This is a genomic window from Streptomyces argenteolus (genome assembly GCF_042902585.1).
Taxonomy (GTDB): domain Bacteria; phylum Actinomycetota; class Actinomycetes; order Streptomycetales; family Streptomycetaceae; genus Streptomyces; species Streptomyces argenteolus.
Window position 1 is genome coordinate 794,399 of the sequence record NZ_JBIBEG010000002.1, and the last position, 57,131, is coordinate 851,529.

49 protein-coding genes are annotated in these 57,131 nt (G+C 71.8%); 26 read left to right on the forward strand and 23 right to left on the reverse strand.

What is annotated here, in order from left to right; all coding sequences use genetic code 11:
• The 6 genes from ACFY8O_RS10170 to ACFY8O_RS10195 form a co-directional block, all read right to left on the reverse strand.
• Window positions 1-1,284 (reverse strand): MFS transporter (locus ACFY8O_RS10170; RefSeq protein WP_387900479.1); only part of this gene is annotated, 1,284 nt, incomplete at its 3' end.
• A 170-nt stretch (window positions 1,285-1,454) separates the two neighbouring features.
• On the reverse strand, window positions 1,455-3,209 hold the full coding sequence (locus ACFY8O_RS10175; RefSeq protein WP_387900481.1) for an NAD+ synthase: 1,755 nt from the start codon (window positions 3,207-3,209) through the stop codon (window positions 1,455-1,457).
• A gap of 79 nt (window positions 3,210-3,288) precedes the next feature.
• Entirely contained in the window at window positions 3,289-4,848 is a 1,560-nt protein-coding gene (locus ACFY8O_RS10180) for a multicopper oxidase family protein (protein WP_387900483.1), read from the reverse strand.
• Between the two features lie 419 nt (window positions 4,849-5,267).
• Window positions 5,268-5,693, reverse strand: coding sequence for a CBS domain-containing protein (locus tag ACFY8O_RS10185; RefSeq protein WP_145801885.1), 426 nt, complete (start codon window positions 5,691-5,693; stop codon window positions 5,268-5,270).
• A 122-nt stretch (window positions 5,694-5,815) separates the two neighbouring features.
• Window positions 5,816-6,505 carry a DUF305 domain-containing protein gene (locus ACFY8O_RS10190; protein WP_387900485.1) on the reverse strand — a complete coding sequence of 230 codons (690 nt, stop codon included), beginning with the start codon at window positions 6,503-6,505 and terminating at the stop codon, window positions 5,816-5,818.
• Window positions 6,502-7,176, reverse strand: coding sequence for a DUF3105 domain-containing protein (locus tag ACFY8O_RS10195; protein ID WP_387900487.1), 675 nt, complete (start codon window positions 7,174-7,176; stop codon window positions 6,502-6,504). Before ACFY8O_RS10195 ends, ACFY8O_RS10190 begins: the two co-directional genes overlap by 4 nt.
• Before the next feature lie 246 nt (window positions 7,177-7,422).
• On the opposite strand from ACFY8O_RS10195, the gene glnA reads away from it, so the two are divergent.
• Entirely contained in the window at window positions 7,423-8,784 is a 1,362-nt protein-coding gene (gene glnA / locus ACFY8O_RS10200; RefSeq protein WP_014156604.1) for a type I glutamate--ammonia ligase, read from the forward strand.
• Between the two features lie 189 nt (window positions 8,785-8,973).
• Here the strand turns inward: glnA and ACFY8O_RS10205 are convergent, their stop codons facing one another.
• A complete protein-coding gene (locus ACFY8O_RS10205) occupies window positions 8,974-9,438 on the reverse strand; it encodes a hypothetical protein (protein ID WP_387900489.1) in 465 nt (154 codons plus the stop codon).
• Between the two features lie 82 nt (window positions 9,439-9,520).
• Window positions 9,521-10,762 carry an MFS transporter gene (locus ACFY8O_RS10210; RefSeq protein ID WP_387900490.1) on the reverse strand — a complete coding sequence of 414 codons (1,242 nt, stop codon included), beginning with the start codon at window positions 10,760-10,762 and terminating at the stop codon, window positions 9,521-9,523.
• A 227-nt stretch (window positions 10,763-10,989) separates the two neighbouring features.
• On the opposite strand from ACFY8O_RS10210, the gene ACFY8O_RS10215 reads away from it, so the two are divergent.
• Entirely contained in the window at window positions 10,990-11,475 is a 486-nt protein-coding gene (locus tag ACFY8O_RS10215) for a hypothetical protein (RefSeq protein ID WP_145801901.1), read from the forward strand.
• A 225-nt stretch (window positions 11,476-11,700) separates the two neighbouring features.
• Here ACFY8O_RS10215 and ACFY8O_RS10220 read toward each other — a convergent pair whose 3' ends face one another.
• On the reverse strand, window positions 11,701-12,291 hold the full coding sequence (locus ACFY8O_RS10220; protein WP_387900491.1) for an acyl-CoA-like ligand-binding transcription factor: 591 nt from the start codon (window positions 12,289-12,291) through the stop codon (window positions 11,701-11,703).
• A 164-nt stretch (window positions 12,292-12,455) separates the two neighbouring features.
• Between ACFY8O_RS10220 and ACFY8O_RS10225 the strand changes: the two genes are divergently transcribed.
• Window positions 12,456-13,955: an MDR family MFS transporter gene (locus ACFY8O_RS10225; RefSeq protein ID WP_387901086.1), complete on the forward strand. Its 1,500-nt coding sequence runs from the start codon at window positions 12,456-12,458 to the stop codon at window positions 13,953-13,955.
• Window positions 13,956-14,184: 229 nt separating this feature from the next.
• Complete coding sequence (locus tag ACFY8O_RS10230) at window positions 14,185-14,973, forward strand: putative protein N(5)-glutamine methyltransferase (RefSeq protein ID WP_387900492.1); 789 nt, start codon at window positions 14,185-14,187, stop codon at window positions 14,971-14,973.
• A 191-nt stretch (window positions 14,974-15,164) separates the two neighbouring features.
• On the opposite strand, the gene ACFY8O_RS10235 is transcribed toward ACFY8O_RS10230, so the two are convergent.
• The gene (locus ACFY8O_RS10235) at window positions 15,165-15,689 is read right to left on the reverse strand and encodes a pyridoxamine 5'-phosphate oxidase family protein (protein WP_387900493.1); all 525 of its coding nucleotides are present in this window, start codon (window positions 15,687-15,689) and stop codon (window positions 15,165-15,167) included.
• Between the two features lie 148 nt (window positions 15,690-15,837).
• Here ACFY8O_RS10235 and ACFY8O_RS10240 point away from each other — a divergent pair, with 148 nt between their 5' ends.
• On the forward strand, window positions 15,838-18,834 hold the full coding sequence (locus ACFY8O_RS10240) for a bifunctional [glutamine synthetase] adenylyltransferase/[glutamine synthetase]-adenylyl-L-tyrosine phosphorylase (protein ID WP_387900495.1): 2,997 nt from the start codon (window positions 15,838-15,840) through the stop codon (window positions 18,832-18,834).
• Between the two features lie 149 nt (window positions 18,835-18,983).
• Here the strand turns inward: ACFY8O_RS10240 and ACFY8O_RS10245 are convergent, their stop codons facing one another.
• Together ACFY8O_RS10245 and ACFY8O_RS10250 are read right to left on the reverse strand one after the other, a co-directional pair.
• Window positions 18,984-19,967, reverse strand: coding sequence for a phosphatase PAP2 family protein (locus tag ACFY8O_RS10245; RefSeq protein ID WP_387900497.1), 984 nt, complete (start codon window positions 19,965-19,967; stop codon window positions 18,984-18,986).
• Window positions 19,968-20,043: 76 nt separating this feature from the next.
• Window positions 20,044-21,087 carry a LacI family DNA-binding transcriptional regulator gene (locus ACFY8O_RS10250; protein ID WP_145801913.1) on the reverse strand — a complete coding sequence of 348 codons (1,044 nt, stop codon included), beginning with the start codon at window positions 21,085-21,087 and terminating at the stop codon, window positions 20,044-20,046.
• Window positions 21,088-21,447: 360 nt separating this feature from the next.
• On the opposite strand from ACFY8O_RS10250, the gene ACFY8O_RS10255 reads away from it, so the two are divergent.
• The 8 genes from ACFY8O_RS10255 to ACFY8O_RS10290 all read left to right on the forward strand — a co-directional run bounded on the left by ACFY8O_RS10255 (window position 21,448) and on the right by ACFY8O_RS10290 (window position 30,238).
• Window positions 21,448-22,719: an extracellular solute-binding protein gene (locus ACFY8O_RS10255; protein WP_145801915.1), complete on the forward strand. Its 1,272-nt coding sequence runs from the start codon at window positions 21,448-21,450 to the stop codon at window positions 22,717-22,719.
• Window positions 22,720-22,740: 21 nt separating this feature from the next.
• Window positions 22,741-23,757 carry a carbohydrate ABC transporter permease gene (locus tag ACFY8O_RS10260; protein ID WP_387900499.1) on the forward strand — a complete coding sequence of 339 codons (1,017 nt, stop codon included), beginning with the start codon at window positions 22,741-22,743 and terminating at the stop codon, window positions 23,755-23,757.
• Complete coding sequence (locus ACFY8O_RS10265) at window positions 23,754-24,632, forward strand: sugar ABC transporter permease (protein ID WP_145801919.1); 879 nt, start codon at window positions 23,754-23,756, stop codon at window positions 24,630-24,632. The genes ACFY8O_RS10260 and ACFY8O_RS10265 overlap by 4 nt, the downstream gene beginning before the upstream one ends.
• A 98-nt stretch (window positions 24,633-24,730) precedes the next feature.
• On the forward strand, window positions 24,731-26,407 hold the full coding sequence (locus tag ACFY8O_RS10270; protein ID WP_387900501.1) for a glycoside hydrolase family 13 protein: 1,677 nt from the start codon (window positions 24,731-24,733) through the stop codon (window positions 26,405-26,407).
• On the forward strand, window positions 26,392-27,450 hold the full coding sequence (locus tag ACFY8O_RS10275) for a LacI family DNA-binding transcriptional regulator (RefSeq protein WP_145801923.1): 1,059 nt from the start codon (window positions 26,392-26,394) through the stop codon (window positions 27,448-27,450). Before ACFY8O_RS10270 ends, ACFY8O_RS10275 begins: the two co-directional genes overlap by 16 nt.
• Before the next feature lie 208 nt (window positions 27,451-27,658).
• Window positions 27,659-28,861, forward strand: coding sequence for an NAD(P)/FAD-dependent oxidoreductase (locus ACFY8O_RS10280; protein WP_387900503.1), 1,203 nt, complete (start codon window positions 27,659-27,661; stop codon window positions 28,859-28,861).
• A 33-nt stretch (window positions 28,862-28,894) separates the two neighbouring features.
• A complete protein-coding gene (locus ACFY8O_RS10285; RefSeq protein WP_387900504.1) occupies window positions 28,895-29,794 on the forward strand; it encodes an RNA polymerase sigma-70 factor in 900 nt (299 codons plus the stop codon).
• Between the two features lie 105 nt (window positions 29,795-29,899).
• Window positions 29,900-30,238 carry a hypothetical protein gene (locus tag ACFY8O_RS10290; RefSeq protein ID WP_387900506.1) on the forward strand — a complete coding sequence of 113 codons (339 nt, stop codon included), beginning with the start codon at window positions 29,900-29,902 and terminating at the stop codon, window positions 30,236-30,238.
• Between the two features lie 24 nt (window positions 30,239-30,262).
• Here the strand turns inward: ACFY8O_RS10290 and ACFY8O_RS10295 are convergent, their stop codons facing one another.
• Window positions 30,263-30,472 (reverse strand): DUF397 domain-containing protein, encoded by a 210-nt coding sequence (locus tag ACFY8O_RS10295; protein WP_387900507.1) that lies wholly within the window; start codon window positions 30,470-30,472, stop codon window positions 30,263-30,265.
• Window positions 30,469-31,347, reverse strand: a complete 879-nt coding sequence (locus ACFY8O_RS10300; RefSeq protein ID WP_387900508.1) for a helix-turn-helix domain-containing protein — start codon at window positions 31,345-31,347, stop codon at window positions 30,469-30,471. Before ACFY8O_RS10300 ends, ACFY8O_RS10295 begins: the two co-directional genes overlap by 4 nt.
• A 164-nt stretch (window positions 31,348-31,511) precedes the next feature.
• On the opposite strand from ACFY8O_RS10300, the gene ACFY8O_RS10305 reads away from it, so the two are divergent.
• The 6 genes from ACFY8O_RS10305 (at window position 31,512) to ACFY8O_RS10330 (ending at window position 42,436) form a co-directional block, all read left to right on the forward strand.
• A complete protein-coding gene (locus tag ACFY8O_RS10305) occupies window positions 31,512-31,949 on the forward strand; it encodes an ATP-binding protein (RefSeq protein WP_387900509.1) in 438 nt (145 codons plus the stop codon).
• 281 nt (window positions 31,950-32,230) lie between these two features.
• Window positions 32,231-33,175 (forward strand): helix-turn-helix domain-containing protein, encoded by a 945-nt coding sequence (locus ACFY8O_RS10310; protein WP_387900511.1) that lies wholly within the window; start codon window positions 32,231-32,233, stop codon window positions 33,173-33,175.
• Window positions 33,176-33,584: 409 nt separating this feature from the next.
• Complete coding sequence (locus tag ACFY8O_RS10315) at window positions 33,585-34,346, forward strand: hypothetical protein (RefSeq protein WP_387900512.1); 762 nt, start codon at window positions 33,585-33,587, stop codon at window positions 34,344-34,346.
• A 409-nt stretch (window positions 34,347-34,755) separates the two neighbouring features.
• Window positions 34,756-36,486, forward strand: coding sequence for a carbohydrate-binding module family 20 domain-containing protein (locus ACFY8O_RS10320; protein ID WP_387900513.1), 1,731 nt, complete (start codon window positions 34,756-34,758; stop codon window positions 36,484-36,486).
• A gap of 98 nt (window positions 36,487-36,584) precedes the next feature.
• Window positions 36,585-41,891, forward strand: coding sequence for a pullulanase-type alpha-1,6-glucosidase (gene pulA / locus ACFY8O_RS10325; RefSeq protein ID WP_387900514.1), 5,307 nt, complete (start codon window positions 36,585-36,587; stop codon window positions 41,889-41,891).
• 194 nt (window positions 41,892-42,085) lie between these two features.
• Window positions 42,086-42,436, forward strand: coding sequence for a 5-carboxymethyl-2-hydroxymuconate Delta-isomerase (locus ACFY8O_RS10330; protein WP_145801945.1), 351 nt, complete (start codon window positions 42,086-42,088; stop codon window positions 42,434-42,436).
• Here the strand turns inward: ACFY8O_RS10330 and ACFY8O_RS10335 are convergent.
• Together ACFY8O_RS10335 and ACFY8O_RS10340 are read right to left on the reverse strand one after the other, a co-directional pair.
• Window positions 42,421-43,155 carry a TetR/AcrR family transcriptional regulator gene (locus tag ACFY8O_RS10335; protein WP_387900516.1) on the reverse strand — a complete coding sequence of 245 codons (735 nt, stop codon included), beginning with the start codon at window positions 43,153-43,155 and terminating at the stop codon, window positions 42,421-42,423. The two genes, ACFY8O_RS10330 and ACFY8O_RS10335, sit on opposite strands and share 16 nt — an antisense overlap.
• Before the next feature lie 79 nt (window positions 43,156-43,234).
• The gene (locus ACFY8O_RS10340) at window positions 43,235-45,160 is read right to left on the reverse strand and encodes a hypothetical protein (RefSeq protein ID WP_387900518.1); all 1,926 of its coding nucleotides are present in this window, start codon (window positions 45,158-45,160) and stop codon (window positions 43,235-43,237) included.
• A gap of 116 nt (window positions 45,161-45,276) precedes the next feature.
• On the opposite strand from ACFY8O_RS10340, the gene ACFY8O_RS10345 reads away from it, so the two are divergent.
• Window positions 45,277-45,753 carry a hypothetical protein gene (locus ACFY8O_RS10345; RefSeq protein ID WP_387900520.1) on the forward strand — a complete coding sequence of 159 codons (477 nt, stop codon included), beginning with the start codon at window positions 45,277-45,279 and terminating at the stop codon, window positions 45,751-45,753.
• A 45-nt stretch (window positions 45,754-45,798) separates the two neighbouring features.
• Here the strand turns inward: ACFY8O_RS10345 and ACFY8O_RS10350 are convergent, their stop codons facing one another.
• The 6 genes from ACFY8O_RS10350 to glnII form a co-directional block, all read right to left on the reverse strand.
• Window positions 45,799-47,301 carry a DUF1996 domain-containing protein gene (locus ACFY8O_RS10350; RefSeq protein WP_387900522.1) on the reverse strand — a complete coding sequence of 501 codons (1,503 nt, stop codon included), beginning with the start codon at window positions 47,299-47,301 and terminating at the stop codon, window positions 45,799-45,801.
• A 234-nt stretch (window positions 47,302-47,535) separates the two neighbouring features.
• Window positions 47,536-48,183 carry a LuxR C-terminal-related transcriptional regulator gene (locus ACFY8O_RS10355; protein WP_145801953.1) on the reverse strand — a complete coding sequence of 216 codons (648 nt, stop codon included), beginning with the start codon at window positions 48,181-48,183 and terminating at the stop codon, window positions 47,536-47,538.
• Entirely contained in the window at window positions 48,168-49,433 is a 1,266-nt protein-coding gene (locus ACFY8O_RS10360) for a sensor histidine kinase (protein WP_387900524.1), read from the reverse strand. The genes ACFY8O_RS10355 and ACFY8O_RS10360 overlap by 16 nt, the downstream gene beginning before the upstream one ends.
• Before the next feature lie 187 nt (window positions 49,434-49,620).
• Window positions 49,621-50,250: a winged helix-turn-helix domain-containing protein gene (locus ACFY8O_RS10365; RefSeq protein ID WP_145801955.1), complete on the reverse strand. Its 630-nt coding sequence runs from the start codon at window positions 50,248-50,250 to the stop codon at window positions 49,621-49,623.
• Between the two features lie 78 nt (window positions 50,251-50,328).
• Window positions 50,329-50,520, reverse strand: a complete 192-nt coding sequence (locus ACFY8O_RS10370) for a hypothetical protein (protein ID WP_387901089.1) — start codon at window positions 50,518-50,520, stop codon at window positions 50,329-50,331.
• Window positions 50,521-50,629: 109 nt separating this feature from the next.
• Window positions 50,630-51,664 carry a glutamine synthetase gene (gene glnII, locus ACFY8O_RS10375; protein WP_145801957.1) on the reverse strand — a complete coding sequence of 345 codons (1,035 nt, stop codon included), beginning with the start codon at window positions 51,662-51,664 and terminating at the stop codon, window positions 50,630-50,632.
• Between the two features lie 197 nt (window positions 51,665-51,861).
• Here glnII and ACFY8O_RS10380 point away from each other — a divergent pair, with 197 nt between their 5' ends.
• Window positions 51,862-52,794 (forward strand): Gfo/Idh/MocA family protein, encoded by a 933-nt coding sequence (locus tag ACFY8O_RS10380; RefSeq protein ID WP_387900526.1) that lies wholly within the window; start codon window positions 51,862-51,864, stop codon window positions 52,792-52,794.
• 96 nt (window positions 52,795-52,890) lie between these two features.
• Window positions 52,891-53,136, forward strand: coding sequence for a hypothetical protein (locus ACFY8O_RS10385; RefSeq protein ID WP_387900528.1), 246 nt, complete (start codon window positions 52,891-52,893; stop codon window positions 53,134-53,136).
• A 375-nt stretch (window positions 53,137-53,511) separates the two neighbouring features.
• On the opposite strand, the gene ACFY8O_RS10390 is transcribed toward ACFY8O_RS10385, so the two are convergent.
• Window positions 53,512-53,871, reverse strand: a complete 360-nt coding sequence (locus tag ACFY8O_RS10390) for an arsenate reductase family protein (protein WP_387900529.1) — start codon at window positions 53,869-53,871, stop codon at window positions 53,512-53,514.
• Window positions 53,872-53,990: 119 nt separating this feature from the next.
• On the opposite strand from ACFY8O_RS10390, the gene ACFY8O_RS10395 reads away from it, so the two are divergent.
• From ACFY8O_RS10395 to ACFY8O_RS10410, 4 genes are all read left to right on the forward strand, one after another.
• Complete coding sequence (locus ACFY8O_RS10395; protein WP_145801965.1) at window positions 53,991-54,260, forward strand: hypothetical protein; 270 nt, start codon at window positions 53,991-53,993, stop codon at window positions 54,258-54,260.
• Between the two features lie 144 nt (window positions 54,261-54,404).
• A complete protein-coding gene (locus ACFY8O_RS10400) occupies window positions 54,405-55,211 on the forward strand; it encodes a hypothetical protein (protein WP_387900531.1) in 807 nt (268 codons plus the stop codon).
• A gap of 151 nt (window positions 55,212-55,362) precedes the next feature.
• Window positions 55,363-56,232, forward strand: coding sequence for a HalD/BesD family halogenase (locus ACFY8O_RS10405; RefSeq protein WP_387900532.1), 870 nt, complete (start codon window positions 55,363-55,365; stop codon window positions 56,230-56,232).
• Between the two features lie 58 nt (window positions 56,233-56,290).
• Window positions 56,291-57,097: a class I SAM-dependent methyltransferase gene (locus ACFY8O_RS10410; RefSeq protein WP_387900534.1), complete on the forward strand. Its 807-nt coding sequence runs from the start codon at window positions 56,291-56,293 to the stop codon at window positions 57,095-57,097.
• The last annotated feature ends 34 nt before the right edge of the window (window positions 57,098-57,131 follow it).

The window sequence follows — 57,131 nt, forward strand, 5'->3', positions numbered from 1 at the left end:
CTCCGCGATACTCCCCCCCGCCACCACACCCCCCCCCCCTCCGGGGGCCGCGCGCGGGCCCCCCGGCCCCGGGGGGGGGGGGGGGGGGGCCCGCCCGCCCCCCCCCCCCCCGCCCGGCCACAGCCGGGCCGCCGTGAGCAGCCCCGCCACGGCCACCGCCGTCACCAGCAGGCGTACGTCGGCCACCGCGACGAGTCCCGCCCCACCCGCCAGGGCCACCGCGTTCGGCACCGTCATCAGTGAGTTCGCCGCCGCGGCGGTCCGGCCCAGGACGGCGTCCGGCGCCTCCCTCTGCACCGCCGTCATCGCCGCGATCAGCACACAGGGGAGTCCCGCGCCGATCGCCACGCTCGCCGCCAGGGCCACCGCGTCCCCTCCCAGCGCCCGGGCTCCCACGGCCGCCGCGAACACCGCGATGCCCCCCGCCGCGAAGGACCGCTCGGGCAACCGCCGCAGCAGAGGCCCGGCCAGCAGCCCGACGGCCACGGAACCCGCACCCTGGCAGGCGTACAGCACTCCGGCGTACGCCGGGGGACGGCCCAGCGCGTCGTCCACGACGGCGTACACCGAGGCACCGTTGAGCCCGGCGAGCAGCATCGTCAGCGCCCCCGCGTACACCAGCGGGCGCAGCACCGCCGACGCGCGCAGCAGCCGCAGGCCCGCCGCCGTGCCGCCCCACCCGGCCTTCCGGGCCGCCCGGCGCGCTCCGGCGGGCTCCTCGACCCGCAGCCGCGCGAAGACCAGGGCGGCCAGGGCGAAGGTCACCGCGTCCAGCACGACCACCGGGACCGCCCCGTAGCGGGCGAACAGTCCCGCGCCCACGAGCGGCGCGAGCAGTTTCATGCCCTCGTTCGCGGTCGTGCGCAGCCCGTTGAAGTCGCCCAGCAGCCGTGCGTCGACGGCCCGCGCCACCAGGGCGGCCTCCGCCGCGTCCAGGAGAACGCCACTCGTGCCGTACACGCACAGGACGGCGAAGAGCGCACCGATCCGGTGCTCCGGGCCGACGAGGAGCAGCGAGGTCATCAGGCCCGCCATGACCAGGTTCACCGTGATCAGCAGGCGCCTGCGGGGGACGAGATCGGCCACCGCGCCGAGTGCCGGGCCCGCGAGCGCCGGCGCCCACATCGCGCACACCGTCAGGGCGGCCAGGCTGTCCGAACCGGTCGCCGACTTGACCCAGATGCCGGCGGTCAGCCACATCGCGGACGTACCGAAGCCGGACACGAGCAACCCCGTGAGGCACAGCCGGGCCGTGCGGTCCCGTACCACCGTGCCTGCCGCCATCCCGCGCCCCCCGCACCCGCCGTGACCGCGTCCCCCGGTCGGGGGCGCCCGTCAGGCCATGCTGCTGACTGAGGCGGGACGTCGGCATCGGGCGGATGCCCTAGGACCGGCGTCACGGGCGCCCGGGGAGGGCTGCCGGTCCGCGCCGCGGACCGGCAGCCGGCGAGGCGTCAGCTCGACTCGCGCCACCGGTTCGTGATCGGCAGCCGGCGGTCCTTGCCGAAGCCCTTCGGCGAGATCTTGGTGCCCGGCGGGTACTGCCGCCGCTTGTACTCCGCCGTGTCGACCATCCGCAGCGTCTTCGTCACCAGCGCGTCGTCGAAGCCCGCCGCCACGATGGCGTCCCGTCCCTGGTCCCGGTCGACGTACATCTCCAGGATGCGGTCCAGCACGTCGTAGTCCGGCAGCGAGTCCGTGTCCACCTGGCCGGGGCGCAGTTCCGCGCTCGGCGGCTTGCTGATGGACGCCTCCGGGATCGGCGGGGTCTGCCCGCGCTCCTCGGCGGCACGGTTGCGCCACTTCGCGAGGCGGAAGACCGACGTCTTGTACACGTCCTTGATCGGCCCGTACGCGCCGACGGAGTCCCCGTAGAGCGTCGAATAGCCCACCGCCAGCTCGGACTTGTTGCCCGGTGCGAGCACGATCTGGCCCTCCTGGTTGGAGAGCGCCATCAGCATCGTGCCGCGCAGCCGCGACTGGAGGTTCTCCTCGGCCAGTCCGGAGAGCCCCAGCGACCCCATGTACGCGTCGAACATCGGCTCGATGGGTACGGTGCGGAAGTTCAGGCCCGTGCGCCGGGCCAGCTCGGCCGCGTCACCCTTGGAGTGGTCCGAGGAGTACTTCGACGGCATCGAGACGCCGTACACGTGCCGGGCCCCCAGCGCGTCGCAGGCGATCGCCGCTACGAGCGCCGAGTCGATGCCGCCGGAGAGCCCGATCAGGACACTGCTGAAACCGTTCTTCGCGGCGTACGCGCGCAGGCCCACGACCAGCGCCGAATACAGCTCCTCGTCGTCGTCGAGCCGCTCGGCGTAGCCACCGGTCAGCTCCGGTTCGTAGGCGGGGAGCGGGTCCTCGCTCAGGACCACGTGGTCGATCCGCAGCCCGTCGTTGACGACCCCCGACGGGGCCTCGGCCGCGGCGGCCGGGAGATCCAGGTCGAGGATCACGCTGCCCTCGGAGAACTGCGGGGCACGGGCGACGACTTCACCGTCCTTGTCGACGACGATCGAGTCGCCGTCGAAGACCAGTTCGTCCTGGCCGCCGATCATCGCGAGGTAGGCGGTGGTGCAGCCGGCCTCCTGGGCGCGCTTGCGGACCAGCTCCAGCCGGGTGTCGTCCTTGTCCCGCTCGTACGGGGAGGCGTTGATCGACAGCAGCAGTCCGGCGCCCGCGGCGCGCGCGGCCGGGACACGGCCGCCGTCCTGCCAGAGGTCCTCGCAGATCGCGAGTGCCACGTCGATGCCGTGCACCCGCACGACGGGCATCGAGTCGCCGGGCACGAAGTACCGGAACTCGTCGAACACGCCGTAGTTGGGGAGGTGGTGCTTGGCGAAGTTCAGCGCCACCTCCCCGCGGTGGAGCACCGCGGCGGCGTTGCGCGGGGACCCGGCGGGCTGTCCGTAGCGCGCCGCCGGGTGCTCGGAGCGGTCGAGATAGCCGACGACGACGGGCAGTTCCCCGAACCCCTCGTCGGCCAGGCGGCGGGCGAGCGCGCGCAGCGCCTGCCGCGAGGCCTCGACGAACGAGGAGCGCAGGGCCAGGTCCTCGACGGGATAGCCGGTCAGCACCATCTCGGGGAACGCCACCAGGTGGGCGCCCTGCTCGGCGGCGTGCCGGGTCCAGTGGACGATCGACTCGGAGTTTCCGGCCAGGTCGCCGACGGTCGCGTCGATCTGATTCAGTGCGAGACGTAGTTGAGGCACGCGCCCAGTGTAATCGTCTGACTGACGCGATGTCCGGCCGTGCGGCTCACCCGCCCGGCCGGAACTGCGCACGGGGGTCTCAGCGCAGGTAGCCGAGGACCGTCATCATGCCCGACTCCGAGTGGTAGACGTTGTGGCAGTGCAGCATCCACAGACCGGGATTGTCCGCGTCCAGGTCCACCGTCAGTGACCGTCCGGGAAGGACCGGGGCGGTGTCCTTCCGGGCGCCCGCCCCCGCACCCGCCCCCGTGCCGCCCAGGGCGAACGTGTGGCCGTGCAGATGGATCGGATGCCACATCGGGGTGCGGTTGGTGAAGACCAGCCGCACCCGCTCCCCGGCCCTGACGGGCTGTCGCACCGCCGGGTCGTACCGCTTGCCGTCGAAGCCCCAGTCGTAAGCCTCCATGGAGCCCGTGAGCGTGAGCCGCACGGTCCGGTCGGGCTCGCGGTCCGCGAGGGCCACCGACTCGTCCGGGACGAGACGGGCGGCGTCGAGCACCTCGCCGTCCAGCTCCCCGGGCCGTACCCCGGCCGGAGGCAGGTCGCCCGAAGCCGTCCGCAGCACGGCCAGCGCCGACGCCCCCTTGCCCTCGGCGAGCGCGGTCAGCGGGAACACCCCGTCCCCCGCCGTCACCAGCACGTCGTAGCGCTCGCCCATGCCCAGCAGCAGCGCGTCGGTCTCGGTGTGCCGCACCGGGAAGCCGTCCGTGTGCGTCACGGTCATCCGGTGGCCCCCGAGCGCCAGCCGGAACGCGGTGTCCCCTCCGGCGTTGACGACGCGCAGCCGGATGCGGTCGCCGGGGCGGGCCTCGAAGACCGAAGGGGACTGCGCCCTGCGCCCGTTGACCAGGTAGTGCGGATAGGCGACGTCGCCGGCGTGGCCGCCGAGCAGGTCGCTGCGCGCGTCCTTCAGCAGCCGGGAGGGCCCGTCCGCCTTCGTGGCCGCCGTACCGTGCCCGCCCCCGTCGTGGCCGGTGGCCCGGCCCCCGGTGAGTTCGGCGAGCACCGCGTCGGGGGTGGAGCCGTCCACCCCGTCGAGCCAGTCGTCGAGGACGACCACCCACTCCTTGTCGTACGCGAGCGGTTCCTTCGGGTCGTCGACGATCAGCGGCGCGTAGAGCCCCCGGTCGAGCTGGACCCCCGAGTGCGGGTGGATCCAGTAGGTCCCCGGGCGGGTCACCGCGAAGCGGTAGGTGAACGCCGCGCCCGGCTCGATCGCCCGCTGGGTCAGGCCCGGCACGCCGTCCATGTCGTTGCGCAGGGAGAGGCCGTGCCAGTGCACCGAGGTGGTCTGCGGCAGGTGGTTGGCGAGGGCGAGTTCCAGGGTGTCACCCGCGGTGACCCGGATCGCCTCACCGGGCAGGCGGTCGCCGTAGGTCCAGGTGGGGACGGTGAGGCCGTCGCCCAGGTCCATGCGGGACGGGGTGGCGGTGAGCGCGACCTTCCGCAGCGGACCGGCGCCCCGCCGGGTCTCCGCGTCCACCACCTCCGGGCCGTCGGGCGTGACGTACGGGTCGGCGGCTCGCGGGGCGGAGAGGGCGGGGCGGGGCGCTGCGAGCGCCGGTGAGGCGACGGCCGCTGTTCCCGCCAGGGCGATACCGGCGCCGAGCACGGTGCGACGAGAGGGCATTTCAGACATATGGCGCACCGTACCCCGGTCGGGTATAAGGGGCGGCCGTGACACCCGGGCGAGCGATGGACGCGGCGGGCGGCCGAGACGCCGGGCGTCGGGGGAAGCCGCGACGTGTTGGGTGCGAGGTGCGAGGTGCGAGGTGCGAGGTGCGAGGTGCGCGGTGCGAGGCGAGGCCGGGGCGCGAGCGGTTCGTGGTGCGGGGCGGGGCTCGGGGCGCACGACGGCCCGGCGGCCTCGTGGGTGCGAGAACGCCGGGCCGGGGAGGCCGCACGGGCCGGTGTGGTGCGGACCGGGGATCCCGGACGCGGGCCGGGAGCCGCATCGACGCTGACCAGGGCGCCAGGGAACCCGGACGTACCGGGCCCACGCCGGGCGCACCGGGGTGCGGTGCCTGCCCGTTCCGGGGGAGGAGGGGCGCGGGAAGGTCAGGTGCGCGAGTAGACCCGCTCCGCCCAGCCGGCGACCTGCTCGTCCGACAGGTGCAGTGCGAGGTCGGCCTCGCTGATCATGCCGATCAGCTTCTTGTTCTCGATGACAGGGAGGCGGCGGATGCGATGGCTCTGCATCTCGTCCAGCACCGCGTTCACGTCGGCCGTCGACTCGATCCAGCGCGGCGTGCCGTCACAGAGCTCGCCCGCCGTCACGGCCGACGGATCGTGCCCCGCCGCCACGCACTTGATCACGATGTCGCGGTCGGTGATGATCCCGACCATCCGGTCCTGCTCGCCCTCGGCGGAGACGGGCAGCGCCCCCACCTTGTGGTCCCGCATCATCTGGGCGGCGCGGTCGAGCGTCTCGTGGGCGGGGATCCAGTGGGCCCCGCTGTGCATGATGTCCTTGGCCGTGGTCATGAGGTTGCCTCCTGCGTGCCTGTGGGCACTGGTGTACGACCCCGAGCACCTCCATCGTCCCGCTCCTGCCCGGCGCACGCGAATGCTGTCACCCGTACGGGCGTACGCCGGGCTCCCGGTCCTCAGGGGCGCGGAGCGGCACCACGGGCGGCGAGCATGTCGGCCATCAGGTCCAGCTCGGACTGCTGCGCCTCGACCATGCCCGTCGCGAGCCGCTTCTCGGCGGGCACGGTGCAGCGCGTGGCGCAGCCCCGGGCCATCGCGACCCCGCCCTCGTGGTGGTCCGTCATCAGCTGGAGGAAGAGGATCTCGGCCTGCTTCCCCCGCGCATCACGCAGTCGGTCGAGCTCGGCCCTGGTCGCCATGCCGGGCATGAGCGCCCCGCCGTGGTCCATGCCCGCCATGCCCTTCGTCCCGTGCATGTCGTGCCCGCTGTGCCCGTCCGCCGGCATCCACGCCATCGGGCCCTGCCCGTCGGGCGCCGTCTTCGGCAGCTCCCACAGGTCCAGCCAGCCGAGCAGCATGCCACGCTGGTTGGCCTGGGTGTTGGCGATGTCGTACGCGAGCCTCCGTACGTCCTCGTCCTTCGTCACGTCCCGCACGACGAAGGACATCTCCACCGCCTGCTGGTGGTGGACGGCCATGTCCCGGGCGAATCCCGCGTCCGCCGATTCGGCGGAGGGCGTACGGGGACCCGGTGCGGCCCCGTCGCCCCGCGCGGAGGCGACGGTGGCCGCACCCGCGAACAGCAGGGCGAGCGCCACGGCGGAGCCCGCCACCCACCGCGTGCGCCGGCTGAGCGCCGCGCTCACCCGTCGACCCCGCCGGTGCAGGGCGCGCCGGGCTCGGGCGTCTGCGCGCCCTGGACGTACTTGGCGAAGAACCTGGCCACCCGGGGGTCGTCCGCGCTGTCGACCGTGACCTGCTTGCCCCAGGCGCTGAGCATGATGGCCCCTTCCTGCCCCTCGTACAGGGACATCAGCGAGTACGGGGTGCTCTTCACGCGTTCGACCAGCGCGGCGACGTCCGTGGGGGAGGCCTTCGCGTTGTGGGTCACCCAGACCGCGCCGTGCTCCAGGGCGTGCACGGCATTGACGTTCGGGACGGCCTTTTCGTATACGACGCCGTCGCAGTTCAGCCACGCCGGATTGTGGTCGCCGCCGACGGGCGGCTCCATGGGGTACGTCACCTCGGTCGTGACGTGGTTGCGGGCCAGCTTCTTCGGGTCCCAGGACTTCTCGCCCTCGATGGGCTCGGCCGCGAGCTTCTTCTTCTCCTGCTCGGTCTGCTTGGAGTCCTGGGCCTGGCTCGCCTCCTCCTTCTCCTTCGCCTCGGACTTCTCCAGGAGCACGTACGAGCCGAAGCCCAGCAGCCCGGCCACCACGGCGGCGCTCACGCCTATGGCGACGACCTTGTTGCGGCGGTCGCGTGCGCGGTCGGCGTTGCGCATCTGCTCTATGCGGGTCCTGCGGTCGAAGCTCATGAGGTCGGGTCCTTCTGCCAAGGGGTCGGGAGGGACGGGAGCGGGACGCGGAAAACCTGGGTGCGCGGGGCCGCGGGGGAGCCACTGCGGCCCTTGCGCACCATGGGCGCCGATCGTAGTGGGTGGCCGCGTGCTCTCTCTCACACCGTGTGCGTAATCTGGGTGAAATCCCGGGTCGTGATACTGAGGTGTCCCCCCTACCCCGGGCGGTGGTGCACGGACCGTCTGAACTGCAAGGATGTGGCTATGGACAAGCAGCAGGAATTCGTCCTCAGGACGCTTGAGGAGCGCGACATCCGCTTCGTACGGCTGTGGTTCACCGATGTTCTCGGTTACCTCAAGTCCGTCGCCGTGGCCCCGGCCGAGCTCGAACAGGCCTTTGACGAGGGCATCGGCTTCGACGGGTCCGCGATCGAGGGCTTCGCTCGTGTATACGAATCGGACATGATCGCCAAGCCGGACCCCGGCACCTTCCAGATCCTCCCCTGGCGTGCGGAGGCACCGGGCACGGCCCGGATGTTCTGCGACATCCTGATGCCGGACGGTTCCCCCTCCTTCGCGGACCCGCGCTTCGTGCTCAAGCGCATCCTCGCCAAGACCTCCGACCTGGGCTTCACCTTCTACACCCACCCGGAGATCGAGTTCTTCCTGCTGAAGAACAAGCCGGTCGACGGCAGCCGCCCGACCCCGGCCGACAGCTCCGGCTACTTCGACCACACCCCGCAGAACGTCGGCATGGACTTCCGCCGCCAGGCGATCACCATGCTCGAATCGATGGGCATCTCGGTCGAGTTCAGCCACCACGAGGGCGCCCCCGGCCAGCAGGAGATCGACCTCCGCTACGCGGACGCGCTCTCCACCGCCGACAACATCATGACGTTCCGCCTGGTCATGAAGCAGGTCGCGCTGGAGCAGGGCGTGCAGGCCACCTTCATGCCGAAGCCGTTCTCGGAGTACCCGGGCTCGGGCATGCACACCCACCTCTCCCTCTTCGAGGGCGACCGCAACGCCTTCTACGAGTCGGGCGCCGAGTACCAGCTGTCGAAGGTGGGCCGGTCCTTCATCGCGGGCCTGCTCAAGCACGCCGCGGAGATCTCCGCCGTGACGAACCAGTGGGTCAACTCCTACAAGCGCATCTGGGGCGGCTCCAGCCGCTCCGCCGGCGCCGGCGGCGAGGCCCCCTCGTACATCTGCTGGGGCCACAACAACCGCTCCGCGCTGATCCGGGTCCCGATGTACAAGCCCGGCAAGACGGGCTCGGCGCGCGTCGAGGTCCGCTCCATCGACTCCGGAGCCAACCCCTACCTCACGTACGCGGTCCTGCTCGCCGCGGGCCTCAAGGGCATCGAGGAGGGCTACGAGCTCCCGGCCGGCGCCGACGACGACGTCTGGGCCCTCTCCGACTCGGAGCGCCGCGCCATGGGCATCGAGCCGCTCCCGCAGAACCTGGGCGAGGCGATCTCGCTGATGGAGAAGAGCGAGCTGGTCGCCGAGACGCTGGGCGAGCACGTCTTCGACTTCTTCCTGCGCAACAAGAAGCAGGAGTGGGAGGAGTACCGCTCCGAGGTCACGGCCTTCGAGCTGAAGAACCTGCTGCCGGTGCTGTAACGGCACCCGCTGTACGCGAGCGGCTTCGGCCCGGTGGTGATCACGCCGCCGGGCCGAGCCGTGTCATCCCGGTGGTGATCACACCGCCGGGCCGAAGCCGTGTCAGCCGTCCGCTGCCGCGGGCGGCGATCCGGCGCCTGATGTCCCCCGCGCGTCCGGTGCCCCGGGGTCGTGCGGCCCGGGGGCCGCTCAGGGGCGGACCAGCGAGGCACGCAGGGTGCCCATGAGCTTCTGGCGGGCCTCCCGGAACGCGCGCCGGGCCTGGGTGCACGCGGCGTCGTCACGCAGGTGCCCGGCAGCCACCGCGTCCCGGTAGAGCACCAGTTGGTGGGCGGCGTCCCTGGCGCATTCGGCTACCTCCGGTGGGGCGAGCAGCTCCAGTTGGTACTGCTTCGCATGCACCCCGTGGGTCAGGAAGGCGGCACGAGCGTGCTGGGCTCGCTCGTCGACGGGCAGGTGCTCCGACCGGCTGGCGTCGCTTATGGTGTCGCGCGCCTCGGTCAGAGCCTCCAGGAACTGGGCGGCCGTCGTGCGCAGGGTCTCCCTGTCCTGCTCATCGGCGTTCCGCCGCCAGTTCACCCGCTCCGTGACGAGGGTGGTGCCCACCCCGATGACCGCTCCCACCACTGTGGCGACCAACGCTGTCCACTCCATGGCTGGGAGCCTACGAGTCGGCCGCACCGGGTCGCCAGGGTTCCACGTCGGTCATCCGGCGGCGTCTGCCCGGCCTCCCGCGTCACTCGCCCCGGGCCGGCTGCTGGGCGTCCGGGGCGGGCAACTTCGCGGTGTGCACGTCCGGTTCGGCGGGACGCCGGGCGCCGATGGCCGGAGCGAGGAAGATCGCCACGACGACGATGGCCAGGACGACGATCATGGCGGAGCGCAGGCCGTAGTGGTCGCCCAGGAAGCCCAGGCCGGGGGGACCGACGAGGAAGGCGATGTAGCCGATCATCGCCACGAGGCTGACGCGGGCCGCGGAGTCGGGGCCGGAGTCGCCGGCCGCCGAGAGTGCCACGGGGAAGCCGAGCGAGGCCCCCAGGCCCCAGAAGAGCACCGCCGCTCCGGCGAGCACGGGGGAGTCGGCGAAGATGACGAGCGTGAGGCCGATGGCCGCCGACACGGCGCTGGCCCGTACGACCGGCGCGCGGCCGAAGCGGTCGATGAAGAAGCCGCCGCAGAAGCGGCCGATCGACATCGCGGCGGCGAAGCCCGCGTAGACGGCCGAGCCCAGGGCGGGGTCCACGCCGTGGCCGTCGACCATGAGCAGCGGCAGCCAGTCGTTGGCGGCGCCCTCGGCCAGCGCCATGGCGAGGATGATGCCGCCGATCAGCAGCAGGCGCCTGTCCTTCCAGACGGCCGGGCGGGCCTGTGCCGTACCGCTCCCGGCCGCGCCGGCGCCCTTCGTCATGCCGACCGCGGAGGGGATGGAGCGGAAGGCGTACACGAACATTCCGGCGGCGACGACGGCCACGGCGGTCAGTTGCCACATCACCGGGAACTCGACGGCGGTGCACAGGATGCCGACGAGGGCTCCCACGACGGTGCCGAGGCTGAAGAAGCCGTGCAGGGTGGGCAGGACCGCCCGTCCGGTGAGCTGCTCGACCTCGGCGCCGTCGATGTTCACGGCCACCTCGCTGCCCCCCATCCCGGCGCCGGACAGGAGCAGCCCGGCGGCGACCGTGGGGGCGGAGGAGAGCAGGGAGCCGCAGCCGATGACGGCCAGTCCGAGGATGACCAGCACCGTGCCCACGCCCATGACCGGCCTCGTGCCGAACCGGGCCACCAGTGCCCCGGAGCTCAGGATGCCGAGCATCGAGCCGACGGAGAGACCGAAGAGGACCAACCCCATCTGCGCGGTGGAGGCGCCCAGTTGATCCCTGATGTCGGGCGTCCGTGTCACCCACGAGGAGATCGACAAGCCGGGTACGAGGAAGAAGAGGAACAGCGCCGTGCGGCGGCGACGGGTGGCCAGGTCCATCAGGTACGTGTCTTTCACGAGAACGCGGAGGGGTGTTCGTCACCCGGATCGTGCATGTACGAACGTACACTCCATGCTCGAACAGAGGAAGCGTGCACGGGTAGTCCCCGTTCCGCCGTCCGGCCCCGGGGAGGCGCGCTCCGGGCGTGCGGGGGTGGGAACGGGGGCAGCCGTATCAGTGGACCGGGGGCGCCACGCCCCGCTGCCGAGCTGAGGAGGGACGGCGCATGACGACGCTGGCCGTGACCGGGCACATCGACCTGACCGAGGAGACCGTGCCGCTCGTGCGGGCCGCGCTGCGCGAGGTGCTGGCGCCGTACAGCGAGGACCTCACGGGGGTCTCGTGCATCGCCGCCGGGGCCGATTCGCTCTTCGCCGAGGAGGTCTCCGCCATCGGCGGCCGGCTCGTCGTGGTCGTCCCGTCCCTCGACTACCGCACCGCGGTGGTGAAGCCCGAGGACGCAGCGGTCTACGACCACCTCAACGAGACCGCCATGGAGGTGGTGACCCTGCCGTTCGAGATCGCCGACCGCACCGCGTACGAGGCCGCCAACGCCGAGCTGCTGAAGCGGGCCGACCGGCTCGTCGCCGTATGGGACGGAACGCCGCCGTCCGGGAACGGCGGCGGGACGGCGGACCTGGTCGAGGAGGCCGGGCGGGCCGGTGTGCCGGTGGACGTCGTCTGGCCGGACGGCGCCGCGCGCCGGGGCTGAGGCCGCACGGCGAGCGCTACGGGCCCGGGACGTACGGCGCCGCGCGGCAGCGCCGGGTGTACGTGCCGGGCCCTTCGGCTGCGGGCCGTTCAGTCGAAGGGTGTGCGTGCCGGGCCCTTCCGCTGCGGGGCTGCTCAGGCGAAAAGTGTGCGCGCCGGGCCCCTCGACCGCGGGGGCCGTTCAGTCGATGGGGGTGCGTGCCGGGCCTTTCGGCTGCGGGGCCGTTCAGTCGAAGCTCCGGCCCATCTCGTCCAGGATCTCGTCGATCACCTCGCCCGGCCCCCGCGCCAGGTCCTCCTCGATCCAGATGCGCATCGCCACCCGCAGTGCCGAGAGGAACGCGGCTGCCAGGACCACGGGCCGCACCGGGCCGTTCCCGGGGCCCTGGCGTACGGCTATGGCCTCCGCCAGGTCCCGTTCCAGCGCGGCGTGGTTGGCCAGTTGGCGGGCCAGGAGCGACGGGTGGCGCAGGGCCAGTCGCGTACGGACGGCCCACTCCCGCTCCGGAGGCGCGGCGAGCTCCGAGAACTCCGCCACCGCCGTCCTGAGCGCGGTCCAGGCCGGCTCGTCCGCAGGGCGGTCCCGGACGCTGCGGACCAGGGAGCCGATCTGCTGCTCCTCGCCGTAGAGGAGGGCGTCCTCCTTGTTGGTGAAGTAGTTGGAGAACGTCCTGCGCGAGATGCCGGCCGCGTCCGCGACGGCCTCGACCGTCACATGGTCGAAGCCGTGCTCCACCGTCAGCCGCAGCGTCGCTTCGTGCACCGCCTGGCGGGTGGCGGCCTTCTTGCGTTCCCGCAGTCCCACAGGGCTCTCCATGGGGCCATTATCTACGCCCTCGGAAACTTGCACACTGAGCAAAATTGCCCAATGTGCATGTATGATGAAGGTTCCCCCGGCTCTCTGCCCGGGCCCTCTTCTTTCGCATCTCCCGGAGGTTGCGCGTGAGCGCAGATACGGCAGCGCCGGTCGGCGTCGAGCCGATGGATCACCGCCATGTGCTGCGGGCGCTGAGCGGGCTGCTCATCGTCCTGTTCGTCGCGATGATCAGCAGCACGGTCGTCTCGGTGGCCCTCCCGCAGATCATCGGCTCGCTCAACGGCACGCAGTCGCAGTACACCTGGGTCGTCACCGCCACGCTGCTGGCCTCCACGGCCTCCACGCCCATCTGGGGCAAGCTCGCCGACCTGTTCAGCAAGAAGCTGCTCCTGCAGATAGCCATCGGCCTCTTCGTCATCTCGTCGATCGCCTGCGGATTCGCCCGGTCCACCGAGCAGTTGATCGCCTTCCGCGTCATCCAGGGCCTCGGCATGGGCGCGCTCCAGGTGCTCGTCCAGGTGATCATCGCCGCGATGATCAGCCCCAAGCAGCGGGGCCGCTACAACGGTTACCTCGGCGGGGTCATGGCGGTCGCCACCGTCGGCGGACCGCTGCTCGGCGGCTTCATCACCGACACCTCGTGGCTCGGCTGGCGCTGGTGCTTCTTCATCGCCGTACCGATCACCCTCATCGCCTTCGTGCTCCTCACCCGCACCCTGCACCTCCCCGAGGTCCGGCGTGAGGGCGTGAAGGTGGACTACCTGGGAGCCACCCTCATCGCGGCCGGCGTCAGTCTCCTGCTGCTCTGGGTCACCTTCGTCGACAACGACTTCGCCTGGCTGTCCTGGCAGACGCTCGCCATGGTCGGCGGCAGCGTCGTGATCCTCGGCGCGGCCGTCGTGGTCGAGGCGCGCGTCAAGGAGCCCGTCGTCCCCCTCCACGTCGTACGCCGCAGGGACCCCGCCCTCGCCATCGTCGCGAGCCTCGCGGTGGGCATGGCGATGTTCGGCGGCGCCGTGTTCCTCGGGCAGTACTTCCAGATCGGCCGGGGCAACTCGCCCACCGAGGCCGGGCTGCTCACCATCCCCCTGATGCTGGGCGTGCTCGTCTCGTCCACCGTCGCGGGGCGGCTCGTCTCCAGGACGGGCAAGGTCAAGCCCTACATCATCACGGGCGTCGTCGTGCTGACCCTCGGCTTCCTCGGCCTCTCCACGATCGACCACGAGACCTCGCTGGTCATCGTGTCGGCCGGGATGCTCGCGGTCGGCGTCGGCGTCGGCATGTCGATGCAGAACCTGGTCCTGGTCCTGCAGAACACCGTGCCGCTCAGCGAACTCGGCGCGGCCAGCGGGGCGATCACCTTCTTCCGGTCCCTCGGCGGCACGATCGGTGTCTCCGTGCTGGGCGCGGTACTCGCCAACCAGGTCGGCGTGAAGATCGCCGAGGGCCTGGCGGAACTGGGCATCGACCCCGCGGCCTCCGCGTCGGGCGGCTCCACGCTCAACGTGGCCGCCATGCCGCCGCAGATCCAGGAGGTCGTACGGGCCGCCTACGGTGACGCGACCGGCCACATCTTCCTGATCTCGGCGGGCATCGCGCTCGTCGGCGTGGTCGCGTCCCTCTTCCTGACCCCGACGAAGCTGCGCGACAGCGTGGACCTGTAGACGCACCGCCCGCGTGCCCCGCACCGGCTGCCGAGAGCAACTGGTGCGGGGCACCGCCGTGTCCGGCACCGGTCGGGTAAGGTGACCTCTCCCGAGACCGGGACCGACACCAGGAGGTGAGACCCATTACCGCTTCAGCAGGCTGGGCGCTCACCCCTCGCCGTCGCGTGGCCGACCCGGCCTGAGCGATTCGCGGAGCGCCCTCGGTTCACCCGAAAGGCTCCGCACCATGCAGGAATTCGCCCCACCGCTCACCTTCGCCTCTCTCGTCGCCGTGCTCCGCGCCGCCGGCTGCGTCTTCGCGGAGGACGAGGCGGAACTCCTCCTCTCCACGGCGGACGATCCCGCCGAACTCGCCGCCATGGCCGAGCGCCGCGCCGCCGGCCATCCCCTGGAACACGTCCTCGGCTGGGCCGAGTTCTGCGGTCTGCGGATCGCCGTGGACCCCGGGGTCTTCGTGCCCCGCCGGCGCACCGAGTTCCTCGTCCGGCAGGCCGCGGAGCTCGCCCCCGACGCGGCGGTCGTGGTCGACCTCTGCTGCGGCTCCGGGGCGCTGGGTACGGCGCTGGCGTCCTCGCTGCGGGACGTCGAACTGCACGCCACCGACGTGGAACCCGCCGCGGTCCGCTGCGCCCGGCGCAACGTGGGCGGACGCGGAACGGTCTACGAGGGCGACCTCTTCGCGCCGCTGCCCGCCTCCCTGCGCGGACGCGTGGACGTCCTGCTCGCCAACGTGCCGTACGTACCGACCGAGGACGTCGGGCTGCTGCCCGCCGAGGCCCGGGTGCACGAGCCGCGCGTCGCGCTCGACGGAGGGGGCGACGGTCTCGACGTCATGCGGCGCGTGGTCGCCGAGGCCACCGCCTGGCTGGCCCCGGGCGGCAGCCTGCTGGTCGAGACGAGCGAACGGCAGGCGGCGCGCGCCGAGGAGACGGTGGGCGGCAGCGGGCTGATCCCGCGGGTGGTCGTCTCCGACGAGCTGTACGCCACCGTCGTGATCGGGACCCGGGTGCGGTAGCGGGGCAGGCCCCCGTCGTGATCGGGGACCCGGGGGGCGGTAGCGGGGTAGGCCCTCGTCGTGATCGGGGACCCGGGGGCAGTAGCGGGGTAGGCCACCGTCGGGACCCGGGCGCGGAAGCCGGACACGCCACCCCGGGCCGGGCGCGGGGGCCGGGCGGACGTGCGCGCACGCAGGGCGGGACCTCCCGCTCAGGCGAAGCTCCAGCGCGTCTGGCCGTACGGATCGCCCTTGGCGAAGCCGAAGGCCGTGCGGGGGGTCACCGCGAAGACCAGCGCACGGCCGCCCGCCCCGTTGGAGAACATGCCGTCCGTGACGCCGAAATGCCACTCGGCGCCGTACTTCTCCTCCCACGCCTCCGCGAGCGCGATCAGCCGCCCCTCGTCCGTCACCCGGGCGGCACGGCCCTCGACCACCACGTCGAAGCCCTCCTCCAGCGTGTTGGTGCCGGTGGTCAGCACGACCTCCGGATTCGTGGCCAGGTTGCGCGCCTTGCGTTCCGAGGGGCCCGTGCAGAAGTGCAGCGCGCCGTTCGACCAGAGGCCGATCAGCGGGGTCACGTGCGGGCGGCCGTCCGGGCGGACCGTGGACACCCAGTACAGCTCGGCGCCCTCCAGCAGGGCCACCGCCTCCGCCCACGGGCGTGCGGCGGCGTCCTCACCGCTGTAGCGGGAGTCCAGGGCGGTCTCGGGGGCGGGGGTGTCCTTCTCCGGCATGGCGGGCCTCCTGCGGGCGATCGGGCGGTGTCGCGTGCTCCTCCGCCGATCGTGCCCGGGAAGCGCGGCGCCCGCTCCCTCTACGGATTCACCTGGGCAGGGCTAGGCTCGAAGGGCGGATACGTGATCGGCGGGCAGGAGACACGGGATGACAACGGTGCCGGGACGCAGGAGCAGTACGTTCACCCGACTGCTGCGGCACGGTTTCACCGATCCGTCGGCCGCCGAACGGCTGCTGGATCTGCCGGAGCTCTCCTCCGTACGTGCCGATCCCGTCCTGTTCGACGCCCTCGGAGCCACCGCCGACCCGGATCTGGCCCTGCACAGCCTCGTTCGGCTCGTGGAGGCCGAGGAGCCGGGGGAACGGCAGGTCCTGCTGGACACCCTCGTCACCGCCAAACCGCTGCGGGACCGGCTGCTGGGGGCCCTCGGGGCCTCCGAGGCGCTCGGGGACCACCTGGCGCGGCACCCCCGTGACTGGCAGGTGCTGGTCACCTACGAGGCCACCGATCTGCACCCCGGGGTTCCCGAGTTCGAGACCATGCTCGGCGACGCCGTCGACCCCGACGCGCTGCGGGTCGCCTACCGCAGGTCCCTGCTCTCCATAGCGGCCCGCGACGTGTGCGGGACGACCGACGTCGCGCAGGTCGCCGCCGAGCTCGCCGACCTCGCCACGGCCACCCTGCGGGCCGCGCTCGCCATCGCGCGCGCCGCCGCGCCCGCCGACGCCGCGCAGTGCCGTCTCGCCGTCATCGCGATGGGCAAGTGCGGCGGACACGAGCTGAACTACGTGTCCGACGTCGACGTCATCTTCGTGGGCGAACCCGTCCCGGGGGCGGAGGAGAGCGGCGCCGTGCAGGCCGCCACCCGCCTCGCCGCCCACATGATGCGGATCTGCTCCGACACCACCGTCGAGGGCACGATCTGGCCCGTCGACGCCAACCTCCGCCCCGAGGGCCGCAACGGGCCGCTGGTGCGCACCCTCTCCTCCCACCTCGCCTACTACCAGCGCTGGGCCAAGACCTGGGAGTTCCAGGCGCTGCTCAAGGCCCGGCCCGTCGCCGGGGACCCCGAGCTGGGCGCGGAGTACGTCGCGGCCGTGTCCCCCCTGGTCTGGCAGGCCGCCGAACGGGAGAACTTCGTCGGCGACGTGCAGAAGATGCGCCGCCGCGTCGTCGACAACATCCCGGTCGACCGCGTGGACCGTGAGCTCAAGCTCGGCCCCGGCGGGCTCCGGGACGTCGAATTCGCCGTACAGCTCCTCCAGCTCGTCCACGGCCGCAGCGACAGCACCCTGCACTCCGGCTCCACCCTGGAGGCCCTGCGGGCGCTCGCCGACGGCGGCTACGTCGGCCGGGCCGACGCCGCCCAGCTGGACGAGGCCTACCGCTTCCTGCGGGCCATGGAACACCGCATCCAGCTCTACCGCCTGCGCCGCACGCATCTCGTCCCCGAGGACGAGGCCGACCTGCGGCGGCTCGGACGGTCCCTCGGGCTGCGTACGGACCCCGTCGCCGAGCTGAACCGCGCCTGGCGCAGGCACGCGTCCGTGGTGCGGCGGCTGCACGAGAAGCTCTTCTACCGGCCGCTCCTGGACGCCGTCGCCCAGCTCGCCCCGGGCGAGAGCAGGCTCAGCCCCAAGGCCGCCGTGGTCCGCCTCGAAGCCCTCGGATACGCCGACCCCGCCGCCGCGCTCCGTCACCTGGAGGCCCTGTCGTCCGGGGTCTCCCGCAAGGCAGCGATCCAGCGCACGCTGCTGCCGGTGCTGCTCGGCTGGTTCGCGGACTCCGCCGACCCGGACGCGGGACTGCTGGGCTTCCGGCAGGTCTCCGACGCCCTCGGCAAGACCCCGTGGTATCTGCGGCTCCTGCGCGACGAGGGGGCCGCTGCGGAGAACCTCGCCCGGGTCCTGTCCGCCGGCCGGCTCGCCCCCGACCTGCTGATGCGGGCCCCCGAGGCCGTCGCCATCCTCGGCGACCCCGAAGGGCTGACGCCGCGCGGCCGGGACCACCTGGAACAGGAGGTGCTCGCCGCCGTCGGCCGGGCCCCGGGCGCCGAGGCGGCGGTCGCGGTGGCACGCGGGGTGCGGCGGCGCGAGCTGTTCCGCACGACCGCGGCCGACATCATCGGCTCGTACGGCACCGAGGACAGCCCCGCCGAGACGGACCCGGGCGCGCTCGTCGACCGGGTCGGGTCCGCCGTCAGCGACCTGAACGCCGCCGCGCTCTCCGGCGCCCTGCGCGCCGCCGTGCGCGACCGGTGGGGCGACACCCTGCCCACCCGCTTCGCCGTCATCGGTATGGGCCGCTTCGGCGGGCACGAGCTGGGCTACGGCTCGGACGCCGACGTCCTGTTCGTGCACGAGCCCCGGGAAGGCGTCGGCGACGAGGAGGCCGCCCGGGCCGCGAACACGGTCATCACCGAGATGCGCAGGCTCCTGGAGCTGCCGACGGCGGACCCGCCGCTGCTCATCGACGCCGACCTGCGGCCCGAGGGCAAGACCGGCCCCCTGGTGCGCACCCTGAAGTCGTACGAGGCCTACTACCGGCGCTGGTCACTGGTCTGGGAGAGCCAGGCCCTGCTGCGGGCCATGCCGGTGGCCGGCGATCCGGAGCTGGGGCGCTCCTTCATCGAGCTCATCGACCCGCTGCGCTACCCGATGGAAGGGCTCGGCGACGACGCGGTCAGGGAGATCAGGCGGCTCAAGGCGCGCATGGAGTCCGAACGCATGCCGCGCGGGGCCGACCCGACGCTCCACACCAAGCTGGGGCGCGGCGGGCTGAGCGACGTCGAGTGGACCGTGCAGCTGATGCAGATGCAGCACGGCTGGGTCGAACCCGGGCTGCGGACCACGCGTACGAGAGAGGCCCTGGCCGCGGCGTGCGCGGCGGGGCTGATCCCGGCCGAGGAGGCACAGACCCTCGACGACGCGTGGGTGCTGGCCTCACGGGTGCGGAACGCCGTGATGCTGGTGCGGGGCCGGCCGGGCGACACCTTCCCCTCCAACCCGCGCGAGCTGACGGCCGTGGGGCGGTACCTCGGCTACGAGCCGGGGCACGTGGGGGACATGCTGGACGACTACCGCCGGATCACGCGGCGAGCCCGGGCGGTGGTGGAGGAGCGCTTCTACGGGGCTGCCGGCTGAGCGGTCGGCAGCCGCGGGGCAGTCGGCACGTGCCGGACCCTTTCCGCTACACGTGCCTGACCCTTCCGCTCGGAAGCCGCGGCACATCCCGCCCTGGTTCCCCGGAGCCCGTAGCCCGCGCCGCACCCCCTGCCGCGCGCTCGCCCTTCTCAGTTCTCCTCGGCCACCGGACGGGCCTGTGAAGCCTGCGGGGCCTGGGCCCCCGGTGCGGGCCGGGGCGCGGGCGCCCGGCGCAGGCGCAGGCGCAGGCGCAGCCGTGTCCGCCCGGGTGACGGCACACGTCTCGCCAGGCGGTGCGGCAGCGTCCCGTACCAGGCGTACGAGAGCGCGATGCCGAAGGACAGGCAGACCATCCCGCCCACCGCGTCCAGCCAGAAGTGGTTGGCCGTGGCCACGATCACCACCAGCGTGGCGACGGGGTACAGCAGGCCCAGGATTCTGGCCCAGGGCGCGGTGGCCAGAGCGCATATGGTCAGACCGCACCACAGGGACCAGCCGATGTGCATGGACGGCATCGCCGCGTACTGGTTCGACATGTGCTTGAAGTTGCCCGAGGCCATCGAACCCCAGGTCTGGTGCAGCATCACCGTGTCGATGAAGCCGCCGCCGTTCATCAGCCGGGGCGGGGCCAGCGGGAAGAGGTAGTAGCCGAGCAGTGCCACCGCCGTGGTGGCGAAGAGGACCAGACGGGTGGCCGCGTATCTGCCGGGATGACGGCGGAACAGCCAGACGAGCACACCGATGGTGACGACGAAGTGCAGCGTCGCGTAGTAGTAGTTCATCGACACGATCAGCCATGTCACCGAATTGACGGCCTGGTTGACCGTCTCCTCGAAGGCGAGGCCCACCGTGTGTTCGAGGGACCAGATCCAGTCGGCGTTGCGCAGCGCCGCCGCCTTCTGCTCGGGAACGGCGTTCCGCACCAGCGAGTAGAGCCAGTAACTCACCGCGATGAGCAGGATCTCGAACCAGAGGCGAGGGTGGCGGGGGGAGCGCAGGGAACGCAGTCCCGGCAGGAGACCCCCGCGCGGGGAGGTCACTCTCGTCGAACCGGACACCGTCGCCCGATCCGCGACGAGTGACGGGGTGGCCGCCGTGCGGTCTTCCTGTGTGGTCACGTGCGATTCACCCATAGGCGCAGAGTCTGCCAGATACGTCCCTCTCTGCCCGATGATCCTCCGGTCGGGTTCCGGTCGCACATCGGGTACTTTACCGACGCGCTCGGGGGCCGGAGGAGGGGCCCGGACCCGATGCGGTTGAACCACGGACGACCAGTTCGGGCATGAAGACGAACTCGCTGTGCGGAGCGGGCGTGCCGCCGATCTCCTCCAGCAGCGTGCGCACCGCGGCCTGGCCCATCGCCGTCACCGGCTGGCGGATCGTGGTCAGCGGCGGATCGGTGAACGCTATGAGGGGCGAGTCGTCGTAGCCGACCACCGAGAGGTCGCGCGGGACCTCCATCGACAGCCGCCGCGCCGCCCTGATCGCGCCGAGCGCCATCATGTCGCTCGCGCACACCACCGCCGTGCAGCCGCGCTCCATCAGCGCGGAGGCAGCCGCCTGGCCCCCCTCCAGCGTGTACAGGGAGTGCTGGATCAGTTCCTCGACCGCGTCCGGCGCCAGGTCCAGCTGCTCCCGCATCGTGGCGTGGAAGCCCTCGATCTTGCGGAGCACCGGGACGAAGCGCTTGGGCCCGACCGCCAGACCGATGCGCTGGTGCCCCAGTGCCACCAGGTGCGTCACCGCCAGCCGCATCGCCGCACGGTCGTCGGGGGAGATGAAGGGTGCCTGCACCTTGGGGGAGAAGCCGTTGACCAGGACGAAGGGTACGCCCTGGGCCCTGAGTTGTTCGTAGCGCTGCATGTCGGCCGAGGTGTCCGCGTGCAGCCCGGAGACGAAGATGATCCCCGAGACCCCGCGGTCGACGAGCATCTCGGTGAGCTCGTCCTCGGTGGAGCCGCCGGGTGTCTGGGTCGCCAGCACGGGCGTGTAGCCCTGCCTGGTGAGCGCCTGGCCGATGACCTGGGCCAGCGCGGGGAAGATCGGGTTCTCCAGCTCGGGCGTGATCAGGCCGACGAGGCCGGCGCTGCGCCGGCGCAACCGCACGGGGCGTTCGTAGCCGAGGACGTCGAGCGCCGCGAGGACGGATTCACGGGTGGCCGCTGCAACACCGGGCTTGCCGTTCAGTACACGGCTGACCGTCGCTTCGCTGACCCCCGCCTGAGTTGCGATATCGGCAAGCCGTGCGGTCATGGCAATGGACTGTACCGGGCGCGTGTCGGATTGCCCACCATGCGCGGTATCCGGGCACTCCGTACCAGCCGTCACCGCCGCTCGCACCGCTGACGGCAACATCTTGCAAGTCCTTGCGGGGCCTCTCCGGACACCCCTTCCAGGGCGGTGGACGGGCCCTGCGGCCGTCCTGGCCAGGCATGTGCAGGGTGAAGAGCGTTTGGTCAAGAGTCTTGACGGCAACCTTGCGGACACGCCAATGTAACGATCAGCGGTGCTTGCAGAAATCTTCCGCAAAGTCTTTCGGTCGTCTTTCATCCTTGTTACGTTCACGTCGACCCGGCGCCGCGACGGAGCGGTACGGCAGTTGAAGGAGTTCAGATGCGACGTGGCATAACGGCCACCGCCCTGGTCGCGGCCCTGGCGCTCGCGGCTACCGCTTGCGGCAGCGATGACGAGACCGGCGGCAGCAAGAGCTCGGGCGAGCTCTCCGGCACGGTTACGTGGTGGGACACCTCGACCGTCGGCAGTGAGGACAAGGTCTTCAAGAAGATCGCCGAGGGTTTCGAGAAGAAGCACCCGAAGGTCGACGTCAAGTACGTCAACGTTCCCTTCGGTGAGGCGCAGAACAAGTTCAAGAACGCCGCTCAGGCCGGCGCCGGCGCCCCGGACGTCATCCGTTCCGAGGTCGCCTGGACCCCTGAGTTCGCGGACCTCGGCTACCTCGCCCCGCTGGACGGCACCGCCGCGCTGAAGGACCAGGACGACTTCCTGGAGCAGGCCGCCGCGTCGACGAAGTACAAGGACAAGACGTACGCCGTCCCGCAGGTCATCGACTCGATGGGCATCTTCTACAACAAGAAGATCTTCGCCGAGGCCGGCGTCGAGGTCCCCAAGACGATCGCCGACCTGAAGACCGTCTCGAAGAAGATCAAGGACAAGACCGGCAAGACCGGTCTCTACCTGCGCGGCGACGACGCGTACTGGTTCCTCTCCTTCCTCTACGGCGAGGGTGGCGACCTGGTCGACGCCGACTCGAAGAGCATCACGGTCGACAAGCCCGAGGGCGTCAAGGCCTTCGAGACCGTCAAGGACCTGGTCGACTCCGGTGCCGCGAAGACCGACGCGACCGACGGCTGGGAGAACATGCAGTCGTCGTTCAAGGACGGCAAGGTCGCGATGATGATCAACGGCCCGTGGGCCGTCGCCGACACGCTGACCGGCAAGGAGTTCACCGACAAGGCCAACCTGGGCATCTCCCCGGTGCCGGCCGGCTCGGCCGCGCAGGGCGCCCCGCAGGGTGGCCACAACCTCGCCGTCTACGCGGGCTCCAAGAACCTCGACGCCTCGTACGCCTTCGTCGAGTACATGACCTCCGTCGAGTCGCAGGCGCAGACCGCCGGTGAGCTGAACCTCCTCCCGACCCGCACCTCGGCCTACTCCAAGCAGGAGGCCGTGGACAGCGAGATCGTCCAGTTCTTCAAGCCGGTCGTCGAGACCGCCGTCGAGCGCCCCTGGATCCCGGAGACCGGCAGCCTCTTCGCGCCGCTCGTCACCGAGTACACCAAGGTCCTCACCGGCCAGACCACGCCGGAGAAGGCCGCCTCGGCGACCGGCGACTCCTACCGCAAGCTCCTCAAGGGCTGGAAGTAACTCAGGAAGGCAGGCCGGCTGATGGCTGTCCACACCAGCCAGTCGGTGGCGAAGGCCGCGGGCGACGACGTCGCCCGCGGCCGGAGCCGCGGTACTGGTAACCCCGCTCCACCGAGCAAGTTCCGGCGGGCCATGTCGGCCCACTGGTACGCCTGGACCATGGTCGCCCCGGTCGTGGTCGTGATCGGCGTGATCATCGGTTATCCGCTGGTCCGCGGCATCTGGCTGTCGTTGACCGACGCCAACGAGCGCAACGTCGCACGGTCGATCGGCGTCAACGAACTGCCCGCCACCTACGAGTTCGTGGGTGTGGACAACTACGTCGACGCGCTGACGGGTACCCAGTTCCTCGGCACACTCGGCTGGACGCTGGTGTGGACGGTCTCCTGCGTGGGCATCACCTTCTGCCTGGGCATGGCGCTCGCCAACATCCTCAACCGCCGTATCGCGGGACGTTCCGCCTACCGCATGGCCCTGATCCTGCCCTGGGCCATCCCCGGCTTCGTCTCGGTCTTCGCCTGGCGCTTCCTCTACAACGAGGACCGCGGGCTGCTCAACAAGATCCTGGCCGGCGGCGGCTTCGACGGCATACCGTGGCTGAACGACCCCACCTGGGCCAAGTTCTCCGTGATCGCCGTCAACGTCTGGCTCGGCGTGCCGTTCATGATGGTCGCCTTGCTCGGCGGACTGCAGTCGATCCCCTCGGAGCAGTACGAGGCCGCGGAGATGGACGGCGCCACCGCATGGCAGCGCTTCCGTCACATCACGCTCCCCGGACTGCGCCCGGTGTCCACCACGGTGATCCTGCTCTCCACCATCTGGACCTTCAACATGTTCCCGGTGATCTTCCTGCTGACCCGCGGCGGACCCGGCGAGGCCACCCAGATCCTGGTCACCCAGGCGTACAAATTCTCCTTCGAGATCAGCCCGCGCGACTTCGCGCAGTCCTCCACGTGGGGCGTGCTGATCCTCGTACTCCTGATGCTCTTCGCCGTGGTCTACCGGCGAGTGCTCCGCACGCAGGGAGACAACTGGTGACCACCGTTACGGCATCCACCGCCCGGCACTCCGCCCGCAAGCCCAAGCTGCGCGGCGACCGTTCGCCGGTCGCGTCCGTGGCCCTGCACCTCACCCTGATCATCGCCTCGGTGATCGCGGTCTTCCCGGTGCTGTGGGTCCTGCTGACTTCGCTGAAGCCCGCCAAGTTCGCCACGACGACGGACTTCTTCAAAGAGACGACGTTCGAGAACTACACGAACCTGATCAAGGACACCGAGTTCCTGACCTGGTTCGGCAACTCCGTGGTCATCGCGGGGCTCTCCACCGTCATCGGCGTCTTCGTCTCCGCCACCACCGGCTACGCCGTCAGCCGCTTCCGGTTCCCCGGCAAGCGCGGGCTGATGTGGACGCTGCTGATCACCCAGATGTTCCCGGTCGCCGTCCTCATCGTGCCGATCTACAACATCATGTCGAGCATCGGCCTGCTCAACCAGCCGGCCGGCCTCGTCATCACCTACCTCACCATCTCGGTGCCGTTCTGCGCCTGGATGATGAAGGGCTTCTTCGACACGATCCCGCACGAGATCGACGAGTCGGGACAGGTCGACGGACTCACTCCGTTCGGGACCTTCTGGCGGCTCATCCTGCCGCTCGCCAAGCCCGGTCTCGCCGTCACCGCCTTCTACTCCTTCATCACCGCCTGGGGCGAGGTGGCGTACGCCTCCGCCTTCATGGTCGGCGACGAGAACCTCACGCTCGCCGGCGGACTGCAGAAGTTCGTCAACCAGTACGGAGCCCAGTGGGGCCCGATGACCGCGGCGTCCGTGCTCATCGCCATCCCGGCCGCACTGGTCTTCCTCTTCGCGCAGAAGCACCTGGTCACCGGCATGTCCGCCGGAGCCGTCAAGGGCTGACGCACCCAGTCCCGTACGACCGCACGCCACGTCACGGCGGCGCCGGATCCCCGACCCGGTCCCGGCGCCGCTCCCCACCCAGACACCCCAGGGACGACATGACCCAGCACCTCGCTGCCCCCTCCACCGGCACGTCCGACGACGCCCCGGGCCACCGCACCGGCTGGTGGCAGGACGCGGTGATCTACCAGGTCTATCCACGGAGCTTCGCCGACGGCAACGGCGACGGCATGGGCGACCTCCCGGGCGTCACCGCGCGGCTGCCCTACCTCAGGGACCTCGGTGTCGACGCCGTCTGGCTCAGCCCCTTCTACGCGTCGCCGCAGGCCGACGCCGGGTACGACGTCGCCGACTACCGGGCCATCGACCCGATGTTCGGCACGCTCCTGGACGCCGACGCGCTGATCCGCGAGGCCCACGGGCTGGGCCTGCGGATCATCGTCGACCTGGTGCCGAACCACTCCTCCGACCAGCACGAGTGGTTCAAGCGCGCCCTCGCCGAGGGCCCCGGCTCCGCGCTGCGCGAGCGCTACCACTTCCGCCCCGGCAAGGGCACCGACGGCGAACTCCCGCCCAACGACTGGGAGTCCATCTTCGGCGGCCCGGCGTGGACCCGGACCACCGACCCGGACGGCACCCCCGGCGAGTGGTACCTGCACCTCTTCGCGCCCGAGCAGCCCGACTTCAACTGGGAACACCCGGCCGTCGCCGACGAGTTCCGCTCCATCCTGCGCTTCTGGCTCGACGTGGGCGTCGACGGCTTCCGCGTGGACGTCGCCCACGGCCTGGTCAAGGCCGAGGGCCTGCCGGACCTCGGTTCCCACGACCAGCTCAAGCTGCTGGGCAACGATGTCATGCCGTTCTTCGACCAGGACGGCGTGCACGAGATCTACCGCAGCTGGCGCACCATCCTCGACGAGTACCCGGGTGACCGCATCCTCGTCGCCGAGGCGTGGACCCCCACCGTCGAGCGCACCGCCAACTACGTGCGTCCCGACGAGATGCACCAGGCCTTCAACTTCCAGTACCTGTCGACCGCCTGGGACGCCGCCGAGCTGCGCGCCGTCATCGACTCCTCGCTCGACGCGATGCGTCCGGTGGGCGCCCCCACCACCTGGGTGCTCTCCAACCACGACGTCACCCGCCACACCACCCGCTTCGCCAACCCGCCGGGCCTGGGCACCCAGATCCGTACCCCCGGCGACCGCGAGCTGGGGCTGCGCCGGGCACGCGCGGCGACCCTGCTGATGCTGGCGCTGCCCGGCTCCGCCTACGTCTACCAGGGCGAGGAGCTCGGCCTCCCGGACGTCACCGACCTGCCCGACGAGGCCCGCCAGGACCCGTCGTTCTTCCGCGCCGAGGGCCAGGACGGCTTCCGCGACGGCTGCCGGGTGCCGATCCCGTGGACCCGCGAGGGCAGCTCGTACGGCTTCGGCGGCGGCAGCAGCTGGCTGCCGCAGCCCGACAGCTGGGGCGCGCTCTCCGTCGAGGCCCAGACCGGCGTCGAGGGCTCCACGCTGGAGCTGTACCGCGCCGCGATCGCCGCCCGGCGCGAGCACCCGGGCCTCGGCGCCGGCACGGACCTGCGGTGGCTGGACGCCCCCGAGGGCGTGCTCGCCCACGGCCGCCCCGGCTTCGTCTGCACCGTCAACACGACGGGCGCACCGGTACGCCTCGCGGTCCCCGGCACCCTGCTGCTCGCCAGCGCCCCGGTGACCGTCGACGCCGACACCTTCGAGCTGCCCGCCGACACCACGGTGTGGTGGACGGTGTGACCGTCCCGGCACCCAGGACCGGACCGGCGCTGCGGCTCTCCGACATCGCCGGTCAGGCCGCGGTCAGCGAGGCCACCGTCAGCCGGGTGCTCAACGGCAAGCCGGGCGTCGCGGACACCACGCGTCAGCGGGTGCTCGCGGCGCTCGACATCCTCGGTTACGAACGTCCCGTGCGGCTGCGGCAGCGCAGCGCCGGGCTGATCGGCCTGGTGACACCCGAACTCACCAATCCGATCTTCCCGGCGTTCGCGCAGTCCGTGGAGCAGGTGCTCGCCGGGCACGGCTACACGCCCGTGCTCTGCACCCAGCTGCCCGGGGGCGCGACCGAGGACGAACTGGTCGAACAGCTCGTCGAGCGTGGCGTCGGCGGCATCGTCTTCCTGTCCGGGCTGCACGCCGACACCTCGGCGGACCCGGCACGCTACGCCGCGCTCACCGACCGGGGTGTGCCGTTCGTCCTGATCAACGGCTACAACGAACGCATCAGCGCCCCGTTCGTCTCGCCCGACGACCAGGCGGCCGTCCGGATGGCCGTCACCCACCTCGCGGAGCTGGGGCACCGGCGGATCGGCCTGGCCATCGGACCGCAGCGCTACGTGCCCTCCCGGCGCAAGCGCGACGGCTTCGTCGACGCGGCCGTGGCCGTGCTGGGCATGGACCGGAGCGAGGCCGAACTCCTGGTGTGCTCCACGCTGTTCGGTGTCGAGGGCGGCCAGGTCGCGGCCGGGGCGCTGCTGGACCGCGGGTGCACCGGCATCGTCTGCGGCAGCGACCTGATGGCGCTCGGCGTCGTCCGGGCGGCCCGGGGCAGGGGCCTCGACGTCCCGCGCGACGTCTCCGTCGTCGGCTTCGACGACTCGCAGCTCATCGCCTTCACCGACCCGCCGCTGACCACCGTGCGCCAGCCGGTGCAGGCGATGGCGGCTGCGGCGGTGGGCGCCCTGCTGGAGGAGATCGGCGGCAGTCCCGTGCAGCGCACGGAGTACGTGTTCCAGCCGGAACTGGTGGTGCGCGGTTCCACCGCGGCGGTGCGCGGCGCCTGAACGGGCGCGACGACAGGGGGATGTGCGGGGCCGGGTCCGGAGGGGGGACCCGGCCCCGTTCCGTGTGCCGTGGCACGCCCGCCGCCCGCCGGGACGTCGTCCTCCCGCGCGTGCACGGTGATCTGGATCACACGCTGTCACAGGGGCGTGGCCGGTGGTGTCTTGAGCTCGAACCGCTCGAACCGCTCGCAACGAGGGAGACATCATCATGAGGGAGAACACCGAGGTGGTCGTGGTGGGCGGCGGGTACGCCGGCGTCATGGCGGCCGATCGCCTGACGCAGCGCGACGACGTCACCGTGACGCTGATCAACCCCCGCCCCGCCTTCGTCCACCGTGTCCGCCTGCACCAGATGGTGGCCGGGACCCACACCGCTGTCGTCGGCTACCAGGAGGTCCTGGCGGAGGGGGTGCGGCTGGTGACCGACACCGTGACGCGGATCGACGCCGGGGGGCGTGCTGTGGAGCTGGCGAGCGGTGGCGCGGTCCGCTACGACTACCTGGTCTACGCGGTGGGCAGCGGCAGCGCCGACCCGCAGGTGCCCGGGGCGGCCGAGTTCGCCTACCCGATCGCCGGCCTGGAGGAGGCGCAGCGGCTGCTGCCGGTCCTCGCCGCCGCGTCCGCGTCGGCGCCGGTGACGGTCGTCGGAGCAGGTCCGACCGGCATCGAGACCGCGGCCGAACTGGCGGAGCAGGGACGCCGCGTGACCCTGGTCTGCGGGGGTGTGCTCGGCCCGTACCTGCACCGGCGGGGCCGCCGGTCGGTGGCCGGGCGGCTGGCGGCGCTCAGGGTGACGGTCCTGGAAGGCGCCGAGGCGAAGGTGACGGCGGTGACGCGGGACGCGGTCCGGCTCGCCGACGGCCGGGAGCTGCCCAGCGCGGTGACCATCTGGACCGCGGGCTTCGGTGTGCCGGACCTGGCCCGCCGCAGCGGGCTGAGCACCGATGCCCTGGGCCGCCTGCTCACGGACGAGACGCTGACGAGCGTGGACGACGACCGCGTCGTCGCGGCCGGGGACTCGGCGGCGCCGTCGGGCCTGCCGCTGCGGATGAGCTGCCAGATGGCGATGCCGCTGGGCGCGCGCGCCGCCGACACCGTGCTCAGCCGGCTGGCGGGGGAACGGCCCGAGCCCCTCAACCAGTCGTTCGGAGCGCAGTGCCTCAGCCTGGGCCGGGGGAGCGGCGTCTTCCAGTTCGGCAACAGGTCCGACGTCGCTGTGTGGTTCCACGTCGCCGGTCGCCTCGGCGCGAAGATGAAGGAGACCGTGTGCAAGGGCATCGTGAAGCACCTGGCCGATGAGGCGCAGAAGCCCGGCGGGTACAGCCTGCACCGCATGAAGGGGGGCGCCGGTCGCCGCGAGGCGCTGGAGGCCGTACGCGCCGAGGCACCGGCCATCGAACGGATTTCCTAGGTCCGGGCCGGCCGAAGGGGAGATGATCCACACATGAGTGCTGATCCCGTCGTTGACCGGGCCACCGAGACCTTCGTCGCCCAGCGCAATCTGCTCTTCACCGTCGCGTACGAGATGCTCGGCTCGGCGGTCGACGCCGAGGACGTCCTCCAGGAGACCTGGCTGCGGTGGGTCGAGGTCGACCTCGACCAGGTGCGCGACCAGCGCGCGTACCTGGTCCGGATCACGACCCGGCAGGCGCTCAACCGGCTGCGCACGATGTCCCGGCGCAAGGAGTCGTACGTGGGCCCGTGGCTGCCGGAGCCGCTGCTGACCACACCGGACGTGGCCCAGGACGTCGAACTCGCCGAGAGCGTGTCGATGGCGGTGATGCTGGTCCTGGAGACGCTGTCACCGACCGAGCGGGCCGTCTTCGTGCTGCGCGAGGTCTTCGACGTCGGCTACGACGAGATCGCGGCGGCGGTCGACAAGACCCCGGCAGCGGTCCGCCAGATCGCGCACCGTGCCCGCCGGCACGTGGACGCCCGTCGCCCACGCACAGTGGTGACTCAGCGTCAGACGCAGGCGGCCGTGCAGTCGTTCGTACGGGCACTTGAGGGCGGGGGCCTTCAGGAACTGCTCGACGTCCTCGCGCCTGATGTCGTCTACATGGGCGACGGCGGCGGCGTGAAGCACGCCGCGCTACGGCCGATCGTCGGCGCCGACAAGGTGGCCCGCCTCCTGGCCGGCGGCCTCAACAAGAACACGATCCCGATCACCTTCCGCCCCACCGTGGTCAACGGCAGTCCGGCGCTCGCGCTCCACCTGGACGGTGAGCTGGACAGCATCGTCGCGGTCCACGTGGAAGACGGCCGCATCACCGGTCTCTACGTCGTCCGCAACCCGGAGAAGCTGTCCCGCATCGCGTCCGAGACACCGCTCACCCTGCGGTGAATCACCCGTAGTCGATCTGCGGCGTGGGAAGTCGGGCGCGGCAGTGGACCTCGTGCCGGCCCGGACCGTCATCAGCTCGTCCGACTCCAGAGAGAGATTCTTGGCATGGAGATCCTTCGCTATGTGTTTCTCGTCTTCCACCTCTTCGGGTTCGCCGCGCTCCTGGGCGGCGTCTTCTACCAGCTGAGAGGGAAGGACCCGGTGACCGGCAGCTACATGGTGAGCAGCGCGGTCGTCCAGCTGGTCACCGGTGCGGGGCTCATCTGGACCCGGATATCCCAGGACCTGCCGGTGGACGACGCGAAGATGGGGGTGAAACTGGCCCTGGACGTCCTGGTGGCGGTCACCGCGCTGGTCGGCATGCGCAACAAGCGGCCGTGGGCCTTCTTCGCCGTGGCGTCGTTCACGGCCGCCGCAGCAGTCGTGGCCGTCGTCTGGAAATAGCCCCGGCGGACCGCCACGGAGCGGTCAGCGCCGGGAGGCGTACGCGAGGAAGGTCACCCAGGCGGTGGGGGCGAAGCCGACCTGGGGGCCGGGCACGCTCTTGGAGTCCCGGACGTGCACGGCGCCGGGGGTGGTCGCCACCTCGACGCAGTCGTTGCCGCTGCTGCTGTCGCTGTAGCTGCTCTTGAACCAGACCGGTTCGCGGGTGTCCTCGACGGAGGGCTTGTCGGTCATGTCTCTCCCAGCACTTGCTCGATGAAGGCGAGCGACTCCCGTGGCGTGAGCGCCTGGGCTCGGATCATCCCATAGCGCAGCTCAAGGATCCTGAGCTGCTTCGGGTCGGAAACCGGGCGCCCGTTGAATGCGCCGCCGGAGCGACCGACGGCGCTGCCGTCACCGAACTTGAGGACTTCGATGTCACTTCCGATGCCGGGATGTGTCTCACAGCTCAAGGGCATCACCTGAAGCGAGACGTTTCGCAACCGCCCCACGTCGAGCAGGCGTTGAAGCTGGTTCCGCAAGGCAGCCCTGCCCCCGATCGGGCGCCTGAGTGAAGCCTCCTCCTGGACGAAGCTGAGGGTGGGGGCAGGCTCCCGCTCGAAGACGGAACGACGTCCGATGCGCGCTGACACCCCTCGCTCCACCTCGTCCTGCGAGTACGCGGGTTGGCGGGCCTCCAGCAACACCCGTGCGTGCTCCTCGGTCTGTAGAAGCCCGTGCACCCCGTGGCAGGAGAACACGCTGATCTCCACCGCACGGGCCTCCATACGCGCCAGGTCCCGCACCTTCTTCGGGTAGCGGACCTCCGCCATCTCCTTCTTGAACATGGCGAGCTTCCCGCCCGCCCCCAGCGCCTTGTCCGCCTTGTCCAGGAACTCCGGCCGGGGGATACGCCGTCCGCCCTCCACCTTGTAGACCAGATCCTCGCCGTACCCGATCGCGGCCCCGAACTCACCGGCCCGCATGCCCGCGGCCTCCCGCCAGGCCTTGAGCTGGCGGCCCACGGAGGCGACCACCGCCGCCCCCGACTCGTCGTCGGGATCGACCTCCCAGCCGGGCTCGTCGGCTCCGTCGTTCCCGTGCGCCGTACCCGCCTCGTCCACGCTCATCCGTGCCCCACTTCTGACGCGCCTGCCGTTCCTGCACCAACCTCTGTCGTCCCCCACGGGTCACCCCGGACAGTCGGGACAGCGCTGGACAAGGACTGGACAATCACCGTACGTAACCGGCTTGTCTCTCATCACGGTAAGCAAAAAAGGCCACGCTGCGTGATGTGACCGAAGAAATCACCCGAACCGAAAATTCCGCTCCGGTACGGCAGTTCGCCGTGCTGCTCTCTCCCACGCGAAGGGGCGCGAGGCTCGCGCGGCTGCTCGCCGCGGCGCATCTGGGGCACTGGGGGCTGCCCACGGAGCCGGCCGTGAACCTTGTGGCCGAACTGGCCGCGAACGCCGCTCTGCACGGCCGTGTACCGGGCCGGGACTTCCGGCTGAGCCTCACGATCCACCAGGAGGGGCTTCTCCGGATCGAGGTGACCGACACCCGGGCGGATCGTCTTCCTCCCGGGCCCGGCGCCCTCGCCGTGACAGCCGGTGACGCGGAGTCGGGGCGAGGTCTGCTGATCGTCGAGGCGCTCGCGGACCGTTGGGGCGTCGACCTCGGGCCCGCCCCGCGCAAGACCGTCTGGGCCGAAGTCGATCCTGCCCCGTGACCCCCGCCGCCGGGTCGCGGGTGTCCACGACCCGGCGGACCGCGACCCGGCCCTCCACGACATCAAATGCTGTGAAAGAACTCGGGAAAAGACCCTTCCCACCCCAACCCCGCCCTCCTGCGCGTTTCGTCACTCACTCGGGTGACATAACGCAACTGAGCTGGATTTGGCATGTGTTGTCGGGCATATGCTCGCTCCGACCGCAGCAGACATGAGACGGCCCCCGCCGGGACGGGCATCCCGATCGAGGGCCTGACCACCGAGGAAGAAGAAGCTTCCTGATGGGTACCCAGCAGGTTACCGCGCCCCCGTGCGCGCAGCCGGTTGCGTCCGGCGTGATCCACGCGAACGTCCGGCACAGCGCGGGCTTCACCGTCGTCGGCAACCACCTGGCGCAGCACCGGAATCTCTCCCTCGTCGCGATGGGGCTGGCCCTGCACATCCAGTCGCTGCCCGCCGGGGCGAAGGTCGCCATCAAGCACCTGGCCGGTCGCTTCCCGGAGAGTGAGACCCGGATCGCCGCCGCCCTGCGGGAGCTGGAAGCCGCGGGCTATCTGCACCGCAGCCGCGTACGCCTCGCCGACGGGCGGATCGTGACCCGCACGGTGTCCTTCAACCAGCCGGGTGCGGAGACCGCTGCCGCACCCGTCGCCCCTCGGCCCCGGGTCGCACGCCGTACGGCGGCATCCGAAGCGGTGCCCACCCCCGCCCCCGCCCCCACGCCCGCGCCTCCTCCGGGGTGCGAGCCGACCGTGCCGGAACGCCTGCCGGAGGCCGTCCTCGTGCCGCCCCCGACGGCGCGTACGGCGCCGCCCCCGCCGCTTCCACAGCCGCAGGCGCCCACCCCCGAGCTCCGGCGCACCGCCACGGCGGTCCTCGCCGACCTGCGTCGTCACGCACCCCAACTGGTGCTCTCCGCCGCCGACATCGAGGTGCTCACGCCCGGCGTCGCCACCTGGCTGGAGCGGGACGCCGACCCGGAGACCGTCCGTCACGCCCTGACCCAGGACCTGCCGGTCCCGCTCAAGCACCCGGCCAAGCTCCTCCGGCACCGGATCACGGCCCTTCTGCCGCCTCCGCTCCCCGGCACCCACGAGCTGGCCCCCGTACGCCCCGGAGCGATCGTCATCCCGCTCCAGAACTGTGACCGCTGCGACCGGGCCTTCCGCTCGCGCCACCCCGGCCACTGCCGCGACTGCCGCGCCGACCTGCCCACCGTCGCCTGATCCCGGACGGAGACCCCTGGTCGGCGCACCGGAAGGGCTCCACCGTCGGCTGGTTCGCACCGCGTCCCTCACCACCTCCGCCGAGATCTCCGACGAGGGGACGACCGGCGATCGGTGATCTCCCAGGTCCGCCCACCGGATCCGGTCCCCTCGGGCGTCACGGCGGCGCCGTGCACATCGGTGCGCCGCGGTCCCGGCGCCGTCCCCGTACCGGCCGTGGCCCCACGAGCCGGAGACCCACCCGGGGCAAGCTCACGCTCGATCCGTGGCGCCGGGCGGCTGGTCCGGGCTCACCGTTCTCAGGCCCGCCGAGGGGCCCGGACATATGCGCGTGCCCTCCGCGCCGGCGGCGGGTAGCGTGGCGCTCTTCGGCCGGCAGGACCGGCCGGAGTCCCTGAGGCGACCACCCATGACTCCTTCCGGCCGGACACCCTCCCGCCTCCGCCTCGACACCGCGCTGCACGGCCTCGCCCTCACCTTCCGAGGGATGACAGCCGTCCCGGACGAGGACAACTGCGAGTGCCACTGGGGCAGCGCCGAGGACCTCGCCCAGCTCAAGACGCCCGATGCGGAACTCGACCCGGACCTTCTGCGGCGTACCTGGCAGGCGATCGACTGGCGTGATCACGGGGCCGTGCTGCGCCGCATACTGCCGCAGTTCGCGGTGGCCCTCGTCGCGGGCGCGGTGGAGCCGCTCTTCGACATGGGGGACGTCGGCCAGGCCTTCGGGCGCGGCAGGTGGCAGCGCTGGTCCGGCGACCAGGCCGCTGCCGTGGAGGAGTTCCTGCACGCGTGGTGGGCCGACAGCCTCGTGGCGCCCGACGCCGCCGTGCCGGCGTACGAGGTCTTCGCCCTGTGCGCCGAGGCCTCGGGCACCGTGAGGCCCTGGCTCGACGTGTGGGCCGTGACGGTCCACCCCACGGCCGACCGGCGGCTGGTGGAGGCCGTCCGGGAGTGGGAGTACGACCTGCTGGGAGGCAAGCTCCCCTGGTACGCCTGGGATCACGACGAGAAGAGGGTCGGCGAGCTGAGCGCCTGGCTGGCCGAGCACGCGCCCGCGCGCCTCGGTTCGCAGGGGGCCCCGCAGGAACTGCACCACCAGGTGCGGCTGCTCGGCCTCCCCGAGCCCGCCCGCTGGGAGGACCCGCACTGGCCCGGCCACACCTACTGAGCCGGGCGGTCCGCGCGGGAGAGGCCCCGGCGTCGGCCCAGGATGGGCCGGCGGGGAAGCGACGTCGGGGCCTCTCCGTGGCGTGACCGGCCCGGCCGGCCGGGCGCGTGGGACCCGGCGGACCGGACCCCCGGCCGGCCGGGCCGGAGTCGGGACGAACTTAACAGGCCCGCAATATTTTGCGTAAGTCCTTGCAGGGAGAAATCTCCAGCATTTCCAGGATGTGATCGGGATGTAATCGCGTGATGTCCAGGGGGTTGACCAGGGCGGGCCCTGCTCGTACGGTCTGCTGCGCACAGGCTTTTTGCATCCTTGCTGCAAGAACCTGCATAAGCCTTGAGGGCACGGCGCGTTGCCACGTGAGGCTGCTCCGCCATCCCCGCACTTCCCCCACCGCAGGAGGAAAGTCATGGCACGCAGACCCTTGTCTGGCGCGCTCGCCCTCACCATGGGCGCCGCAGTCCTCGCCCTCCCCGCCGGGCTCGGAGCCGCCGGAACGGCCCAGGCCGCGCCGCCCGGCACGAAGGACGTCACCGCCGTGATGTTCGAGTGGAAGTTCGCCTCCGTTGCCAAGGCCTGTACGGACAGCCTCGGCCCCGCCGGCTACGGCTTCGTCCAGGTCTCCCCGCCCCAGGAACACATCCAGGGCAGCCAGTGGTGGACCTCGTACCAGCCGGTCAGCTACAAGATCGCCGGGCGGCTCGGAGACCGTACGGCGTTCGCGAACATGGTGAACACCTGCCACTCCGCAGGCGTCAAGGTCATCGCCGACTCCGTCATCAACCACATGTCGGCCGGCTCCGGCACCGGAACCGGCGGCTCCTCGTACACCAAGTACGACTACCCGGGCGTCTACTCGGTCAGCGACATGAACGACTGCCAGGCGCAGATCAGCAACTACGGGGACCGGGGCAACGTCCAGAACTGCGAACTGGTCGGCCTCGCCGACCTCGACACGGGCGAGGACTACGTACGCGGCAAGATCGCCGGGTACCTGAACGACCTGCTCTCCCTGGGCGTCGACGGCTTCCGCGTCGACGCCGCCAAGCACATGCCGGCCGCCGACCTCGCGAACATCAAGTCCCGGCTGAGCAACACCGGCGTCTACTGGAAGCACGAGGCGATCTACGGAGCGGGCGAGGCCGTCTCGCCCTCCGAGTACCTCGGCAGCGGCGACGTCCAGGAGTTCCGCTACGGCCGCAGCCTCAAGCAGGTCTTCACCAACGAGAACCTCGCCAACCTGAAGAACTTCGGCGAGGGCTGGGGCTTCATGGAGTCGGGCAGATCGGCGGTCTTCGTCGACAACCACGACACCGAGCGCGGCGGCGACACCCTGAACTACAAGGACGGCGCGAGCTACACCCTGGCCAGCGTTTTCATGCTCGCCTACCCCTACGGCTCCCCGGACGTCCACTCCGGCTACGAGTGGTCGGACAAGGACGCCGGCCCGCCCAACGGCGGCCAGGTGAACGCCTGTTACAGCGACGGCTGGAAGTGCCAGCACGCCTGGCGCGAGATCTCCTCCATGGTCGGCTTCCGCAACACCGCCCGCGGGGAGGCCGTCTCCAACTGGTGGGACAACGGCGGCGACCAGATCGCCTTCGGCCGGGGCTCCAAGGCGTACGTCGCCATCAACCACGAGGGCTCGTCGCTGAGCCGTACGTTCCAGACGTCGCTGGCCGCCGGCGACTACTGCGACGTCCAGACGGGCAAGGGCGTCACGGTCAACGCCTCCGGCCAGTTCACCGCCACCCTCGCCGCCCACACCGCCCTGGCCCTGCACACCGCCGCCCGCACCTGCACCGGCGGCGGCACCACCCCCGACCCGGGCCCCGGCACCGGTGACTCCGGCGCCTCCTTCGGCGTCAACGCCACCACCCAGCTCGGCCAGAACATCTACGTCACCGGCAACCAGGCCGCGCTCGGCAACTGGGCCCCCGGCAGCGCGCTCAAGCTCGACCCCGCGGCCTACCCCGTCTGGAAGCTCGACGTCGCGCTGCCCGCGGGCACGTCCTTCCAGTACAAGTACCTGCGCAAGGACGCGAGCGGCAACGTCACCTGGGAGAGCGGCGCCAACCGCACCGCCACCGTGCCGGCCTCCGGCAAGGTCACGCTGACCGCCGACGTCTGGCGCAGCTGACCGCACACACCACCAGGGCCGGGGACGCGAGGGTGAGCGTCCCCGGCCCGCACCGCTCCACACCAGCCTGATCCCCGAAAGCCGAGGAGAACCCTCCCGTGTCCCGAACCACCCTCAGGCGGGGGGCCGTAGCCGCACTGTGCGCTGCGCTGCTGCCCGTCGTACCGGCGGCCACCGCGTCCGCCGCGCCCAGACCTCCGGCCCCGCCGTCGGACGCGGCCCTCGCCAAGGAGCCGGCCCGGCACGACCTGACCCGCGAGCAGTTCTACTTCGTGCTGCCGGACCGTTTCGCCAACGGTGACACCTCCAACGACCGGGGTGGTCTGACCGGCTCGCGTCTGGAGACCGGCTTCGACCCCGCGGACAAGGGCTTCTACCAGGGCGGGGACCTCAAGGGCCTCACCCAGCGGCTCGACTACATCAAGGGCCTCGGCACCACCGCGATCTGGCTCGCCCCGATCTTCAAGAACCGCCCCGTGCAGGGCACCGGAGACAACGCCTCGGCGGGCTACCACGGCTACTGGATCACCGACTTCACCCAGGTCGACCCGCACTTCGGCACCAACGCCGACCTCACGAAGCTGATCGACAAGGCCCACGGCAAGGGCATGAAGGTCTTCTTCGACGTCATCACCAACCACACCGCCGACACCGTCGACTACGCCGAGAAGAAGTACGGCTACAAGCCCAAGGGCGCGTTCCCCTACCTCGACGAGGACGGCCGCCCCTTCGACGACACCCAGGGCGTCGCGGAGGTGGACGAGGACTCCTTCCCGTACACCCCGCAGAACACGGGCAAGAAGGTCCCGGCCTGGCTCAACGACACCACGATGTACCACAACAGGGGCGACTCGACCTACGCGGGCGAGTCCACCGAGTACGGCGACTTCTCCGGACTCGACGACCTGTGGACCGAGCGCCCCGAGGTCGTCTCCGGCATGGAGAAGATCTACGAGAAGTGGGTCCGCGACTTCGACATCGACGGCTTCCGCATCGACACCGTCAAGCACGTCGATCTCGACTTCTGGACCCAGTGGGCGACCGCCCTCGACGGCTACGCGGCGAAGCGCGGCCGGGACGACTTCTTCATGTTCGGCGAGGTCTACTCCGCGGACACCGCGATCACCTCGCCCTACGTCACCCGCGGCAGGCTCGACGCCACGCTCGACTTCCCCTTCCAGGAAGCCGCCCGGCAGTACGCCTCCCAGGGTGCCCCGGCCTCGAAGCTCGCCGCGGTCTACGGTGACGACTACCGCTACACCACCGACAAGGCCAACGCCTACGAGCAGGTGACCTTCCTCGGCAACCACGACATGGGCCGGATCGGCACCTTCCTGAAGCAGGACAACCCGAAGGCCTCCGACGCCGAGCTCCTGGACCGGGCCCGCCTCGCCAACGAGCTGATGTTCCTCGGCCGGGGCAACCCGGTGATCTACTACGGCGACGAGCAGGGCTACACCGGAGCGGGCGGCGACAAGGACGCCCGCCAGACGCTCTTCGCCTCGAAGACCGCCGACTACCTCGACGACGACCAGATCGGCACCGACCGGACGCACGCCTCCGACGCGTACGACACCACGCACCCGGTCTACCGCTCCATAGCGGCCCTGTCGAAGCTCACCCGGGAGCACCCGGCCCTGCGCGACGGCACCCAGACCGAGCGCTACGCCAAGGACTCGGTCTACGCCTTCTCGCGCACGGACGCCGAGCGGCCCTACGAATACCTCGTCGCCACCAACAACGGTACCGAGGCGAGGACCGTCGAGCTGCCCACCGCCTCGGCCGGCATGAACTTCCGTACGCTGTACGGCGGTTCCGGCACCGTCCGCAGCGGTGCGGACAAGGCCGTCAAGGTCACCGTGCCCGCGCTGTCCAGCATCGTGCTCCGCGCCGACAAGCAGCTCGGCAGCCCCGCCGCCAAGCCCGCGCTCACCCTGAAGGCGCCGGCCGCCGGAGCCACCGGCACCGTCGAGATCAGCGCCGACGTGGACGGCGGCGACCTGAACCGCGTCGTGTTCGCCGCGCAGACCGGCGACGGGAAGTGGACCACCCTCGGCTCCGCCGACCACGCCCCGTACAAGGTCACCCAGCACCTGGACGAGTCGGTGAAGGCCGGCACGGCGCTGCGCTACAAGGCCGTCGTCGTCGACCGCGCCGGGCGCACCGCGAGCGCCCTCGCCTCCACCACCGCGGGCCAGGCCCCGCCCGCCCCGAAGCCCGTCGCGGTCGACCGCGACCAGGCCGTCGTCCACTACAAGCGCGCGGACGGCGACTACGAGGGCTGGCAGCTGAAGTCCGGCGACAGGACCGCCGACTTCATCGGCCGTGACGCCTACGGGGCCTTCGCCTGGATCGACCTCGACGAGGGTGCCTCCTCGGTCCCGTACACGGTCGAGAAGGACGGCACCGCCGACGGTCCCGAGCGCACCGTCGACCTCGCGAAGACCGGCCAGGTCTGGGTCGAGCAGGGCAAGGACGGGCAGGCCACCGAGGCGCCCGCGACCGCGCCGCAGGACACCTCCAAGGCCGTTCTGCACTACCATCGCGCCGACGGTGACTACGACGGCTGGGGTCTGCACACCTGGACGGGGGCGGCCTCGCCCACGGACTGGGCCAAGCCCCTGCAGCCGGTGAAGACCGACGCCTACGGCGTGACCTTCGAGGTCCCGCTCACCGACGGCGCCACCTCGCTCAGCTACATCCTCCACAAGGGCGACGAGAAGGACCTCCCCAGCGACCAGTCCCTCGACATCGCCTCGTACGGCCACGAGGTCTGGATGCTCGGCGGGAAGCCCGGCTACCTCCTGCCGCAGACCGGCGGCGCGCCCACCCTCGACCTCACCAAGGCCGAGGCCCAGTGGATCGACGCCCACACGGTCGTCTGGAAGGTCAAGGCGACCGACGCCACCAGCCAGCAGCTCGTCTACGCGAAGGGCGGCGGGATCTCCGTCGTCGACGGCGCCCTCTCCGACGAGGGGCAGTGGCTCCGCCTCGGCGCCACCGAACTCACCGACGCCCAGAGGGCGAAGTACCCGCACCTCAAGGACTACCCGGCGTTCACCGTCGACACCCGGGACCGCGATCGCGTCCGTGAGTCCCTGCGCGGCCAGCTGATCGCCACCCAGCGCGCCGCGAACGGCGCCCTGCTCGCCGCCACCGGCGTCCAGACCGCAGGTGTGCTGGACGAGCTGTACGGGAAAGCCGCGAGCGGCTCCGCCCTCGGCCCGGTCTTCCGAAAGGGCGGTGTGACGCTCTCCGTCTGGGCGCCCACCGCCCGGACCGTCTCCGTCGAGATCGGCGGGAAGAACGTCCCGATGCGGCGCGACGACCGCACCGGCGTCTGGTCGGTCACCGGCCCGAAGAGCTGGAACGGCGCGTCCTACCGCTACGCCGTCCAGGTCTGGGCGCCGACCGTCCAGAAGCTGGTCACCAACAAGGTCACCGACCCCTACTCCACCGCCCTCACCGCCGACTCCGCGCGCAGCCTCGTCGTCGACCTCGACGACCCGAAGCTCGCACCGAGCGGCTGGTCCGGCCTGAAGAAGCCCGCAGCCGTGCCGCTGCGGGACGCACAGATCCAGGAACTGCACGTCCGCGACTTCTCGATCACGGACACCACGTCGAAGCACCCCGGTGAGTACCTCGCCTTCACGGACACCAGGTCCGACGGCATGAAGCACCTCAAGGAGCTCGCGGACTCGGGCACCAGCTACGTGCACCTGCTGCCCGTCTTCGACATCGGGACCATCCCCGAGAAGAAGTCCGACCAGCAGGAGCCGGCCTGCGACCTGTCCGTCTACGCCCCGGACTCCGAGGAGCAGCAGGCCTGCGTCTCGAAGGCCGCCGCGAAGGACGCCTTCAACTGGGGCTACGACCCGCTGCACTACACCGTCCCCGAGGGCTCCTACGCCTCCGACCCCGACGGCACGAAGCGCACCACCGAGTTCCGTCAGATGGTCCAGGGACTGAACAACGCCGGGCTGCGGACCGTCATGGACGTCGTCTACAACCACACTGTCGCCTCCGGCCAGGACGACAAGTCCGTCCTCGACAAGATCGTCCCCGGCTACTACCAGCGGCTGCTTGAGGACGGCACCGTCGCCACCTCCACCTGCTGCGCCAACACGGCGCCCGAGAACACCATGATGGGCAAGCTCGTCGTGGACTCGGTCGTCACCTGGGCCAAGGAGTACAAGGTCGACGGCTTCCGCTTCGACCTCATGGGCCACCACCCCAAGGCCAACATCCTCGCGGTCCGCAAGGCCCTCGACGAGCTGACCGTCGCCAAGGACGGCGTCGACGGCAAGAAGATCATCCTGTACGGCGAGGGCTGGAACTTCGGCGAGATCGCCGACGACGCCCGCTTCGTCCAGGCCACCCAGAAGAACATGGCCGGCACCGGCATCGCCACCTTCTCCGACCGGGCCCGCGACGCCGTGCGCGGCGGCGGCCCCTTCGACGAGGACCCCGGCGTGCAGGGCTTCGCCTCCGGTCTCTACACCGACCCCAACACCTCGCCCGCCAACGGCACCGAGGCCGAACAGAAGGCCCGGCTGCTCCACTACCAGGACCTGATCAAGGTCGGCCTGACCGGCAACCTCGCCGACTACACGTTCACCGACACCCAGGGCCGTACGGTCAAGGGCTCGGCCGTCGACTACAACGGGGCGCCCGCCGGATACGCGGCGGCCCCCGGCGACGCCCTCGCCTACGCCGACGCCCACGACAACGAGACCCTCTACGACGCTCTCGCCTTCAAGCTCCCGGCGGACACCACGGCAGCCGAACGGGCCCGCATGCAGGTCCTGGGGATGGCGACCGCGGTGCTCTCGCAGGGCCCGGCGCTCTCCCAGGCCGGCACGGACCTGCTGCGCTCCAAGTCGCTGGACCGCAACTCCTACGACAGCGGTGACTGGTTCAACGCGCTGCACTGGGACTGCCGCAAGGGCAACGGCATCGGCCGGGGGCTGCCGCCCGCCGCCGACAACCAGCCCAAGTGGTCCTACGGCAAGCCGCTGCTGTCCTCCGCCGCGCTCACCCCCGGGTGCGCGGAGATCACGGGCGCGTCCGCCGCGTACCAGGACCTGCTCACGATCCGCACCACGGAGAAGGACTTCGGCCTCTCCACCACCGCCCAGGTGCAGGACGCCCTCTCCTTCCCGCTCTCCGGGAAGGACGAGACCCCCGGGGTGATCACCATGCGACTGGGTGACCTGGTCGTCGTCCTGAACGCCACTCCGCGGACGCAGAGCCAGGACGTCTCCGGCCTGGCCGGGAAGGCCTACGCCCTGCACCCCGTCCAGGCGGCGGGCGCGGACGCCACGGTCAAGAAGGCCGCGTACGACGGGAAGTCGGGCCGCTTCACCGTGCCGGGCCGCACGGTCGCCGTGTTCTCCGCACGCTGACGCACCACCCCACCGGCCGGTCCCGGCTCCCCGCCCTCGCACGGGGAGCCGGGACCGGCCGCGTCATGGCCCGCCACCCCGCCCGTGCCCGCGTGCTCCCTTGTGCCGGCGGCGCGATCACGCGAAGCTGGAGGCGTACACGTGCATGCACGCCGTACACGTATCCGTACGACACCCGCATCCAGGAGCGCTTGATGCCGCAGATCACCGTCGACTACTCCGCCGAGCTCGACGACAGCTTCGACCGCCGCGGCTTCGCCCTGGCCCTGCACCCGCTCGTCGCCGAGACGGTGTCCACCAAGGTTCCCGCGTGCAAGACCCGGTTCCGCAGGGCCGAGGACACCGTGGTCGGCGACGCCGCGACGGGGGACACCGTCGTGAACGTCTCGATCGCGATGCTGCCCGGCCGCACCCCCGAGATCAAGGCGCGGCTGACGGAAGCCGTCCTGGAGCTGCTGACCGGGTATCTGAAGCCGGTCGACGGCCTCGCCGTCCACGCCTCGGCCGAGATCCGGGACCTGGACGCGTCCTACCGGAAGGACTGAGGCAGCCGCTGCGGGGGGACGGCCGGAGCGGCGGGCGCCAGGACCGTGAGCCTGGCGAGCAGGTCACCGAACGGGCCGTCCGCCGGCTCCTGCGCGAAGACCCGCAGGATGATCCCGGCCATCTCCTGGTCGTACGCCGCGCTCACCGCCGCCAGCGCGGCGAAGTCGTGCACCAGCTGCAACTCCAGCTCCGCACGGGGGATGCGCTTCCCGTCGAGCCATTGCAGGGCCGTCGACTCGGCCAGCGACACCCAGGACCGCACGACGAGCTCCAGCCGTGCGGGCGGGTGCGGGACGCCGAGATGCGCGATGATCTGCTCGTACGCCGACTGCCGTACCCCGTCGATCAGGGCGTCGGCCGTGGAGGAACCGCCCGCCGGGCCGCCGCGCATCAGCGCGGCGAAACCCGGCCCGTGCTCCTCGACGAAATCGAAGAACCGGCGCATCACCCGGCTGAGCCTGGCCCCCAGGGGGCCTTCGTGAGCCTCCAGGAAGCGGCCGGCCAGCTCGTCGGCGGCACGCTTCAGCGCCGCCTCGTACAGACTGCGCTTGCCCGGGAAGTAGTGGTAGACGAGCGGACGCGAGATGCCGGCCGCCGCCGCGATCTCGTCGATGGACACGTCGTCGGGCGAGCGGTGGCTGAACAACTCCAGCGCGACGCCGATCAACTGTGCTCTGCGCTCCTCGACACCCATCCTGCGCCGCACCCCGGTCGTCATGCCGAACAGCCTAACGGGCCCTGCCCGACGTCCTGCCGCCCGCTCCCACCAGGCAGTTCACCGGACCCCCGGCCACGGCTCAGTGCAGGGCTCCGACCCGGCTGCCGTCCGCCAGCAGTCCGTCGAGCCGTGCCCGGTCGCCCTCCCCGGCGGGCAGGGCGAGCAGCCGCCCCCGGGCCCGCCCCCGCACGCCGCCCGTCGCGGTCACGGACGTGAACTGCCGCGAGCCCGCGGCCAGTACGTACCAACGGCCGCCGTCCGACCGCCACAGCACACCCGCCAGCACCCTCGGCCGGCGCGTACCGCAGTCGGGGGAGTCCTCGGCCCGGGCCGCGACCGCACCCGGCGCCCCGGCGCCGCCCGACACCTCGGGCGGCGCCTGGAACTGCGCCAGCACCCTGCTGCCCGTGCCCCGCCAGGTGTCCGCCCGGGTGCAGAGCCACCAGGCGTCCCCCGCGTCCTCGGGCAGCCGCTGCTTCGCGTACGGCCAGGAGTTGACCGAGCGGACGCCGTTGGACCGTACGGACGGAAGGAGGCAGGCGGTACGCGCCCAGCTCTCCCGCTCGGCGCGGCCCGACACGTCGTGGGTGGCGGCGGGCGCACCGGAGGTGAGACGGACCGGAGTCAGCTCCCCGAGATCGGTCATCAGCCGGGCCGCCGCGCCGTCCCGCACCTCCAGTGCCTGCCAGGAGCGGCAGCCCGCCCCGTCCTCGCGACGCGGCACCGGCGCGGAGACCGGGTCCGTCACCCCGGATCCGTCGCGGCGCAACGGCCGTGCGGGCCCGTCAGGTTCGAGCAGATCCCGTACGGCGGTCGCGCGCACCCAGGGCGCGGTCAGATAGCGCACCCGGCCGGCCCGGCGCTGCACCACCAGCGCGCTCGCCGTCACCGCGTCCGCGCCGTCCACCCGGGCGAAGTCGAGTGCGGCGCCCCGGGACGGATCGGCGTTGCGCGGCTCGGCGTAGCGCACGACACGCAGGCCGTCGTGGAACAGCACCACCGCGGCCTGCCCGACCTCGCCCGCGTACAGCAGCTGGGGCGGGCCCATGGGCGGGCCGTCGGGTGTCCCGGGGGTCGCTGAGGAGACCACCGCGGCACCCGGCCTGGCCCACGTCGCCAGGGCGCGGCCCAGCAGCCCGGTGTCCCCGGTGCGGTCGCCGCGGGTGGGCCAGACGGTGAAGTCCAGGCGGGCGGACCCCCGCCAGAGCTCCTCGGGCACCCGGCGTATCGCGGCCGGATCGAGCGCCTCCTCGGCGCTGGGGTGCCGGGAGTAGAGCGGCCCGGACGTGGGCCGTGGGCCGCCCAGACCGTCCCCCGGCAACAGCAGCAGGGAACCGCAGACCACCAGCGCGCCCAGCGAGGCCAGGAGCGTGCGCCCCCGCCGCCTGCGGCGCACCGGGTCGGCCGGCCGGACCTGGAGGGAGCACGGGTCGAACTCCGGCGAGGCCAGGAGGGCGGGGGGCGCCGTCAGCACGTCGGCCTCCAGGAGCGCCGCCCTGGGGTCGGCGACCCCCGCGGCGTCGAGCACCCGGCACACCTCGGCGTCGTCGAGCCCTTCGAGGCCCCGCAGCACGTGGGCGGCCCGGCAGGGCCCGGACACCCCGGCCAGCGCCTGTTCGAGGGCCAGGTCGTCCGCCCCGCAGGAGTGCGGGAACAGCCGCAGCCCCCACACCTGCGGCACCAGGGGAGGGAACTGCGCCCGCCGGGGCCTGGCGAGGCGGAGCAGCGGCAGCCCCGCCTCCAGTGCGAACCGCACCACCCGCAGCCGTACAAAGGCGTAGGCGTGCCCCGGCTCGGGCCCCCGGCTGCCGCCCAGGGCCCGTTGGGCGAGCCAGTGGGCCGTCAGCACCCGGCGGGTGCGGCCGAGCGAGGGGGCCAGCACCAGATACGCGATCCGGACCAGCCGGGCGTAGTGTTCGGCGGCCTCGGCGTCGGCCCGCTCCCCGGCGGCCTGCTGCGCGAACGGGCGGCCTGCGGACGGCGGTACTGCTCGCAGTGGGGGCATGTTCAGCAGAACGAGCGAATGGTGCGATGGTCACTCCGGCGTGTGCGCCCCGGGGCGGGTCAGGGTGTTTCCCGCGTTTCCCTACGCGCCCGGAGAACGCGGGGCACGATGGCCGGATGGTGGAGCAGCTGAACCGGCGACGAGGACGGGCCCACGGGGCCGCCGCGGCCGTACTGACGGGATGCGCCCTGCTCACCGCGTGCACGGGGGGAGCGGACGGCGACACGGGGACCACCGCGCCGCCGGCCGCGCGCGGCACGCTGGAGCAGCTCGCGGCCAAGGCGGACTGCGAACCGAACGTGCAGACCGACGCCGAGGAGATCCGGCAGGCCAACTGCACGACGAAGGACGGGCGTTACGTCCTCGCCACCTTCGCGACCGACCGGGGCCAGCGGGAGTGGATCAACGAGGCCAACGACTACGGCGGCTCGTACCTCGTCGGCCGGAAGTGGGTCGCGGTCGGTGACCCGGAGGTGGTCGCGGCGCTGCGCGGCCGGCTCGGGGGGACGGTGGAGACCGCCTCGCCTCACCACTCGGGGAACAGTGGCGGTGGGGGGAGCGAGGACGGGCACTCCGGTCACCACGGGAGCTGACCGCGCAGGTTCGGGGGGCGGACACGCCGCCGGGGCCGCCGGTTGTCAGCGGCACCTACGTCCGCCGTTGATGCAGCTCACCACCTTCTTCATCAGCCTGTCGTCGAAGACGTTGATGAAGTCACCGTGATCGGTGACCGGCTTGTGCAGCTGCTCCGGGAAGGAGTCGACGGCGAAGCCGGGGCCCGGGGGGATGTCGTACACGATGCGCTGCACCAGCTGCGGGACGGCCCTGAAACCGTTGGGGCACCGCCCGTCCTGCCGCGCGAAGGCCACGTGTGTGCGGTGGTTCGCGCTGTCGGTGTTCTGCCCGTCCCAGCAGCTCTGGAAGGCGAAGGAACGGACGACCTGACTGCCTTCCGGGCAGATCGGGTACTTGTCCTTGAGCTGTCTGTCCTCGAATCCGGTGCAGCTCCAGGAGGCGTTCGCGTTCGCGTCACCGTTGGTGAAGGCCTTGGCGTCCCCGGTGATGATCCGCAGGAAGCGCGGCATGGCCGTGACCTTGCCGGTGGGCGAGCCGACGAACTTCAGGGTGACCTGCGAAGGGGTCTGGATCTCCCCGGTGTTCTGGTCCCTGCCGCCGCCGTCCGCGTCCACGTCGGCCTCGTCCTCGCCGTTCTGCAGGCGCAGCACGGGCCAGTAGTAGGTGGACCTGTCGCCCTGGTTCCGGCACGTGGTCGCTCCGGCCGCCAGGTCGTCGTCGCTGGAGAAGGCGTCGGTGGCCTGGTTCCCCACGTAGTCGTGCATGTGGTGCGCGCCGTTGCTCACGCCGGGGGCGGCGATGACGTTGTCCGGGTTGAACTTCCCGTTCTCGTTACGTCCGCAGTCGGTGCTGAACGACCCCCGGGACGCGCCCCTGCGGTTGCGGGGGCGGTCGGCCGCGGGCTGCACCGATTCGATGTCCACGAAGTCGGCGGCCTCGGGCCCGTTGCCCTGCGCCTCGCCCTGGCCGGGGTCCTGCCCCTCCCCGCCCTGGTCCTGGCCCCCGTCCTGCCCCTGCTCCGGGACCTCACCGGCCTCCTGGCCGCCGTCCTGTCCGCCCGTGCCCGCTCCCTGCTCCGCGCCCTCCTCGTCGTCGGCCCGCATGCTGCACCCCGCGAGCCCGTCCAGGCCCCGGGGGCGTTCGCCCGAGGCCCGCTCGACCGCGATCCCGATCCGGTCCAGGCTGGCGGCCCGCTTGTCCTTCAGCGGGCCGAGCACGGCGTTCCCGGCGAGGGCCGGATCGCGGGCGATCTGCTCCCTGCGGTCCGCGAACTGCCGGTAGGCCTCGGTGATCTGCGTGTCCATGGCGGCCAGTTCGCGGTCGACCTCCGGCCGTGCTCCCTCCGGTATCCCGGGGAGGGCGATCCCCGCGTCGGGGCAGTCGATGGTGGACATCCGGCGGCCCGCGTCGCGGAACTCGCCGCGGGATGCGCCGGGCGTACCCTCGCCGGCGCTCGCGTGGACGTTGACGGCGACCAGCCCACCTCCCCCCAGAATCAGTGCGGCCGAGGCGACGATCGCCCGGTTGGCCAGAGTCGAACGTTTCCTGCGCGATGTGCGTCCCATGGAACTCCTCCGCTTCGAGTCCGCTTCGAGCGCTCCGAATCGGAAGCGTGACGTCCCATACGCACGGCGGGGCGGATCCGTTCAGGACGCCGGGGAATTCCCGGACCGGGGTACGCCGGTGGGGGGAACCGGAGAGGCCCGCTGCGACGGAGGCGGAGCCGCGCCGGACGGTGCCGGCCGGCGCGTTCCTGCGGGACGCGGAGCGCCCGGAACGCGCCGACCCGGGCCCGCCGGTCAGCCGTGGTCGAGATAGGCCAGGACGGCGAGCACGCGGCGGTTGTCGTCGTCCGACGGGGGCAGTCCGAGCTTGGTGAAGATGTTCGAGGTGTGCTTGGCCACCGCCCGCTCCGTGATCACCATCTGCGAGGCGATCGCCACGTTCGAACGGCCCTGCGCCATCAGCTCCATGACCTCCCGTTCGCGCGGTGTCAGCCCGCCCATCGGCTTGTCCGCCGAACGCCGCGACAGCAGCTGGGAGATGACCTGCGGATCCATCGCCGTACCGCCGGCGGCGACCCTGCGCACCGCGTCGACGAACTGGTCCGCGTCGAACACCCGGTCCTTCAGCAGATAGCCGATGCCGCCGTTGCCGTCGGCCAGCAGCTCGCGGGCGTACAACTGCTCCACGTGCTGGGAGAGGACGAGCACCGGCAGCCCCGGCCTGTTCCGGCGGGCGGTCAGGGCGCACTGAAGGCCCTCGTCCGTGTGCGACGGCGGGAGCCGGACGTCGACGACGGCGACGTCCGGCTTCAACTCGGCCAAGGCCTTGGTCAGTTCGGGTCCGGTCTCGACGGCTGCCGCGATCTCGAAGTCAAAGGCTTCGAGCATGCGCACGAGCCCGTCGCGGAGCAGGAAGAGATCTTCGGCTAGGACAACGCGCAAGGGATCTCCATGGTCACCATGGTGGGACCGCCCGCGGGGCTGCTGACGGCCAGGACGCCGTCGAATGTACCCAGTCGGCGTTCGATCCCGCTCAGCCCCGATCCGCTTCCGACCACCGCGCCGCCCTTGCCGTTGTCCGTGACGGAGATCCGCAGCATGCCCTCCGCGTGGTGCATGTCCACCCACAGACGGTCCGCGTCCGCGTGCTTCACGGCGTTGGCCAGCGTCTCGCTGACCGCGAAGTACGCCGCCGACTCCACCGGTGCGTCCGCGCGGCCCGGCAGCTCCACCGTCACCTCCGACGTGACCGGGAGCCGCAGGGCCAGCGCCCGCACGGCGTCCCCGAGTCCGCGTTCGGCGAGCACCGGCGGGTGGATGCCCCGGACGAGGTCCCGCAGCTCGGTGAGGGCCTCCGCGGACGACGTACGCGCCATCGCCAGCATCTTCTTCGCCTGCGCCGGGTCCTTCTCGATCAGCGCCTCGATGGTGCCGAGGTTCATGCCCATGGCCACCAGCCTGGCCTGCGCCCCGTCGTGCAGATCCCTCTCGATGCGCCGCAGTTCGGACGCCGCCGTGTCCACGGCCTCGTGCCGCGTCTCGGTCAGCCGGTCGATGCGCCGCGTGAGCTCCTCCGGGGTGGGCGCCAGCGCAGAGCGGGCCAGCACGAAGTGGAGGCGCAGCAGGCGCTCGCTCGACCACACCCCGACGTGGAAGATCAGGACGCCGAGCAGGGCCGCGGCCAGCGCCGTCAGCTGGCTGTCGACCGGCACGAACATGTACCAGTACGCGTCGTCCTCGAACACCCGCCACAGTCCGGCCGCCAGGACGAGGCCCTCCAGCGGGAAGAGGAGCAGCGCGAAGGAGAGGGCCAGCACCACGTACCCGGCGGTCATGTCGACCAGCAGCCACCGCAGGTCCCGCCAGGTCGCCGGGTCCTTCAGCAGGAGCACGGTGCGCTCGACCTGCCCCGTGAAGCCGGAGCGTACGTCCTTCGGGAACGTCCGGTCGGGCGCCGGGATGCTGATGTCCGACCAGGCCGACGCGAGCCTGCGGCGCCGGTCGGCGTGCCTGCGCACCAGGTCCATGATCCACGGTGTCGTGACCAGCCCCACGCCCAGCAGGACGAAGGCGATGGAGAGGATCGACAGGACGAACAGGACGGCGGAGCCCGCGAGGCTCGCGAAGGAGAGCGCGAACGCCCGCCCACCGGCCACCAGCGCGGCCCGCACCCGGTTCCTCGTCGGTCTCATCATGGCGTCTCCTCTCACCGGGCCCCCGTCGGATCCCGTCCGGGGTCCAGTCTGTCCTGTGCGCGGGGATCATCGGCAGCCGTTTCGCCACCCGACGGGGGTGTACCTGGCACCACCCCCCGGCCGTACGCACAGGCGGCGGCCCCGGGGACATCCCCGGGGCCGCCGCTCCGTCCGTCCCGTGCGATCAGGGCGTGTACTTGTAGCCCACGCGCCGCACGGTCTGGATCGACCGGCGGTGCTCGGCGCCCAGCTTGCGCCGCAGCCGGGCCACATGGACGTCGACGGTGCGCCCGTCGCCCACGTGCCCGTAGCCCCAGACCGTCGTCACCAGCTGGTCGCGGGTGTGCACCCGGTGCGGGTGTGCCACGAGGTGCGCCAGCAGCTCGAACTCGAGGTAGGTGAGATCGAGGGCGACGCCGTCCACGGAGGCGGTGCGCCGCGTGGAGTCGATCTGCACGGGACCGGTGGCAGGAGCGCCTGCGGCCGGTGCCCGGTGCTCCGCCACGGGTTCGGGAGCCAGGTGCCGGAGCTGGGCGGACGCCACCGCCCCGGCCAGCGCCGGCTGCTGGTCGGCGGGGACGAGGACCAGGTAGCCGACCATCGGGGGCCGGCCGGGGAGCGCCGGCAGGGTGTGCGGGGGAGCGGGCAGCCAGGTGGCACCCGGCGGCAGGAAGTCCGCCACGTCCGCGAGTTCGACGACCTCGTCACGGTCGACGGCACGCAGCCGGTGACGGCTGGATGTCAGGGTGGTGCGAGAGGTGGAGGTCGCAGCGGTCGCCGCGGTGGCGGCGGAGAAGGTACGGGTGTTCGCCATGAGGGTCAGCTCTTTCGCGCGAGGAGTCGTCGAGGACGTACGTCGTGCGCGCGGACCGAAGGCCGGGGTGAGGCGGCTTTAGAGGGCCTGCGCGTTCCACGCGCGGCAACACACCCGGTCGAAGTCATGGTGCTGACGGGAGGGCCAGAACGGCTCGAGGTCGCTGCGACCCGATGCGGTGTACTGGAAGCCTGCCATGCCCCCATTGAAGCAGAGTTCGGAGCCGGGCAGGAGGGGTCTCTCACCCGTCGATACGGACCGGGGCGTCAGCTGTCCCGCCCTCCGTCCGGTCGCGAGGGCCGCCCGGCCCCGGCGGCGGCCCGGAACGCCGAAGGGGCGCCCGTCGGCGGGCGCCCCTTCGGACCGGATGCGGTGCGGATCAGACCTGGTCGGCCTTCTCCAGCGCGGTGCAGCAGGTGTCGACGATCAGCCGCGTGACGACGTACGGGTCGACGTTGGCGTTCGGGCGACGGTCCTCGATGTAGCCCTTCTGGTCCTGCTCGACCTGCCACGGGATGCGGACCGAGGCGCCGCGGTTGGAGACGCCGTAGCTGTACTCGTTCCACGGGGCGGTCTCGTGCAGGCCGGTCAGGCGGTCGTCGATGCCGGCGCCGTAGTTCTTGACGTGGTCCATCGGCTTCGAGCCCTCACCGAGCGACTCGCACGCGGTGATGATGGCCTCGTAGCCCTCACGCATCGCCTTGGTGGAGAAGTTGGTGTGCGCGCCCGCGCCGTTCCAGTCGCCCTTGACCGGCTTCGGGTCCAGGGTCGCGGAGACGTTGAAGTCCTCGGCGGTGCGGTAGAGCAGCCAGCGGGCGATCCACAGCTGGTCGGAGACCTCCAGCGGGGCCAGCGGGCCCACCTGGAACTCCCACTGGCCGGGCATGACCTCGGCGTTGATGCCGGAGATGCCGAGGCCGGCCTTCAGGCAGTTGTCGAGGTGCTTCTCGACGATGTCACGGCCGAAGATCTCGTCCGCGCCGACACCGCAGTAGTAGCCGCCCTGCGCGGCCGGGAAGCCGCCCTCGGGGAAGCCCAGCGGGCGGTGGCCGTCGAAGAAGGTGTACTCCTGCTCGATGCCGAAGATCGGCTCCTGGCCCGCGAACTGCTCGGCGACCGGACGCAGCGAGGCACGGGTGTTGGACTCGTGCGGCGTCATGTCGATGTTGAAGACCTCGCACAGCACGAGTACGTCGTCGCCGCCGCGGATCGGGTCCGGACACGTGAAGACCGGCTTCAGGACCCGGTCGGACGCGTGACCCTCGGCCTGGTTGGTGCTCGAACCGTCGAAGCCCCAGATGGGCAGATCCGCCACGTCCTGCGAGGGGCTGCCCGACATGATCTTCGTCTTGGAGCGAAGCTTGGCGGTCGGCTCGGTGCCGTCGATCCAGATGTACTCAGCCTTGAAGGTCACGGACGCCATCCTTTGCGGGTGCTGCGGTCTATGGTGCGCAGCTTCGCAAGGCGCGATTTCCCGACCGTTGCCCGAATGTGAACCCCGTGTTACCGAGGTTTCCCGAAGGTGTCGAACGCCAGGCCCACGCTGGCCCGGCCCGTCTCAGACTGCGTCGGAATGGATACGGTCGCCCGTGCCCCGGCACACTGGCGTGCATGACCACACACGCCGCGACCGGCACACCGATGCGTATCGGCCTCGTCGGGGCGGGCCCCTGGGCGCGCCTGACCCACGCCCCGGCCCTCGCCGCCCACCCGGGCGTCCGGCTCGGTGGCGTCTGGGGCCGTCGCCCCGAAGCGGCCCGGGCCCTCGCCACGGCCCACGGCGCCGATGCGTACTCCGGGGACGCGGGCTTCGACGCGCTCCTGGCGGCGAGCGACGCGGTGGCCTTCGCCGTGCCGCCGGACGTCCAGGCGCCGCTGGCCGCGCGCGCCGCCGCCGCCGGACGCCACCTGCTCCTGGACAAGCCGGTCGCCACCACGGTGGCGGGGGCCCGCGAGGTCGCGGGGGCCGCCGAGCGGGCGGGGGTCGCCTCCGTGGTCTTCTGCACGCTCAGGTTCGCCCCCGGCACGGCGGGGTGGATCGGCGAACAGGCGGCGACGGGCGGCTGGTTCACCGCGCGGGCGCTGTGGATGGGCGCGCTGTTCGCCGACGGCGAGGGCAACGAGTTCGGCGCCTCGCCGTGGCGCAGGGAGAAGGGCGGTCTGTGGGACGTCGGGCCGCACGCCCTCTCGGTGCTGATCCCGGTCCTCGGTGACGTGACGGAGGTGGTCGCGGCCAAGGGCCCGGCCGACGCCACGCATCTGCTGCTGCGCCACACCTCCGGAGCGTCGAGCACGGTGACGCTCGCCCTGGACGCGCCGCAGGGGGCGGTGGGCACCGAGGTCGAGTTCCGCGGCGAGGGCGGGGTGGCCACCCTCCCGGCCGGCGGCGGCGACGCCCTCGGCGCGTTCCGGGTGGCCGTGGACGCGCTGTCCGAGGCGGCGCGTACGGGGGTCGCGCACCCCTGCGACGTACGGTTCGGTCTCCGGCTCACCGAGATCCTGGCTCAGGCGGAGGCGGAGGCGGAGGTGCGGACGCGGGCGTGACCGGGGCGGTGCGGAGCGGCCTGCCCCTGGGCCGGGCCCGAACGACCGGCTAGGGTGCCGCAGTCGGAGCCGGGTGAGCGGAGGGGCGGGGACGCGGTGTACCAGAGGTATCGGGACTACGGCGTCGACCCCCTGCCCGACTGGCTGGCCATGATCCTCGGCGTCATCGTCCTCCTGCTGGTGGCCACCGTCACGGCGCTCCTCCTGGTCGGCCGCCGGAGGAGGAAGAGCCCGGAGGAGAGGGCGCGGGCCGCCGCGGGCAAGGCGAGCCGGAGCCGTCAGGCCGACCTCCGCAAGCGGCGTCTCGCGTTGCAGGAGAAGGCGGGGCGGCGCGACCCCTGAGCGGACCGGGACGGCCTCCGGGCCTGCTCCCGTGGCCGACGTACACGCGCAGGGGACCCGGCGAAGGCACGGAGCGGACCCGCCGTACGTACGGAGTGGACCCGCCGCAGGGGCGGAGCGGGGCGCAGCGCGCAGCGCCGCACCGGGCCCCGTACACGCGCAGCGGACCCGCCGACGGCGCGACCTGGGACGGAAACGTTCGTCCCGCTGGCCGCCGACAGCACGGCTCACGGCTCATGACGCCGGGCGGTCGCCTCGACGGCCGCCCGGCTGCTCCCGCACGCCGGGACGGCGACGCACGCGGGCGCCCCCACCACTCGCCGCCGCACCTGGCCCCCGGCGCCGCCGGGATCAGCCGCCGCAGGGAGGAGTTCCTCAGCGCCCCAGTGCGTCCCTGACCGCCTCGTCCGTCCGCGCCACCACCGCCGAGCCGTCCTGCGCCGTGATGATCGGGCGCTGGATCAGCTTCGGGTGCTCCGTCAGCGCAGTGATCCACCGCTCACGCGCGCCGGCGTCCTTCGGCCAGTCCTTGAGCCCGAGCTCCTTCGCCTCCGCCTCCTGGGTCCGTGTGATGTCCCACGGCTCCAGGCCGAGACGGTCGAGCACGGCCCGGATCTCCTCCGGTGACGGCACGTCCTCCAGGTACCGGCGGACGGTGTATTCCGCGCCCTCGGCGTCGAGCAGACTCACCGCGCTGCGGCACTTGGAACAGGCGGGATTGATCCAGATCTCCATGGGGCCCAGGGTACGGGAGGGATCCTCGAAATGGCCTCTGGCCAGGGGCGATTGTCAGTGGTGGACCGTAGAATGGAGGGAGTTCGTGAGGGTTCCACCACCGCGCCAGGAGGTTGCCGATGGCCGTCGCCACAGTCACGACCGAGCCGCTCCACACACCCCTTCGGAAGAAGCCGCTCCCCGCGGGCAGGCCCCGCGAGTGGTACGTCTCGCACAACCGCCGCCTCAAGGCCATGCGCCTGGCCATCGCCCTGCTCGACACCGGCGTGTACCAGCCGTCGAGCGCCGACAACGCCCGCATCCGCGCGACGGCAGACCGCCTCGCCATCCACCGGCCGTCCGACACCACCTGCCGCATGGTCCGCGCACTCATCCGCTACGGCCGCTGACCGCCCCGCCCCGCGCCCCCGGACCTCGGGGGCGCGGGTGCTGTCCCCGGCGCGGCACGAACCGCCCCGGACAGCGGGGGAGTGCCTGCCGGTGCGCGACCGCCGTTCCCGCCGTGGGGGGGGGCGGATGGGAGACTGCACGCCATGTCCCTCGCCGACCTGACCCTCGCCCACTGGCGCGCCCTGGACCCGGCCGCGTGCACGCGGTACGCCGAGGAGGCCGCCCGCCGGGTGGACGGCCGGCTCGTCCGGCTGGAGGCCGTGCCGCACCGGGCGGAGGTCCACCACCGTGCGGTGATCGAACGGGCCGGTGAGCGGTACGCGTTGGTCCCCGGCGGCGAGGTCACCGTCGGCTTCGACGTGGAGGCCTGGCAGCCGCTCCCCGAGCAGCTCCTCTCCTACCGGGAGGAGAGTCTGGCCGGCGGCTTCGGCTTCGAGACCGAGCCGCGTGACTTCCTGGCGCGCGTGCTCACCCCGCGCCGCTCGGTCACCCTGCCCGCCGTGCTGATGGCGGTCGAGCCCGTCCGGCTCCCCGAAGTCCCCTCCCTGGTGCCCGCATTGTTCGCCGAGCGTGGTCTGCGGCTGCCGGACCCGGACGAGTGGGAACACGCCTGCGGCGCCGGTGCCGCCACCCTGTTCCGCTGGGGCGACGCGTGCCCGGCGGACGTCTCGCCGTACGGCGGGGGCAAGGGCCCGCACCTCCTGCCGAACGCCTTCGGGCTGCGTATCGCCTACGACGTCTACGACAGCGCTGAGATGACCTCGGACCCCGGTTTCGTATACGGCGGCGACGGGGGAGAGGCGGCCTGCGGAGGGTACGGCACCCTGCTCGAATGGCTGCCGCTGGCGACCGCCAACCGCAACGCCGGGACGGCCGAGTTCCTCGGCGGACCGGAGGGCGAGGACATGTTCGAGGACTTCAACGCGCGCCCCGTGATCGATCTCGGCTGACCGGGGGCGGATCGGCCGGCCCGTCCCGCCTCTGACCACGGCACACGCACGGCGGAAGTGTGACGTGTCACAGACAATGCGGCGGCGCTGTGGGAACTTCAACTCTGTTACTCATCAGTTGAGTTACCGACGTGCGCGTGGAGAGGGTCGAATGAGCACTCTGCAAGCCATCACGCTCGACCAGGTGGTCGACACGGACCGCTACCCCCTGTCGGACCCCTCGGGCCCCGAGGCCCGGGAGGTGGTGGCACAGGCCCGGCGCGAACTGGCCGAAGCCGGCTGCACGGTGCTGCCGGACTTCATCCGGCCCTCGCTCCACGACGTCCTGCGCGAGGAGTGCGCGGCCATCGCCCCGCAGGCGTACTTCGACGTGGAGACGGTCAACGTCTACAACATCGACGTGGACACCGAGCTGCCCGACGGTCACCCCGGCCGGCGCACCTTCGAGCGCGGGAACGCCTTCGTCGCCCGCGACCGCGTCCCCGCCGGGGCACTCATCAGCCGGCTGTACGGCCACGAGACCTTCCGCTGCTTCGTCGCCGACTGCTTCGGGCTGCCCCGCCTGTACGAGCTGGCCGACCCGCTCTCCGGGCTCGTCCTCAACGTCGTCCGGCCGGGCGCGGAACACCCCTGGCACTTCGACACCAACGAGTACACGGTCAGCATGCTCACCCAGGAGCCGGAGGAGGGCGGCTCCTTCGAGTACTGCCCCAACATCAGGTCCGCCGAGGACGAGCGCTTCGCCGACGTCCTGGACGTCCTGGACGGCCGCGGCGAACGGCTGACCCGCCGCCTGCCCCTGCGCCCCGGCGACCTGCAACTGTTCAAGGGCCGCTACTCGCTGCACCGGGTCAGCCCCGTCCTGGGCGGCCTCGCGCGCCACAGCGCGATCTTCGCCTACAGCGAGCGCCCGGGAGTCATCGGCAGCGTGGCACGGACCCGCCAGCTCTTCGGCCGCGTCCTGCCCGCACACCGGGCCGCGGAAGGCCGGGCCGTGCGGGGCGATCAACTCCTGGACTGACGCGCGCTCTTCGGCCCAGGCCCCGCCACCGTCACGCGATCCACCGAGGAGAAGCCCCTTGCGTTTCGACGCGTCCGGAAAAGTCTCGCTGGACCACATCTACACCGCGCCCGACCCGCGCACCTACTTCCAGGTCCTGCGCCCGCTCGGGTACTGCGTCCCGCAGCTGGCCAAGCCCTACTTCGCCAAGATGATCAAGGAATACCGGGAGACGGAGCGGGTGGCCGTACCCCGGGTGCTGGACATCGGCTGCTCCTACGGGATCAACGCCGCCCTGCTCAAGTACGACGCCACGATGGACGAGCTCTACGCCCGCTACGACGGCTCCGGACCCGCCACCCGCGCCGGGCTGCTCGCCCGTGACCAGGACTTCTCCCGCTCCCGCAGCCCCGCGCACAGCCTGCGCTTCACCGGCCTGGACGCCTCCACCAGCGCCCTCGCCTACGCGCGCGAGGCCGGATTCCTGGACGACACCGTCCACGCGGACCTGGAGGCGGACGACCCCACCCCCGCCCAGCGGGAGCGGCTCGCCGGAACGGATCTGGTGATCTCGACCGGCTGCGTCGGCTACGTCACCGAGCGCACCCTCACCCGGGTCGTCGGGGCCCAGGACGGCCGCCTCCCCTGGATGGCCCACTTCGTCCTGCGGATGTTCCCCTTCGGCGCGGTGGAGGACGCGCTCGCGGATCTGGGCTACCGGACGACCCGGGTGGACGAGGTCTTCAAGCAGCGGCGGTTCGCCGGCCCCCAGGAACGGACCCGTGTCCTCGACAGCATGGCGGAGGCCGGCGTGGACGCGAGCGGCCTGGAGGAGGACGGCTGGCTCTACGCTCAGCTCTACCTCTCCCGCCCCCAGCACCCGTAGCAGAAGCCACAGCCCCACCGACCCAGAAGAGAGA

Bases quoted from the DNA above. Each gene is read 5' to 3' on its own strand.
- ACFY8O_RS10180 (WP_387900483.1), bottom strand. From the start codon at position 4,848: ATGTCTGAAATGCCCTCTCGTCGCACCGTGCTCGGCGCCGGTATCGCC.
- ACFY8O_RS10185 (WP_145801885.1), bottom strand. From the start codon at position 5,693: ATGACCACGGCCAAGGACATCATGCACAGCGGGGCCCACTGGATCCCC.
- ACFY8O_RS10195 (WP_387900487.1), bottom strand. From the start codon at position 7,176: ATGAGCTTCGACCGCAGGACCCGCATAGAGCAGATGCGCAACGCCGAC.
- glnA (WP_014156604.1), top strand. From the start codon at position 7,423: ATGGACAAGCAGCAGGAATTCGTCCTCAGGACGCTTGAGGAGCGCGAC.
- ACFY8O_RS10205 (WP_387900489.1), bottom strand. From the start codon at position 9,438: ATGGAGTGGACAGCGTTGGTCGCCACAGTGGTGGGAGCGGTCATCGGG.
- ACFY8O_RS10210 (WP_387900490.1), bottom strand. From the start codon at position 10,762: ATGGACCTGGCCACCCGTCGCCGCCGCACGGCGCTGTTCCTCTTCTTC.
- ACFY8O_RS10215 (WP_145801901.1), top strand. From the start codon at position 10,990: ATGACGACGCTGGCCGTGACCGGGCACATCGACCTGACCGAGGAGACC.
- ACFY8O_RS10220 (WP_387900491.1), bottom strand. From the start codon at position 12,291: ATGGAGAGCCCTGTGGGACTGCGGGAACGCAAGAAGGCCGCCACCCGC.
- ACFY8O_RS10225 (WP_387901086.1), top strand. From the start codon at position 12,456: ATGGATCACCGCCATGTGCTGCGGGCGCTGAGCGGGCTGCTCATCGTC.
- ACFY8O_RS10230 (WP_387900492.1), top strand. From the start codon at position 14,185: ATGCAGGAATTCGCCCCACCGCTCACCTTCGCCTCTCTCGTCGCCGTG.
- ACFY8O_RS10235 (WP_387900493.1), bottom strand. From the start codon at position 15,689: ATGCCGGAGAAGGACACCCCCGCCCCCGAGACCGCCCTGGACTCCCGC.
- ACFY8O_RS10240 (WP_387900495.1), top strand. From the start codon at position 15,838: ATGACAACGGTGCCGGGACGCAGGAGCAGTACGTTCACCCGACTGCTG.
- ACFY8O_RS10245 (WP_387900497.1), bottom strand. From the start codon at position 19,967: ATGGGTGAATCGCACGTGACCACACAGGAAGACCGCACGGCGGCCACC.
- ACFY8O_RS10250 (WP_145801913.1), bottom strand. From the start codon at position 21,087: ATGACCGCACGGCTTGCCGATATCGCAACTCAGGCGGGGGTCAGCGAA.
- ACFY8O_RS10255 (WP_145801915.1), top strand. From the start codon at position 21,448: ATGCGACGTGGCATAACGGCCACCGCCCTGGTCGCGGCCCTGGCGCTC.
- ACFY8O_RS10260 (WP_387900499.1), top strand. From the start codon at position 22,741: ATGGCTGTCCACACCAGCCAGTCGGTGGCGAAGGCCGCGGGCGACGAC.
- ACFY8O_RS10270 (WP_387900501.1), top strand. From the start codon at position 24,731: ATGACCCAGCACCTCGCTGCCCCCTCCACCGGCACGTCCGACGACGCC.
- ACFY8O_RS10280 (WP_387900503.1), top strand. From the start codon at position 27,659: ATGAGGGAGAACACCGAGGTGGTCGTGGTGGGCGGCGGGTACGCCGGC.
- ACFY8O_RS10285 (WP_387900504.1), top strand. From the start codon at position 28,895: ATGAGTGCTGATCCCGTCGTTGACCGGGCCACCGAGACCTTCGTCGCC.
- ACFY8O_RS10290 (WP_387900506.1), top strand. From the start codon at position 29,900: ATGGAGATCCTTCGCTATGTGTTTCTCGTCTTCCACCTCTTCGGGTTC.
- ACFY8O_RS10295 (WP_387900507.1), bottom strand. From the start codon at position 30,472: ATGACCGACAAGCCCTCCGTCGAGGACACCCGCGAACCGGTCTGGTTC.
- ACFY8O_RS10300 (WP_387900508.1), bottom strand. From the start codon at position 31,347: ATGAGCGTGGACGAGGCGGGTACGGCGCACGGGAACGACGGAGCCGAC.
- ACFY8O_RS10310 (WP_387900511.1), top strand. From the start codon at position 32,231: ATGGGTACCCAGCAGGTTACCGCGCCCCCGTGCGCGCAGCCGGTTGCG.
- ACFY8O_RS10315 (WP_387900512.1), top strand. From the start codon at position 33,585: ATGACTCCTTCCGGCCGGACACCCTCCCGCCTCCGCCTCGACACCGCG.
- ACFY8O_RS10320 (WP_387900513.1), top strand. From the start codon at position 34,756: ATGGCACGCAGACCCTTGTCTGGCGCGCTCGCCCTCACCATGGGCGCC.
- ACFY8O_RS10330 (WP_145801945.1), top strand. From the start codon at position 42,086: ATGCCGCAGATCACCGTCGACTACTCCGCCGAGCTCGACGACAGCTTC.
- ACFY8O_RS10335 (WP_387900516.1), bottom strand. From the start codon at position 43,155: ATGACGACCGGGGTGCGGCGCAGGATGGGTGTCGAGGAGCGCAGAGCA.
- ACFY8O_RS10340 (WP_387900518.1), bottom strand. From the start codon at position 45,160: ATGCCCCCACTGCGAGCAGTACCGCCGTCCGCAGGCCGCCCGTTCGCG.
- ACFY8O_RS10345 (WP_387900520.1), top strand. From the start codon at position 45,277: ATGGTGGAGCAGCTGAACCGGCGACGAGGACGGGCCCACGGGGCCGCC.
- ACFY8O_RS10350 (WP_387900522.1), bottom strand. From the start codon at position 47,301: ATGGGACGCACATCGCGCAGGAAACGTTCGACTCTGGCCAACCGGGCG.
- ACFY8O_RS10360 (WP_387900524.1), bottom strand. From the start codon at position 49,433: ATGAGACCGACGAGGAACCGGGTGCGGGCCGCGCTGGTGGCCGGTGGG.
- ACFY8O_RS10365 (WP_145801955.1), bottom strand. From the start codon at position 50,250: ATGGCGAACACCCGTACCTTCTCCGCCGCCACCGCGGCGACCGCTGCG.
- ACFY8O_RS10380 (WP_387900526.1), top strand. From the start codon at position 51,862: ATGACCACACACGCCGCGACCGGCACACCGATGCGTATCGGCCTCGTC.
- ACFY8O_RS10390 (WP_387900529.1), bottom strand. From the start codon at position 53,871: ATGGAGATCTGGATCAATCCCGCCTGTTCCAAGTGCCGCAGCGCGGTG.
- ACFY8O_RS10395 (WP_145801965.1), top strand. From the start codon at position 53,991: ATGGCCGTCGCCACAGTCACGACCGAGCCGCTCCACACACCCCTTCGG.
- ACFY8O_RS10400 (WP_387900531.1), top strand. From the start codon at position 54,405: ATGTCCCTCGCCGACCTGACCCTCGCCCACTGGCGCGCCCTGGACCCG.
- ACFY8O_RS10405 (WP_387900532.1), top strand. From the start codon at position 55,363: ATGAGCACTCTGCAAGCCATCACGCTCGACCAGGTGGTCGACACGGAC.